56 protein-coding genes, 1 pseudogene and 1 riboswitch (2 of these 58 only partly in view) are annotated in these 55381 nt (G+C 72.5%); of the genes and pseudogenes, 30 read left to right on the forward strand and 27 right to left on the reverse strand.

The window, feature by feature from the left end; translation table 11 throughout:
• Positions 1-324: the 5' end (the start) of an Rv2231c family pyridoxal phosphate-dependent protein CobC gene (gene cobC, locus ACFYZL_RS12670; RefSeq protein WP_384759090.1), read on the reverse strand. The gene continues 1098 nt to the left of window position 1, outside the view; the window shows 324 of its 1422 coding nt (coding positions 1-324); the start codon lies at positions 322-324; its stop codon lies beyond the left edge, outside the window.
• Between the two features lie 92 nt (positions 325-416).
• Between cobC and ACFYZL_RS12675 the strand changes: the two genes are divergently transcribed.
• A complete protein-coding gene (locus ACFYZL_RS12675) occupies positions 417-1148 on the forward strand; it encodes a ZIP family metal transporter (protein WP_384759093.1) in 732 nt (243 codons plus the stop codon).
• A 2-nt stretch (positions 1149-1150) separates the two neighbouring features.
• Here the strand turns inward: ACFYZL_RS12675 and ACFYZL_RS12680 are convergent, their stop codons facing one another.
• The 7 genes from ACFYZL_RS12680 to ACFYZL_RS12710 all read right to left on the reverse strand — a co-directional run bounded on the left by ACFYZL_RS12680 (position 1151) and on the right by ACFYZL_RS12710 (position 9919).
• Positions 1151-2590 (reverse strand): cobyrinate a,c-diamide synthase, encoded by a 1440-nt coding sequence (locus ACFYZL_RS12680; RefSeq protein WP_388678631.1) that lies wholly within the window; start codon positions 2588-2590, stop codon positions 1151-1153.
• 11 nt (positions 2591-2601) lie between these two features.
• The gene (gene cobO, locus ACFYZL_RS12685) at positions 2602-3201 is read right to left on the reverse strand and encodes a cob(I)yrinic acid a,c-diamide adenosyltransferase (protein WP_079425618.1); all 600 of its coding nucleotides are present in this window, start codon (positions 3199-3201) and stop codon (positions 2602-2604) included.
• On the reverse strand, positions 3201-5333 hold the full coding sequence (locus ACFYZL_RS12690; RefSeq protein ID WP_384759013.1) for a putative cobaltochelatase: 2133 nt from the start codon (positions 5331-5333) through the stop codon (positions 3201-3203). The genes cobO and ACFYZL_RS12690 overlap by 1 nt, the downstream gene beginning before the upstream one ends.
• A gap of 268 nt (positions 5334-5601) precedes the next feature.
• A complete protein-coding gene (locus ACFYZL_RS12695; RefSeq protein ID WP_384759223.1) occupies positions 5602-7122 on the reverse strand; it encodes a cobyric acid synthase in 1521 nt (506 codons plus the stop codon).
• Positions 7119-8105, reverse strand: coding sequence for a cobalamin biosynthesis protein (locus ACFYZL_RS12700; protein WP_388678518.1), 987 nt, complete (start codon positions 8103-8105; stop codon positions 7119-7121). Before ACFYZL_RS12700 ends, ACFYZL_RS12695 begins: the two co-directional genes overlap by 4 nt.
• 58 nt (positions 8106-8163) lie before the next feature.
• Positions 8164-8247: riboswitch (cobalamin riboswitch) on the reverse strand.
• 153 nt (positions 8248-8400) lie between these two features.
• Entirely contained in the window at positions 8401-8622 is a 222-nt protein-coding gene (locus ACFYZL_RS12705) for a hypothetical protein (RefSeq protein WP_384749473.1), read from the reverse strand.
• A 28-nt stretch (positions 8623-8650) separates the two neighbouring features.
• Positions 8651-9919, reverse strand: a complete 1269-nt coding sequence (locus ACFYZL_RS12710; RefSeq protein ID WP_384749476.1) for an anion permease — start codon at positions 9917-9919, stop codon at positions 8651-8653.
• 333 nt (positions 9920-10252) lie between these two features.
• Between ACFYZL_RS12710 and ACFYZL_RS12715 the strand changes: the two genes are divergently transcribed.
• Together ACFYZL_RS12715 and ACFYZL_RS12720 are read left to right on the forward strand one after the other, a co-directional pair.
• Positions 10253-11383: an alpha/beta hydrolase gene (locus ACFYZL_RS12715; protein WP_388678523.1), complete on the forward strand. Its 1131-nt coding sequence runs from the start codon at positions 10253-10255 to the stop codon at positions 11381-11383.
• A gap of 117 nt (positions 11384-11500) precedes the next feature.
• On the forward strand, positions 11501-12910 hold the full coding sequence (locus tag ACFYZL_RS12720) for a hypothetical protein (RefSeq protein WP_384749482.1): 1410 nt from the start codon (positions 11501-11503) through the stop codon (positions 12908-12910).
• 33 nt (positions 12911-12943) lie between these two features.
• Here the strand turns inward: ACFYZL_RS12720 and ACFYZL_RS12725 are convergent, their stop codons facing one another.
• Together ACFYZL_RS12725 and ACFYZL_RS12730 are read right to left on the reverse strand one after the other, a co-directional pair.
• A complete protein-coding gene (locus tag ACFYZL_RS12725; RefSeq protein WP_384749485.1) occupies positions 12944-13339 on the reverse strand; it encodes a VOC family protein in 396 nt (131 codons plus the stop codon).
• Between the two features lie 63 nt (positions 13340-13402).
• Positions 13403-14293 carry a neutral zinc metallopeptidase gene (locus ACFYZL_RS12730; RefSeq protein WP_384749488.1) on the reverse strand — a complete coding sequence of 297 codons (891 nt, stop codon included), beginning with the start codon at positions 14291-14293 and terminating at the stop codon, positions 13403-13405.
• Between the two features lie 251 nt (positions 14294-14544).
• Between ACFYZL_RS12730 and ACFYZL_RS12735 the strand changes: the two genes are divergently transcribed.
• The 3 genes from ACFYZL_RS12735 to ACFYZL_RS12745 all read left to right on the forward strand — a co-directional run bounded on the left by ACFYZL_RS12735 (position 14545) and on the right by ACFYZL_RS12745 (position 17695).
• Positions 14545-16143, forward strand: a complete 1599-nt coding sequence (locus ACFYZL_RS12735) for an ABC-F family ATP-binding cassette domain-containing protein (RefSeq protein ID WP_384749490.1) — start codon at positions 14545-14547, stop codon at positions 16141-16143.
• 381 nt (positions 16144-16524) lie between these two features.
• Positions 16525-16746, forward strand: coding sequence for a helix-turn-helix domain-containing protein (locus ACFYZL_RS12740; protein WP_376658873.1), 222 nt, complete (start codon positions 16525-16527; stop codon positions 16744-16746).
• Positions 16747-16915: 169 nt separating this feature from the next.
• The gene (locus ACFYZL_RS12745; protein ID WP_384749493.1) at positions 16916-17695 is read left to right on the forward strand and encodes an enoyl-CoA hydratase/isomerase family protein; all 780 of its coding nucleotides are present in this window, start codon (positions 16916-16918) and stop codon (positions 17693-17695) included.
• Between the two features lie 140 nt (positions 17696-17835).
• On the opposite strand, the gene ACFYZL_RS12750 is transcribed toward ACFYZL_RS12745, so the two are convergent.
• Positions 17836-18789: a zinc-binding dehydrogenase gene (locus tag ACFYZL_RS12750; RefSeq protein WP_388678529.1), complete on the reverse strand. Its 954-nt coding sequence runs from the start codon at positions 18787-18789 to the stop codon at positions 17836-17838.
• 212 nt (positions 18790-19001) lie between these two features.
• Between ACFYZL_RS12750 and ACFYZL_RS12755 the strand changes: the two genes are divergently transcribed.
• The 5 genes from ACFYZL_RS12755 to amaP are packed head-to-tail and all read left to right on the forward strand — an operon-like array spanning position 19002 to position 21147.
• The gene (locus ACFYZL_RS12755) at positions 19002-19433 is read left to right on the forward strand and encodes an Asp23/Gls24 family envelope stress response protein (RefSeq protein WP_384749499.1); all 432 of its coding nucleotides are present in this window, start codon (positions 19002-19004) and stop codon (positions 19431-19433) included.
• 15 nt (positions 19434-19448) lie between these two features.
• Complete coding sequence (locus tag ACFYZL_RS12760) at positions 19449-19634, forward strand: hypothetical protein (protein WP_384749502.1); 186 nt, start codon at positions 19449-19451, stop codon at positions 19632-19634.
• Between the two features lie 7 nt (positions 19635-19641).
• The gene (locus ACFYZL_RS12765; RefSeq protein ID WP_384749505.1) at positions 19642-20043 is read left to right on the forward strand and encodes an Asp23/Gls24 family envelope stress response protein; all 402 of its coding nucleotides are present in this window, start codon (positions 19642-19644) and stop codon (positions 20041-20043) included.
• Positions 20040-20582 (forward strand): DUF6286 domain-containing protein, encoded by a 543-nt coding sequence (locus ACFYZL_RS12770; protein ID WP_384749508.1) that lies wholly within the window; start codon positions 20040-20042, stop codon positions 20580-20582. Before ACFYZL_RS12765 ends, ACFYZL_RS12770 begins: the two co-directional genes overlap by 4 nt.
• 7 nt (positions 20583-20589) lie before the next feature.
• Positions 20590-21147 carry an alkaline shock response membrane anchor protein AmaP gene (gene amaP, locus ACFYZL_RS12775; RefSeq protein ID WP_388678534.1) on the forward strand — a complete coding sequence of 186 codons (558 nt, stop codon included), beginning with the start codon at positions 20590-20592 and terminating at the stop codon, positions 21145-21147.
• 16 nt (positions 21148-21163) lie between these two features.
• Here amaP and ACFYZL_RS12780 read toward each other — a convergent pair whose 3' ends face one another.
• The 7 genes and pseudogenes from ACFYZL_RS12780 to ACFYZL_RS12810 all read right to left on the reverse strand — a co-directional run bounded on the left by ACFYZL_RS12780 (position 21164) and on the right by ACFYZL_RS12810 (position 26651).
• Positions 21164-21919 (reverse strand): SDR family oxidoreductase, encoded by a 756-nt coding sequence (locus tag ACFYZL_RS12780; RefSeq protein WP_384749513.1) that lies wholly within the window; start codon positions 21917-21919, stop codon positions 21164-21166.
• Between the two features lie 9 nt (positions 21920-21928).
• Positions 21929-22717: an SURF1 family protein gene (locus ACFYZL_RS12785; RefSeq protein WP_388678538.1), complete on the reverse strand. Its 789-nt coding sequence runs from the start codon at positions 22715-22717 to the stop codon at positions 21929-21931.
• Positions 22718-22811: 94 nt separating this feature from the next.
• The gene (locus ACFYZL_RS12790; protein ID WP_215139859.1) at positions 22812-23045 is read right to left on the reverse strand and encodes a hypothetical protein; all 234 of its coding nucleotides are present in this window, start codon (positions 23043-23045) and stop codon (positions 22812-22814) included.
• Between the two features lie 102 nt (positions 23046-23147).
• On the reverse strand, positions 23148-24140 hold the full coding sequence (locus ACFYZL_RS12795) for a DEDDh family exonuclease (protein WP_384749519.1): 993 nt from the start codon (positions 24138-24140) through the stop codon (positions 23148-23150).
• Entirely contained in the window at positions 24137-25198 is a 1062-nt protein-coding gene (locus ACFYZL_RS12800; RefSeq protein WP_388678542.1) for a TerD family protein, read from the reverse strand. Before ACFYZL_RS12800 ends, ACFYZL_RS12795 begins: the two co-directional genes overlap by 4 nt.
• A 691-nt stretch (positions 25199-25889) precedes the next feature.
• Positions 25890-25997 (reverse strand): annotated as a pseudogene (locus ACFYZL_RS12805) (RING finger family 4 domain-containing protein); the annotation flags it as partial.
• 30 nt (positions 25998-26027) lie between these two features.
• Entirely contained in the window at positions 26028-26651 is a 624-nt protein-coding gene (locus tag ACFYZL_RS12810) for a TetR/AcrR family transcriptional regulator (RefSeq protein WP_388678545.1), read from the reverse strand.
• A 142-nt stretch (positions 26652-26793) separates the two neighbouring features.
• Here ACFYZL_RS12810 and ACFYZL_RS12815 point away from each other — a divergent pair, with 142 nt between their 5' ends.
• The 7 genes from ACFYZL_RS12815 to ACFYZL_RS12845 all read left to right on the forward strand — a co-directional run bounded on the left by ACFYZL_RS12815 (position 26794) and on the right by ACFYZL_RS12845 (position 33908).
• Positions 26794-27591 (forward strand): acetoacetate decarboxylase family protein, encoded by a 798-nt coding sequence (locus ACFYZL_RS12815; RefSeq protein WP_376658862.1) that lies wholly within the window; start codon positions 26794-26796, stop codon positions 27589-27591.
• A gap of 1 nt (position 27592) precedes the next feature.
• Positions 27593-28477: an SDR family NAD(P)-dependent oxidoreductase gene (locus ACFYZL_RS12820; protein WP_384749525.1), complete on the forward strand. Its 885-nt coding sequence runs from the start codon at positions 27593-27595 to the stop codon at positions 28475-28477.
• A gap of 10 nt (positions 28478-28487) precedes the next feature.
• Positions 28488-29780, forward strand: a complete 1293-nt coding sequence (locus ACFYZL_RS12825; protein WP_384749527.1) for an amidohydrolase family protein — start codon at positions 28488-28490, stop codon at positions 29778-29780.
• Complete coding sequence (locus ACFYZL_RS12830; protein ID WP_384749529.1) at positions 29777-31000, forward strand: amidohydrolase family protein; 1224 nt, start codon at positions 29777-29779, stop codon at positions 30998-31000. Before ACFYZL_RS12825 ends, ACFYZL_RS12830 begins: the two co-directional genes overlap by 4 nt.
• Before the next feature lie 196 nt (positions 31001-31196).
• Complete coding sequence (locus tag ACFYZL_RS12835; protein WP_384749532.1) at positions 31197-32093, forward strand: sterol desaturase family protein; 897 nt, start codon at positions 31197-31199, stop codon at positions 32091-32093.
• Positions 32090-32812, forward strand: a complete 723-nt coding sequence (locus ACFYZL_RS12840; RefSeq protein WP_388678550.1) for a lysoplasmalogenase — start codon at positions 32090-32092, stop codon at positions 32810-32812. Before ACFYZL_RS12835 ends, ACFYZL_RS12840 begins: the two co-directional genes overlap by 4 nt.
• 52 nt (positions 32813-32864) lie before the next feature.
• Positions 32865-33908: a zinc-dependent alcohol dehydrogenase family protein gene (locus ACFYZL_RS12845; RefSeq protein ID WP_384749538.1), complete on the forward strand. Its 1044-nt coding sequence runs from the start codon at positions 32865-32867 to the stop codon at positions 33906-33908.
• A gap of 70 nt (positions 33909-33978) precedes the next feature.
• On the opposite strand, the gene ACFYZL_RS12850 is transcribed toward ACFYZL_RS12845, so the two are convergent.
• Positions 33979-35523, reverse strand: a complete 1545-nt coding sequence (locus ACFYZL_RS12850; protein WP_388678553.1) for a S8 family serine peptidase — start codon at positions 35521-35523, stop codon at positions 33979-33981.
• A gap of 257 nt (positions 35524-35780) precedes the next feature.
• On the opposite strand from ACFYZL_RS12850, the gene ACFYZL_RS12855 reads away from it, so the two are divergent.
• From ACFYZL_RS12855 to moaA, 3 genes are all read left to right on the forward strand, one after another.
• Entirely contained in the window at positions 35781-36146 is a 366-nt protein-coding gene (locus ACFYZL_RS12855; RefSeq protein ID WP_384749544.1) for a DUF485 domain-containing protein, read from the forward strand.
• The gene (locus ACFYZL_RS12860) at positions 36143-37771 is read left to right on the forward strand and encodes a cation acetate symporter (protein ID WP_384749546.1); all 1629 of its coding nucleotides are present in this window, start codon (positions 36143-36145) and stop codon (positions 37769-37771) included. Before ACFYZL_RS12855 ends, ACFYZL_RS12860 begins: the two co-directional genes overlap by 4 nt.
• A 178-nt stretch (positions 37772-37949) precedes the next feature.
• Positions 37950-38939 (forward strand): GTP 3',8-cyclase MoaA, encoded by a 990-nt coding sequence (moaA, locus tag ACFYZL_RS12865; RefSeq protein WP_384749549.1) that lies wholly within the window; start codon positions 37950-37952, stop codon positions 38937-38939.
• 28 nt (positions 38940-38967) lie between these two features.
• On the opposite strand, the gene ACFYZL_RS12870 is transcribed toward moaA, so the two are convergent.
• Both ACFYZL_RS12870 and ACFYZL_RS12875 read right to left on the reverse strand, forming a co-directional pair.
• Positions 38968-39216 (reverse strand): hypothetical protein, encoded by a 249-nt coding sequence (locus tag ACFYZL_RS12870; protein ID WP_384584339.1) that lies wholly within the window; start codon positions 39214-39216, stop codon positions 38968-38970.
• Positions 39217-39352: 136 nt separating this feature from the next.
• Positions 39353-39631: a DUF3099 domain-containing protein gene (locus ACFYZL_RS12875; protein ID WP_384749554.1), complete on the reverse strand. Its 279-nt coding sequence runs from the start codon at positions 39629-39631 to the stop codon at positions 39353-39355.
• A gap of 252 nt (positions 39632-39883) precedes the next feature.
• Between ACFYZL_RS12875 and ACFYZL_RS12880 the strand changes: the two genes are divergently transcribed.
• Positions 39884-40162 carry a GlsB/YeaQ/YmgE family stress response membrane protein gene (locus tag ACFYZL_RS12880; protein ID WP_384749552.1) on the forward strand — a complete coding sequence of 93 codons (279 nt, stop codon included), beginning with the start codon at positions 39884-39886 and terminating at the stop codon, positions 40160-40162.
• An 87-nt stretch (positions 40163-40249) separates the two neighbouring features.
• On the opposite strand, the gene tyrS is transcribed toward ACFYZL_RS12880, so the two are convergent.
• The 3 genes from tyrS to ACFYZL_RS12895 form a co-directional block, all read right to left on the reverse strand.
• Positions 40250-41518, reverse strand: a complete 1269-nt coding sequence (tyrS, locus tag ACFYZL_RS12885; RefSeq protein WP_388678558.1) for a tyrosine--tRNA ligase — start codon at positions 41516-41518, stop codon at positions 40250-40252.
• Positions 41519-41584: 66 nt separating this feature from the next.
• A complete protein-coding gene (locus tag ACFYZL_RS12890) occupies positions 41585-42988 on the reverse strand; it encodes a metallopeptidase TldD-related protein (protein WP_388678561.1) in 1404 nt (467 codons plus the stop codon).
• On the reverse strand, positions 42985-44508 hold the full coding sequence (locus ACFYZL_RS12895) for a TldD/PmbA family protein (RefSeq protein WP_384758457.1): 1524 nt from the start codon (positions 44506-44508) through the stop codon (positions 42985-42987). Before ACFYZL_RS12895 ends, ACFYZL_RS12890 begins: the two co-directional genes overlap by 4 nt.
• Before the next feature lie 184 nt (positions 44509-44692).
• Between ACFYZL_RS12895 and fabG the strand changes: the two genes are divergently transcribed.
• From fabG to ACFYZL_RS12910, 3 genes are all read left to right on the forward strand, one after another.
• Positions 44693-45412, forward strand: coding sequence for a 3-oxoacyl-[acyl-carrier-protein] reductase (fabG, locus tag ACFYZL_RS12900; protein WP_384758460.1), 720 nt, complete (start codon positions 44693-44695; stop codon positions 45410-45412).
• Positions 45413-45417: 5 nt separating this feature from the next.
• Complete coding sequence (gene fabI / locus ACFYZL_RS12905; protein WP_388678566.1) at positions 45418-46188, forward strand: enoyl-ACP reductase FabI; 771 nt, start codon at positions 45418-45420, stop codon at positions 46186-46188.
• Between the two features lie 265 nt (positions 46189-46453).
• Entirely contained in the window at positions 46454-46879 is a 426-nt protein-coding gene (locus ACFYZL_RS12910; RefSeq protein WP_384758607.1) for a hypothetical protein, read from the forward strand.
• Here ACFYZL_RS12910 and ACFYZL_RS12915 read toward each other — a convergent pair.
• Entirely contained in the window at positions 46860-47561 is a 702-nt protein-coding gene (locus ACFYZL_RS12915; protein WP_384758604.1) for a FadR/GntR family transcriptional regulator, read from the reverse strand. The two genes, ACFYZL_RS12910 and ACFYZL_RS12915, sit on opposite strands and share 20 nt — an antisense overlap.
• An 80-nt stretch (positions 47562-47641) precedes the next feature.
• Here ACFYZL_RS12915 and ACFYZL_RS12920 point away from each other — a divergent pair, with 80 nt between their 5' ends.
• The 4 genes from ACFYZL_RS12920 to ACFYZL_RS12935 all read left to right on the forward strand — a co-directional run bounded on the left by ACFYZL_RS12920 (position 47642) and on the right by ACFYZL_RS12935 (position 49983).
• The gene (locus ACFYZL_RS12920; protein WP_384758601.1) at positions 47642-48919 is read left to right on the forward strand and encodes a CynX/NimT family MFS transporter; all 1278 of its coding nucleotides are present in this window, start codon (positions 47642-47644) and stop codon (positions 48917-48919) included.
• Positions 48920-48924: 5 nt separating this feature from the next.
• Positions 48925-49044 (forward strand): SGM_5486 family transporter-associated protein, encoded by a 120-nt coding sequence (locus tag ACFYZL_RS12925; RefSeq protein WP_384596232.1) that lies wholly within the window; start codon positions 48925-48927, stop codon positions 49042-49044.
• Between the two features lie 150 nt (positions 49045-49194).
• Positions 49195-49410 (forward strand): hypothetical protein, encoded by a 216-nt coding sequence (locus tag ACFYZL_RS12930; protein ID WP_384758598.1) that lies wholly within the window; start codon positions 49195-49197, stop codon positions 49408-49410.
• A gap of 51 nt (positions 49411-49461) precedes the next feature.
• Entirely contained in the window at positions 49462-49983 is a 522-nt protein-coding gene (locus ACFYZL_RS12935) for a SixA phosphatase family protein (protein WP_384596226.1), read from the forward strand.
• Between the two features lie 73 nt (positions 49984-50056).
• Here ACFYZL_RS12935 and serB read toward each other — a convergent pair whose 3' ends face one another.
• Together serB and ACFYZL_RS12945 are read right to left on the reverse strand one after the other, a co-directional pair.
• Positions 50057-51256: a phosphoserine phosphatase SerB gene (gene serB, locus ACFYZL_RS12940; protein WP_384758594.1), complete on the reverse strand. Its 1200-nt coding sequence runs from the start codon at positions 51254-51256 to the stop codon at positions 50057-50059.
• A gap of 665 nt (positions 51257-51921) precedes the next feature.
• Positions 51922-53430: a streptophobe family protein gene (locus tag ACFYZL_RS12945; RefSeq protein WP_388678576.1), complete on the reverse strand. Its 1509-nt coding sequence runs from the start codon at positions 53428-53430 to the stop codon at positions 51922-51924.
• 233 nt (positions 53431-53663) lie between these two features.
• Here ACFYZL_RS12945 and ACFYZL_RS12950 point away from each other — a divergent pair, with 233 nt between their 5' ends.
• Positions 53664-55381 carry the 5' portion of an FHA domain-containing protein gene (locus tag ACFYZL_RS12950; RefSeq protein WP_384754251.1) on the forward strand. Its footprint extends 808 nt past the window's final position, so the window shows 1718 of its 2526 coding nt (coding positions 1-1718); the start codon lies at positions 53664-53666; its stop codon lies off the right edge, out of view.

The raw sequence follows: 55381 nt of genomic DNA on the forward strand, positions 1-55381 counted from the left end.
GAGTTCGCCGCCGGCCGCCAGCGCCGCGGCCTCCGCCACCGAAGGGGTGCCGGTCTCCACCCGCACCGCTTCCGAGGGGTGCGGCACCGTGATCGCGGCCAGCTGCTCCGCGGGATAGCCGATCAGCGGCACGCCGAAACGTTCCGCCGCACCCGCCAGCCCCGCCTCGGCCGCCTTCGACTCCACCGTGGCGAGCGCCGTCACCGACTCCGAGGCCAACCCGGCCCCGCGCAGGGTCTCCTCCACCAGGGCGCAGACCTCCGCCACGGAGACCCCCGCCCGTCCGCCGACCCCGACCACCAGCTGCGTCACGTACTCGCCCACCGGGGATCCTCCCTCCGTATCGTCAACAATCCGCCGCCCGCCACCCGCGCGCGGACGTGCGCGCGGGGCCGGGAGTCGGTATTCAAGGCCACATGGCCGTGATCGTGGCGTTGGGCGCGTTCCTCATGACGCTGGCGGGCGGATGGGCGGCGCAGCGCGTCACCGACCGCCGCCACCTCGTGCTGGGCCTGGCCGGCGGGCTCATGCTCGGCGTGGTCGGTCTCGACCTGCTCCCGGAGGCCCTGCACGCGGCGGGCGACGAGTTCCTCGGCGTCCCGCTCGCCCTGCTGCTCTTCGTGGCCGGGTTCCTCGTCGCGCACGTCGCCGAACGGCTCCTCGCCGTACGCCAGGCCGCGCACGGCGCCGAGAACGGCCACGGCCACCGTGTCCCACAGGTCGGCCTCACCGCGGCGGCGGCCATGGTCGGCCACAGCCTCGCCGACGGCATCGCGCTGGGCGCCGCCTTCCAGGTCGGCGGGGGAATGGGGGTGGCCGTGGCGCTGGCCGTCATCACCCACGACTTCGCCGACGGGTTCAACACGTACACGCTGACGAGCCTCTACGGCAACGACCGCCGCAAGGCCCAACTGATGCTGTTCGCGGACGCCGCCGCACCCGTGGTGGGCGCGGCGTCCACTCTGCTGTTCACACTTCCGGAGGAACCCCTCGGCGCGTACCTCGGATTCTTCGGAGGGGTGCTGCTGTACCTGGCCGCCGCCGAGATCCTGCCCGAGGCCCACCACAAGCACCCTGCCCTGTCCACGCTGCTGTGCACGGTGGGCGGGGTGGCCGGGATCTGGCTCGTGGTGGGCCTCGCGGACTGATCTCACGGCCGCTTCGCCGCCGCTTCCACGAACCGGCGCGCGACCGAAGGCTCCGCCGCCCAGTGCGTGTGCAGATAGCTGGCGTGCACGCCCTGCTGTACGAAGCCCTCGACGCGGCGCTCCGGGTGCGTGAACCCCCACGCGGGGGCCGCACCGGCACCCGGCTCGATCACCGTGCGGTGGAACTCGTGCCCGCGCAGCCGGGTCCCGGCGGGCGCGAGCGCGCTGTCGGACACCGCCACGGCTTCGCGGTAGCCCAGGGTGAGGCGCTCCGACATCCGCGCGTCGGCGTCGAGCACCCCGCACATGGGCTTCCCGTCGAGGGACCGCGCGAGGTAGAGCAGCCCGGCGCACTCGGCCGCGACCGGGCCGCCCTGCGCGGCGAAGGCCGCCACGGCCGCGCGGAGCGGCTCGTTCGCCGAGAGCTCCGGGGCGTAGACCTCGGGGAACCCCCCGCCGATCACCAGACCACTCGTTCCCTCGGGCAGCGCCTCGTCCCGGAGCGGGTCGAAGGTGACGACCTCCGCCCCTGCGGCTTGCAGCAGCTCGGCGTGCTCGGCGTACGAGAAAGTGAACGCGGCCCCGCCCGCGACGGCGACGACCGGCGCGGCGCCGCTGCCGGGGGCTCCGCCCCCGGACCCCCGCGCCTCAAACGCCGGCGAGGCTGGATGTGGCGTTTGAGGAGCGGGGCCTGCGGCGGAGCCCCAGACGCCGCCCAGCGCACTCGCAGGCGACCACGGCTCGCACGCCAGTACAGGGGCCGTGCGGGCCAACGCCATCAGGGCGTCGAGGTCGCACCCGGCCCGGACCTGCTCGGCCAGCGCCGAAACGGCCGCCACGGCATCCGCCCGCCGTTCGGCGACCGGTACCAGGCCCAGGTGCCGGGACGGCGCGGCCACCTGGGGAGCACGCCGCAGGACGCCGAGCACCGGCATCCCCGCCTCCTCCAGGGCCTCGCGCAGCATCGCCTCGTGCCGGTCGGAGCCGACCTTGTTCAGGATCACGCCCCCCAGCCGCACCTGCGGGTCGAAGGACGCGAAGCCGTGCACCAGCGCCGCCACCGACCGCGACTGCGACGAGGCGTCGACCACCAGCACCACCGGCGCCCGCAGCAACTTCGCCACCTGCGCCGTCGACGCCAGCTCACCCCGGCCCGCCGCGCCGTCGTACAGCCCCATCACGCCCTCGACCACGGCGAGGTCGCACCCGGCGGCCCCGTGCGCGAACAGCGGGGCGACCAGCTCCGGCCCGCACATGAAGGCGTCCAGGTTGCGCCCCGGGCGGCCGGTGGCGAGCGCGTGGTAGCCGGGGTCGATGTAGTCCGGCCCGGCCTTGTGCGGGGACACGGCGAGGCCGCGCTCCGCGAAGGCCGCCATCAGGCCCGTGGCGACGGTGGTCTTGCCGCTGCCGGAGGACGGCGCGGCGACGACCAGCCGGGGCATGTCGAACGAGGTCACCACTCGATGCCCTTCTGGCCCTTCTGGCCGGCGTCCATCGGGTGCTTGACCTTGGTCATCTCGGTGACGAGGTCCGCGAACTCCAGCAGCTTCTCCGGCGCGTTGCGGCCGGTGATCACCACGTGCTGCGTGCCGGGACGGTTCCGCAGCACCTCGATGACCTCGTCGACGTCGATCCAGCCCCAGTGCATCGGGTACGCGAACTCGTCGAGCACATACAGCTTGTGCGTCTCGGCGGCCAGGTCGCGCTTGACCTGCTCCCATCCCTCCTTGGCGGCCTGCTCGTTGTCGAGCTGGGCGTCCCGCTGGACCCAGGACCAGCCCTCGCCCATCTTGTGCCAGACGACGGAGCCGCCCTCGCCGGAGGCGCCGAGCACCTTGAGCGCGTTCTCCTCGCCGACCTTCCACTTCGCCGACTTGACGAACTGGAACACCCCGATCGGCCAGCCCTGGTTCCAGGCGCGCAGCGCCAGCCCGAAGGCCGCCGTGGACTTGCCCTTGCCGGGGCCGGTGTGGACGAAGACGAGCGGACGGTTGCGGCGCTGGCGCGTCGTGAGCCCGTCGTCCGGAACGACGGTCGGCTGTCCCTGCGGCATTACGCGGCCCTCCTGGAGACGCTGTTGAGTGACGCAGTGTGGGTCACTGCGGTACGTACGTTCTTCACGAGCCCGGCGAGCGAGTCGGCCCGCAGCCCGTCGAGGGTGACGGCGGGCGCGCCGAGGTCGGCGGCCAGCACCCCGGCCAGCCCCAGCCGGACCGGCCCGGACTCGCAGTCCACGACCACCGACGCGACGCCCTCCGCGGCCAGCAGCCGGGCACTGCGCCCCGACAGCTCGCGCGGGTCACCGCCGACGGGCCCGGCCGACGTGGCACGGCCGTCGGTGACGACCACGAGCAGCGGACGGCGGCTCGGGTCGCGCAGCCGCTCGATCCGCAGCACCTCGTGCGCCTTCAGCAGCCCCGCGGCGAGCGGGGTGCGCCCGCCGGTCGGCAGCTGCTCCAGCCGGGCCGCAGCCGCGTCCACCGAGGAGGTGGGCGGCAGCGCCAGCTCGGCGCCGGAGCCGCGGAACGTGATGAGGCCGACCTTGTCCCGGCGCTGGTAGGCGTCCAGCAGCAGCGAGAGCACGGCCCCCTTGACGGCACCCATGCGCTGCCGGGCGGCCATCGAGCCCGAGGCGTCGACGCAGAACAGCACGAGGTTGCCCTCGCGGCCCTCCCGCGTCGCCTGCCGCAGGTCGTCCTTGCGGATGACCAGCCCGCGCCCGGACCGGCCGCGCGCCTTCTGGTGCGGGGCGGCCGCGTGCACGGTGGCCGCCAGGTGCAGCTTCGTCAGTTGGCCCCGGGGCCGCTGCGAGCCGGTGGTCCGGCCGTGGGCGGTACGGGCGCGCGAACGGCGTCCGGCCGCGCCCTCGCCGAGCCCCGGCACGCTCAGCACCTTGGTCCGGAACGGCTCGGCGGCCCGTACGGCGGCCTGCTCGGGAGCCGCGCCGCCTCCTTGGGCGGAGGGCTGCGGGGCCTCGGGCCGCTGCTCGGGTGCCTCCGCGGGGGCTTCCTCGGGTGCTTCCGCGGGCTCCTCGGGCGCCTCCGCCGGGCCGCCGCCCTCGGGGCCGCCCTGCGGGGGTACGCCGCCGCCCCCGTCGGGGCCGCCGCCGTTGTCGTCCGGCCCCTCCGGCTCGGGCTCGGGGCCGTCCGGCTCGGGCTCGGGCTCCGGCTCCTCGTCGGGGAACCGGTCGAGGATCTCGTCCAGCTTGTCCTCGTCCAGGCCCGGAGCGTCGAAGGGGTTGCGGCGCCGCCGGTGGGGGAGCGCCAGCAGGGCCGCCTGGCGCACGTCCTCCTTGCGCACCTCGGTCCGTCCGGCCCAGGCCGCCAGCGCGGTCGCCGTCCGGGCCATCACGATGTCGGCCCGCATGCCGTCGACCTCGAAGCCGGCGCAGGTCGCGGCGATCCGGAGCAGCGCGTTGTCGCCGAGCACGACCTTAGGGAGCAGCGCACGGGCGGCCACCACGCGGGCGCGGACCTCGTGTTCGTCGTCGGCCCAGCGGGTCGCGAAGCCCGCCGGATCGTCCTCGTACGCGAGCCGGCGGCGCACCACCTCCACCCGCTGGGCGGGCTCGCGGGAGGCCGCGACCTCGACGGTCAGCCCGAACCGGTCCAGGAGCTGCGGCCGCAGCTCGCCCTCCTCCGGGTTCATCGTGCCGACGAGGAGGAAGCGGGCGGCGTGGCGGACCGAGACGCCCTCGCGCTCCACGTACGAGGCGCCCATCGCGGCGGCGTCGAGGAGGAGGTCGATCAGGTGGTCGTGGAGGAGGTTGACCTCGTCCACGTAGAGGATGCCGCGGTGGGCGTCGGCGAGCAGCCCGGGCTCGAAGGCCTTCACGCCCTCGGACAGGGCCCGTTCGATGTCGAGGGCGCCGACGAGGCGGTCCTCGGAGGCGCCGACGGGCAGCTCCACCATCCGGGCCGGGCGGGCGTCGCCGGCGCCGGGCTCGTGCGGGCCGTCGGGGCAGGCGGGGTCCGGCGCCGCCGGGGCGCAGCTGAACCGGCATCCGGGGACGACGTCGACCTGCGGCAGCAGGGCCGAGAGGGCGCGCACGGCGGTGGACTTGGCGGTCCCCTTCTCACCGCGCACGAGCACCCCACCGACGGCGGGGCTCACGGCGTTGAGCAGGAGCGCCAGCCGCAGGTCGGTCTGGCCGACCACTGCGGTGAACGGGTAGGGCGTGCTCATGCGGTGCTCACTCCTTCTGTGTTGGTGCGGGTGCGGGTGCGGGTGCGGGTGCGGGGTGTCGGCGTGTGCGCGGGGTGGCCGGGACGCGGGTGCCGCTGCGCGGAGCCGGGTCCCCTACCCGCTCTTCCACCGTTCCCCGGGGCTCCGCCCCGGACCCCGCGCCTCAAACGCCGGCGGGGCTTGGTTCGCCTGCCGCAGGGATCCTGGGCGGAGCCCCGGTTTCGGGAAGGGGTGGGGTGGGGGAAGGCCGCCCGCAGGGCCCCCGCCCTCACGGCGCGCCCGGAGGGAGGAACGGGAGGCCCGCCGGAGCGCCGGACTCGATCAGGCCGAGCAGCGCAGCGGTGTCCGCGTGCTCCTCGATGAGATCGCCCAGCAGGTCCAGCTGTTCCTCGCGCAGCGCGGAGAAGGAGGTGTCCGGGGACGGCACGAAGCGGCGGCCCGCAGCGGCCGCGACCTCCCGCAGGAACGCCCGCCTAAAGCCGTCCGACTCCAGCGAGCCGTGCCAGTGGGTTCCCCACACCGACCCCACCCGGCACCCGTCCAGGAACGGCTCCCCGCCCAGGACTTCGGCCACGCCGTGGTGGATCTCGTACCCGTCGACGGGCTCGCCCAGCGCGGACCCCGAAGGCCGGGCCAGGGTCTTCTCCACGGCGAAGCGCACGCGGACCGGCAGCAGCCCCAGCCCCGCGACCGAGCCCGCCTTCGATTCGACCTCGTCCTCGATGTGCTCGCCCAGCACCTGGAACCCGCCGCAGATGCCCAGCACCGGCCGCCCCTCCGCGGCCCGCCGCGCGAGCGCGTCCGCGAGTCCGCGTTCGCGGAGCCACTCCAGGGCCTTCACCGTGCCGCGGGTACCCGGTACGACGACCAGGTCCGCGTCCGCCAGTTCCTCGGCCCGGTCCACGAACCGCACCACGACCCCCGGCTCCGCCGCGAGCGCGTCGACGTCCGTGAAGTTCGACATCAACGGCACCGCGCAGACCGCGACCCGCAGCACGTCCTCGCCGACCGGCGGGGCCACGACCGATTCGCGCACCGCGCCGCGCAGGGAGACCCGCAGCCCGTCCTCCTCGTCGATCCCGAGCCCGTGCCGGAAGGGGAGGACGCCGTACGTCGCCCGCCCGGTGAGGGAGCGCAGCATCTCCATGCCGGGCTCCAGCAGCGAGACGTCGCCCCGGAACTTGTTCACCATGTAGCCGGCGATCAGCGACTGGTCCTCGGGCGACAGCAGTGCCGTCGTACCGAAGAAGGACGCGAAGACCCCGCCCCGGTCGATGTCCCCGACCACGACCACCGGGAACCGCGCGGCCCGTGCGATGCCCATGTTCACGATGTCGGTCCGGCGCAGGTTGATCTCGGCCGGACTGCCCGCCCCCTCGCAGATCACGGCGTCATACGTGCCCCGCAGCTGCTCCAGGCAGTCCGTGACGATGCCGAGGAGCTGTTCCTGCCGGCCGCCGTGGTAGCCGCGGGCGCTCATCTCGCCGACCGGCTTGCCCAGCAGCACCACCTGGCTGCTGCGGTCGCTGCCGGGCTTGAGCAGGACCGGGTTCATCAGCGCGGTCGGCTCCACACGGGCGGCCTGCGCCTGCATGGCCTGGGCGCGCCCGATCTCGGCGCCCTCCAGGGTCACGAAGGAGTTCAGCGACATGTTCTGCGCCTTGAAGGGCGCCACCTTCACGCCCTGGCGGACCAGCCAGCGGCAGATGCCGGCCGTGACCACGCTCTTGCCCGCGTCGGACGTGGTGCCCGCGACCAGCAGTCCGCCGCCGCGCCTCGCGCCGTTCATGCGCGCCCCCTTCGTGAAGTACGCGATGTACGAGATGTGCGAGATGTACGGGACACCAGCGTCCGCGCCGCGACGCAGGCGCCCAGCGCCAGCCAGGTCACCCGCCGCGACAGCCGTACCGCCCGTTCGATGTCGGCGACCTCGACGGGCCGCCCCGTTCCGCCGTTGAGGACGGCCCGGTGCTCGACGCGTCCGCCGTACGACAAGGTCCCGCCGAGCCGTACGCCGAGCGCGCCGGCGAAGGAGGCCTCCACCGGTCCGGCGTTGGGGCTGGGGTGTTCGGCCGCGTCCGCGCGCCAGGCCCGGACCGCCCCCCGACGGTCCGGGCCGGCCGCCACCGCGGCGAGGGCCGTGAGTCGGGATCCCGGCCAGCCCGCCAGGTCGTCGAGGCGGGCGGAGGCCCAGCCGTAGCGCAGGTAGCGGGGGGACTTGTGGCCGACCATCGCGTCCAGGGTGTTCACGGCGCGGAAGAACAGCAGCCCGGGAACGCCGGCCACGGCTCCCCACACCAGGGCGCCGACCACCGCGTCGGAGGTGTTCTCCGCGACCGACTCCACGACGGCGCGGGCCATCTGCTGTTCGTCCAGGGCCTGCGGGTCGCGCCCGCACAGGTGCGGCAGCCGTTCCCGGGCCACCTCGGCGTCCCCGGCGGCGAGCGCGCCGCCGATGGCGCGGGCCTCCCGGCCGAGCGAGGTGCCGCCGACGACGGCCCAGGTGGCGGCGGCGGTCAGGGCGACACGGGCGGCCGCGGGCCGGGAGCGCACGGCGCGGGCGCCGAGCGCGCCGACGGCGGCGGCGCCCCCGGCGCACACCAGGGTGTGCAGGAGGCCCCGGGCGCGGTCGTCGCGCCACAGGGCGCGCTCGACGGCGGCGGCGGTTCGTCCGAAGGCGGCCACGGGGTGCCCGCGGCGCGGATCACCGAGGATCCGGTCGCCGATCAGGCCCGCCGCGGCGCCGTACGCGAAGACGCGATCGGCACGCATGGTGGCAGGTATGTCCTCACTCAGGGTCCGCGCCCTGGTTCGACGTGTCCGGCGGCGAGAGTTCCTGGCTCCCGGGGCGCACTCGGCGGAGTGCCCCGGTGACAGTGGCGGGACCGCGCCGGAATCGCACCGGACTTCCTCTCCATGCCGCCGTATTGGCTCGGGCAGTCCACCACGCACCGCGAACGCCCGTCAACTCGCCGTTGACCTGCGGCGGGGTACGCGAAAACTCCCCCCGGGAGAAACCCGGAGGGAGCGTTCACATGTGGTGCCTCGTGCCCGAGGCATCCGTGTCCTACGAGACGATCAGGTAGATCCCGTAGCCCACGGCCACCGCGACGAGCGCGAAGCAGGCGTAGGCACCGCTGCGGGCGAGGGTGGCGCTGCCGCCCTGCTCGGTGGCGGCCTCGTGCTTGGACAGGCCCACCAGGCCCAGGGTGAACAGGGCCACGAGGGCGACGGTGGCGGAGAGGCTCACTCCGAAGACGGAGCCGAGGGCTTCCCAGTCGATCTTCATACCGCTGATTCCTCTGTCGTTCTCGGGGTCAGACCGCTGCGGCCGGAGCCGCGGGGGTCGTCGTCGCGGCCGGGATGGTGGCCTTGAGGTCCTCATCCGTCACGGCGGCGGTGGTGCCCGCGGCGGCGACGGTCGGCGGGACGGTGACGGCTGCCATGGCCGTGGTGACCACACCCGGCGCCTCGGCGTCGGTCGACGGCACGTCGTTGACGTTGTTGTGGTCGACGACCTGGCGGCGCGAGATGAACCAGATGGCGGCGCAGGAGGCGACCAGGAAGACCGCGACCGCGGCGACGCCGACGTCACCCGTGCGCATGACCAGCTCGGCGCCCGCGGAGACCAGAGCGGCGGCCGGCAGGGTCAGGCCCCAGGCGATGAACATGCGGGTGGCGGTGGACCAGCGGACCACGCCGCCCTTGCGTCCCAGGCCCGCACCCATGACGGCGCCGGAGCACGCGTGGGTGGTGGAGAGGGAGAAGCCGAGGGAGGAGGAGGCCAGGATGACGCTGGCGGCCGAGGTCTGGGCGGCGAAGCCCTGCTGCGGCTGCAGGTCGGTCAGGCCGGAGCCCATGGTGCGGATGATGCGCCAGCCGCCCAGGGAGGTGCCCAGCGCGATGGCCAGACCGGCGGAGACGATGACCCAGACCGGCGGGTTCGCACCCGAGTCCAGGGCGCCACCGGCGATGAGCGCGAGGGTGATGATGCCCATCGTCTTCTGCGCGTCGTTGGTGCCGTGCGCCAGGGAGACGAGACCGGCCGAGGCGATCTGGCCTGCGCGGTAGCCCTTCGTGGAGGTCTTCGCACCGACCTTGCCACCGAGCTTGTAGGTGACCCGGGCGGCCAGCATCGAGGCCACACCGGCCACGATCGGGGCGGCGACGGCGGGGATCAGCACCTTGGTGACGACGACGCTGCCGTTGACCGCGCCGATGCCGGCGGAGGCGACCGCGGCACCGATCAGGCCGCCCATCAGGGCGTGCGAGGAGCTGGAGGGGAGACCGACCAGCCAGGTGACGAGATTCCAGAGGATCGCGCCGACCAGGGCCGCGAAGATCACTTCCGGCTGGATGCCGTCCTCGTTGATCAGGCCCTTGGAGATCGTCTTGGCGACCTCGACGGACATGAACGCGCCGACCAGGTTGAGCACGGCGGACATCGCCACCGCCGTCTTGGGCTTGAGGGCGCCGGTCGAGATGGTGGTGGCCATCGCGTTGGCTGTGTCGTGGAAACCGTTCGTGAAGTCGAACACGAGAGCGGTGATGATCACGATCCCGAGGAGAAGCGTTATGTGCTCCATTTACCCAGGCTTCTGTTTGACGTCAGTGGCTCGCCGACCGTAGGCAACCTGGGTGAACGGAAGATGAACTGGCATGGGCGGAGCGGTGTACCGGCCAGTGGCCCGAACGGATCATTCGTCCTGATTCTCCCGTAGATAACTCGATAAATGCACGTCAAAGCGGGGTGAACGAACCCCTCCGCCCCCGCGCGCCGGCGTATACGACCCCCTGCCCGGGGTGTCGAAAGAGACCTAGATCACGCCGCCCGACGCACGCCCCGAGCACCTCGCGGGCAGGCCGCGGAACGATCTCCTCCAGTGGCCCGCCGGTGCTCACGCCCCGACACTGGAACGGTGCGTACCGCCACAGCGACGGCAGCGGCCGTCACCACGACCCTCCTGGGAGCCGGCGCGGCCGCCGTCGCGGCCGGCCGGTACGCCGCGGACGCGGCCCTGCGGCCCGAGCCGGGTCGCCCACTGCCCGGCGGCGCCCGGCTCACCGTCCACTCCACCGCCGCCGGACGGATCACGCTGACCCGCACCCTCGCCTCCCTGCGCCCCGGCACCTACGGCTTGACCGCACCCGGGGTGCACGCCGTGGTCGGGTCCGTGATCACCGGGACCGAGCACGACCCCGACGCCGTCGTGCGCCGACTCGTCGGCGTCACCCACGGCACCCTCGACCCCGGCACCCGGGTCCGGATCACCCCCCAGGTCCACATCGGCAACCCGCGCACCGCCCTCGGACTCGACCACGCCGACGTGGACGTCCCCGGGGAGCTCGGGGCGTTGCCCGCCTGGTTCGTGCCCGAAGACCGCGACACCTGGGTGATCACCGTGCACGGCCTCGGGAGCAGTCGGGAGCACCCGATGGTGGTCATGCCCTTCCTGCACCGCAGCCGCTTCCCCGTCCTCGACCTCGCCTACCGCGGCGACCTCGGCGCCCCCGCCTCCCCGGACGGCATCGGCCACCTCGGTGAATCGGAGTGGCGCGACGTGGACGCCGCGATCCGCTACGCCCTGCGCTACGGAGCCCGGCGGGTGATCCTGCACGGCTGGTCCACCGGCGCCACCATGGCCCTGCACGCGGCCGAGCGCTCCGCGCTGGCCGACCGGATCTCCGGGCTGGTCCTCGACTCGCCCGTGCTCGACTGGCACGAGACCCTGCGCAGGCTCGCCGTGGCCCGCCGCACCCCGGCCCCGGTCGTGCCGCTCGCCGTCTGGGCCGCCGAAGGTCGCGCCGGGCTCCGCGCCGACCGCCGGCCGCCCGGCTCCGACCCGGGCGCGCTGCGCATCCCCGTCCTGATCTTCCACGGGCCCGACGACACGATCGCCCCCTGGGAACCCTCCCGCCGGCTCGCCGCCGCCCGCCCCGACCTCGTCCAGCTGCACACCGTCGACGGGGTCGAGCACGGCGCGATGTGGAACGCGGACCCGGCGGGTTACGAGGAAGCCCTGCGCCGTTTCCTCACCCCTTTGATGTGAAGCCCGTGAGGCGGGGGAGGGTCCGAGGGGAGGTTGTCCGGGTCTGTCACCCCGGAGCGCCGTGACAATGGCCGATTCCGTTTGGGCTTTCGGCCGGTGACGGGCGAGACTGCTTCCGTGACGTCCCGAAAGCCTGATGAGCAGTTGGCTCGCGACTCCAGACTCCGACTCGTCTCCCCGCGCTCGGTCGCCGCGGCCCGCAAGGCGGTGACCGACCGACGCACCCGGCCCGCCCAGCGGCCCCCGGCCGGCACGCCCGCCACGGCCGACCTCGCGAACCGGGCCCGCGCCTCGCTCGCCGACGCCGTACGCCTGAGCCGCTGGGCCGAACTCAACCTCGGCGCCGGCGACGGGGGCAGGCCCGCGCCCGCGGGCGCCCTGCCCGCCGTCGACGTCGAACGCGCCGCCGGGGAACTGAACCTGACGCACGGCCAGATCCGCGTCGGCTGGGACCGCGCCCGGCTCGCCGGCCTCGTCGAGGTCCACGGCGGTCACGCCCGGCCCGGCTGGCGGCTGCGCGCCTGGGACCGCGACGACTCCGCCGTCCTGCGCGGCTGGGTCGCCCTCTTCGACGCCTGGTCGCTGGTGCACCCCGCCCCCGCCGACATCGCCCCCGAGGCCGTCGCCGAGGTCGTCGAGGCCATGCCCCAACTCCTCTCCCTGCTCCAGCTGTCGGCCGGCCCCGTGACCGTCCCCGACCTGCTCGACCTGCTCGGACAGCGCGTCGCCGAACTGCGCGACGAGCGCTGCGAGGTGCCGTACGAGGACCGGTCCCCGTCCACGGTCGACGCCGGGACCGCCGCCGTCCCGCTCGCCCGGCTGTTGCGCTGGGCGCTCGGGGGACTCGCCGCCGTGGACGCCGTCACCCTGGGCCCCGCGCGGGCCGCGCTCACCCCCCTCGGGAGTTGGGCGGTCTGGGTCAAGCTGGAGCAGATCTGCGTCGCCGCGCAGAGCCCGGCCGGCAACATCGAGCAGTCCGCCGCCGCCATGCTGCACGGCTGCGCCCGGCTCACCCCCGGACCCGCCCGCGCCGAGTACCGGGCCTGGCTCGCGGCCCGGCCCGTCGGTCACGCCGTCAGCGAGCTGCTGCACGCCGCCCGCGGCGAGGACGCCCTGCTGCGCGGGCTCGCCTTCGAGGCGCTGCGCGTCGTCGGCGCCCCCGCCGAGCCCGAGGTGCGCGCCGCCGTACGCGAACCGGCCCTGCGCCCCTACGCCCTGCTCTGGCTCGCCGAGCACGACGGGGTCGACCCCGACGAGGCGCAGGACGTGCTCACCGCCGAGGAGTCGACCTGGCTCTGGGTGGACACCGCGGCCGCCATCGCCGACCACGGCGAAGCCGAGCTGCTGGCGCGCCACCTGGACTCGGCCGTGCGCACCACCGTGCCCCGACTGCTGGACGAGGTCCGCGCGGTCGGCCACCCGCGCACCGTGCAGGTGCTGGTCGCGCTGGCCGCGGCCCACCCGGACCCGGCCCTGGCCAAGGCGGTCCGCCGGGCCGCCTTCCAGGTCCACACCGGCGGAGTCTGACGGCAGCGCCACGCGCGTACGCGCCGCCGGTCCTCAGACCTGCGGCGCGTACGTCCCGAAGCTCCAGATGTTGCCCTCGGCGTCCTTGGCCATGTAGTCGCGGGAGCCGTAGTCCTGGTCGGTGGGTTCCATCAGGATCTCCACCCCGTGCTCGGCGGCCCGCCGGTGATGACCGTCCACGTCGTCGACCAGGACGTAGACCCCCGTGGGGCCGGCGCCCTCCATGGCCTTGTCGAACGCCCCGCCCCGGCCCTTGCTGCCCAGCATCACGACGCCGTTGCCGTACGCCAGCTCCGCGTGCGTCACGGAGCCGTCCTCACCCTCGTACACCGCGACCTGACTGAACCCGAAGGCCTCGGTCAGCAGCTTGATGGCCGCCTTGGCGTCGCGGTAGACCAGCGTGGGACAGATGGACGGAACGCCTGCCATGACGATCACTCCCTCTCGTGACGGTGACGCGCGTCACACCAGCATGGCAGGAGGGGCCGACAGTCAGCGGAAGGTGTTGCACTGGGCCATGTCGCCCGTGCGGTAGCCCTGGTAGAACCACTGCTGACGCTGCTCGGCCGAACCGTGCGTCCACGACTCCGGGGTCACCCTGCCCTGGAACTTCTCCTGGATCCGGTCGTCACCGACCGCCGCCGCCGCGTCCAGCCCGTCCCTGATGTCCTGGTCGGTCAGGCTGGTGATCAGCGGCCGCCCGGTCGACTCGTCCGGGGTCTTCGTCGCGTTGTGCGCCCACACCCCGGCGTAGCAGTCGGCCTGGAGCTCCACCTTGACCGCGTTGCTGTTCGCTCCCTGCCGCCCGTCCTGCGCCCGCTGGAGCGTCCCCATCAGGTTCTGGATGTGGTGCCCGTACTCGTGGGCCACCACGTAGGCCTGGGCGAACGGGCCGCCGCTCGCGCCGAACTTCGTCCGCAGCTCCTCGAAGAAGCCCAGGTCCAGGTAGACCTGGCGGTCCGCGGGGCAGTAGAAGGGCCCGACCGCGGAGGTGGCCGCGCCGCAGGCGGTGTTCACCCGGCCGGTGAAGAACACCGTCGACGCCGGGGTGTAGCGGCCGCCGCGCCGGGTGAACTCCTGCTTCCAGAAGTCCTGGGTGCTGTTGACCACCGCGACCAGCCGGCAGTCCTCGCGCGCGTTGGCGTCCCGCCCCGTCCTGCAGGCCTGCTGCACCTGGCCCATCGAGGAGACGGCCGGAGCCGGCTCCTGGTCCCCGGAGGACAGGCCCAGCTGGTCCGGTCCCACCCCGAAGAGCAGCCCCAGGACCAGCGCGATCAAGCCGACGATGCCGCCGCCGACCGTGGCCCGCCCGCCCGGGATGCGGCTGCCGCGCACATCCTTGACCTCGGAGGTGTCCAGATTGGCGTTGTCGTCGAACTGCATCCCGCACCGCCCTCGCGATCCACGTGCCGCCCTGCGGCGAGTACCAACGGGTTCATCCTCGTACGCGTCCCGGCCCACCGGTGCGATCGCCGGCCCGAACGGGGGACGGGGCGGCCGGGCCGACGGCCCGGAAACCAGTTGCACACCCCCGGTAGAATGACTCCCATGGCAAATCTCCTCGCGGATTAGCGGCGTCGAAGCTTCGCGTCCTGCCCTCCTTCCGCCGTCCCGACCCGCCCTGGAGTATTTCCGTGATCACCGCCACCGGCATCGAGCTGCGCGCCGGCGCCCGCGTCCTCATCGAGTCCGCTTCCTTCCGCATCGCCAAGGGCGACCGCATCGGCCTGGTCGGCCGCAACGGAGCGGGCAAGACCACCCTCACCAAGTGCCTCGCGGGCGAAGGGCAGCCCGCGGGCGGCTCCATCACCCGCTCGGGTGAGGTCGGCTACCTCCCGCAGGACCCCCGCACCGGTGACCTCGACGTCCTGGCCCGCGACCGGATCCTGTCCGCGCGCGGTCTCGACGTACTGATCAAGAAGATGCGCATGAACGAGGAGCGCATCGCCACCGGCTCCGGCGCCACCCGCGAGAAGGCGCTCAAGCAGTACGAGCGCCAGGAGACCGAGTTCCTCACCAAGGGCGGGTACGCCGCCGAGTCCGAGGCCGCGACCATCTCGGCCGCCCTCAGCCTGCCCGACCGGGTCCTCGGTCAGCCGCTGCACACCCTCTCCGGTGGTCAGCGCCGCCGCGTCGAGCTCGCCCGGATCCTGTTCTCGGACGCCGACACCCTGCTCCTCGACGAGCCCACGAACCACCTCGACGCCGACTCCATCGTCTGGCTGCGCGACTACCTCAAGAACTACCGCGGCGGCTTCGTCGTGATCTCCCACGACGTCGACCTGGTCGAGACCGTCGTCAACAAGGTCTTCTACCTCGACGCCAACCGCTCGGTCATCGACATCTACAACATGGGCTGGAAGCTCTACCAGCAGCAGCGCGAGGCCGACGAGAAGCGCCGCAAGCGCGAGCGCCAGAACGCCGAGAAGAAGGCCGCGGCCCTGAACTCGCAGGCCGACAAGATGCGCGCCAAGGCGACCAAGACCGTCGCCGCGCAGAACATGGCCAAGCGCGCCGATCGCCTGCTCGCGGGCCTGGACGCGGTCCGCGTGTCCGACAAGGTCGCCAAGCTGCGCTTCCCGGAGCCCGCGCCCTGCGGGAAGACCCCGCTGACGGCCGAGGGCCTGTCGAAGTCGTACGGCTCCCTGGAGATCTTCACCGACGTCGACCTGGCCATCGACAAGGGCTCCCGCGTCGTCATCCTCGGGCTCAACGGCGCCGGCAAGACCACGCTGCTGCGGCTCCTGGCGGGCGCCGAGAAGCCCGACACCGGCGAGGTCACCCCGGGCCACGGCCTCAAGCTCGGCTACTACGCCCAGGAGCACGAGACGCTCGACCCCGAGCGCACCGTCCTGGAGAACATGCGCTCGGCCGCGCCCGACCTGGATCTGGTCGCCGTGCGCAAGACGCTCGGCTCGTTCCTGTTCTCCGGCGACGACGTGGACAAGCCCGCGGGCGTGCTCTCCGGCGGCGAGAAGACCCGTCTGGCCCTGGCCACGCTGGTCGTCTCCTCGGCGAACGTGCTGCTCCTCGACGAGCCCACCAACAACCTCGACCCGGCCAGCCGCGAGGAGATCCTGGGCGCGCTGCGCACCTACAAGGGCGCGGTCATCCTCGTCACGCACGACGAGGGCGCCGTCGAGGCGCTGGAGCCGGAGCGGATCATCCTGCTCCCGGACGGCGTCGAGGACCTGTGGGGCCCGGACTACCGGGACCTGGTGGCGCTCGCCTGACCCCGTCGGGCTGTCGCCCGCCCCCCGCCCCGTCCACGCGGTCTGATCCAGTTCCTTATGGATCATTCGGCTCAGGGGTGATCCATCATCTGAGTGAGACGGTCTGGTACCGATCTACGACGTACGACGGCCCCGGTCGCACCCGAGAAGGTGCGTGACCGGGGCCGCCGGTTTTCCGGCGCCGCGCCCCTGACCAGGAGATTCCCGGTGAGGGTGAAGAAGTGTGACGGAAGTCATGCGGCGGAAGAGGAGATTCCGTTCTGCCCGGGTGTCCACCCCTCGGGAAATGCCGCCGTACCGACCTTGCGGAATGGGTGGCCAGGAAGCCGGGGAGGGGTGATCATGAGAAGTCCAGAGCGCACTTCCCACGAGGAGGCACGGGTGGCCGAGACTCTGAAGAAGGGCAGCCGGGTTACCGGCGCCGCGCGCGACAAGCTCGCGGCAGACCTGAAGCGAAAGTACGACTCCGGTGCGAGTATCCGGGCGCTGGCCGAAGAGACCGGCCGGTCCTACGGATTCGTCCACCGGATGCTCAGTGAGTCCGGGGTATCGCTGCGTGGCCGCGGTGGCGCGACGCGCGGCAAGAAGGCCGCCACGGCCTGACCTTTCCCCGGTCCCATCGGTTCAACAGTTCCATCAGTTCCCATTCCAACGGTTCCAACGGTCCGGATCCGCCTTCGGTGACCCCCGGTCGGCCCTATGGTCGACTGGGTGGTTACTGTGCAGTCACTTAGGCCGAGAACGCGGCCGACCGCACATCGGAGGCATTCGGATGGCTCTGCTCGACAAGGACGGCGTACGACTCACCGTCGACGACACGCTCGCCACGGTGACACTGACCAATCCGGCCAAGCGAAATGCCCAATCCCCCGCGCTCTGGCGGGCTTTGGCGGAGGCCGGACGGTTGTTGCCGGGCACTGTCCGGGTCGTCGTGCTGCGCGGCGAGGGCAAGTCCTTCTCCGCGGGACTCGACCGTCAGGCGTTCACCCCCGAAGGATTCGAGGGCGAGCCGTCCTTCCTCGATCTGGCACGTGGGTCGGACGAACTGCTCGACTCCACCATCGCCGAGTACCAGGAGGCGTTCACCTGGTGGCGCCGCAATGACATCGTCTCCGTCGCCGCCGTACAGGGGCACGCGATCGGCGCCGGCTTCCAGCTCGCGCTCGCGTGCGACCTGCGCGTGGTCGCGGACGACGTCCAGTTCGCCATGCGCGAGACCAGCCTGGGCCTGGTCCCCGACCTCGCCGGCACCCAGCCGCTGACCTCGCTGGTCGGCTATGCCCGTGCGCTCGAAATCTGCGCCACGGGCCGCTTCGTGCACGCCGAGGAGGCGGAGCGGGTCGGCCTCGCCAACCTGGTGGTGCCGGCGGACGAGCTCGACGCGGCCGTCCAGGACCTCGCCACGGCCCTGCTCGCACCGCCGCGCGACGCCGTCATCGAGACCAAGGGGTTGCTGCGGGACGCCCAGTCGCGCCCGTACGACGACCAGCGCGCCGCCGAGCGCGCCGCCCAGGCCCGCCGCCTGCGCGACCTCGCGGGGCTCTCGGACTGACACGCGCCCCGGGCCCGGCACCCCACCACGGGATGCCGGGCCCCGGCACCGCCGTGCGACCCCGGGCCGCCAGGGCCGTCCCGGCACCCCCGTGACCGGGACGACCAGGCCCGACCCGCACGGCCCTCGGACCCCCGTTCCTAGGGGATCAGCAGGGCCTTGCCCGGTACCGTGCGGGCCTCGATCGCGCGGTGTGCCGCCTCCGCCTCGGCCAGTGGGAACGTCCTGGCGATGACCGGGCGCAGCCGCCCCGCGGCGGCCTCTTCGAACGCGACCGCCGTCAGCCGGGCGATCTCGGCCGCGGGGAATTGGACCTCCGCGATCCCCCGCACCGTGAGCCCCCGACGCTCCACCTGCGCAGGGTCGAACTCCGTGAAACCGCCGCTCGGCGCCCCGTGCGCCGAGACCCGGCCCCCGTCCCGGACCAGGGCGAACGCCGCCAGGCCCAGCTCGCCGCCCACCCCGTCCAGCAGGACGTCGACCGGGCCGCCGACCCGCTCCGTCCAGTCGGGCTCCGAGTAGTCCACCACCGTGTTCGCGCCCAGCTCCCGCACCAGCGCCAGCTTCCGCTCGCCGCGCGCCGCACCGATCACCCGGGCCCCCGCCGCCACCGCGATCTGCACCAGCAGGGTGCCCATCCCACCCGCCGCACCCAGGATCAGCACCCGCTCACCCGGCCGGATCCCGATCCCCTCGGCGATGCCCGTGCCGGTCACCCCGTCGTGCGCCAGCGCCGCGGCCTCCCGCAGGCCCAGCCCCTCGGGGACCGGGACCAGTCCCTCCAGGGGGACCGGCACCAGCTCCGCGTAGGTCCCCTTCGTACCCGCCGCGGCAACGGCCCGGCGCCCCAGCCAGGCCTGATCCACCCCCGCGCCCACGGCCACGACCGTGCCCGCGGCCGCGCCGCCGGGGACGTACGGGGGCCGGATGCCGAAGGCCTCGCCCCAGCCGCCCCGGATCTGGGTCTCCACGAAGATCGTGTCGACGGCCTCGGCCCGGAGCACCACCTCGCCCGCGGCCGGCACCGGATCCGCCACCTCGACGGGAACCAGCACCTCGGGACCGCCGTAGGCGTCCACCCGTATCGCGCGCATGCGCATCCCCCTTCTCGCCCTGACGCCCTCGGGACTTCGAGCCCTCGCGTCTTGATCAACGTGACCACTCTCGGACCTCGACCGAGGTTGAGGTCAAGCGCGGCCGGACGGGGATTCCTCCGGGTGCACCGCTCTGGGCGCGCCATTCGGGCCGCGCGCTTACGGTGGTCGGGAGTCGTTCCTTCGAGGCACGTCATTCCCAAGGAGATGCGATGACCGAATCCGCATCAGGCAGCTCCGGCAAGGAACCCGGCGAGCGGGGCCGTACGACCATCGCCGACGGAGTGGTCGAGAAGATCGCCGGTCTGGCCGCCCGCGAGGTGGTCGGTGTGCACGCCCTGGGCAGCGGCAGCGGCCTGTCCCGCACGTTCGGCGCGGTCCGCGAACGCGTCCCCGGCGGCGGCAAGCCCTCCGTCAGCCGCGGGGTGAAGGCGGAGGTCGGCGAGGTCCAGACCGCCCTCGACCTGGAGATCGTCGTCGACTACGGCGTGGCGATCCGCCAGGTCGCCCGGGAGGTCCGCGAGAACGTCATCTCGGCGGTCGAGCGGATGACCGGACTGGAGGTGGTCGAGGTCAACATCGCCGTCAGCGACGTCAAGCTGCCCGACGAGCCCGACGAGGAGCCGGAGATCCGTCTCCAGTAGCCGAGAGGAGCCGCAATGAGGATGGCGGTCGCCGGCATGTTCGCCGGCATGGCCCTGGGGTTCGCCGGTTTCTTCGGCGGCTTCGGAGCGTTCCTGCTGGTGGCGGCCCTCGGCGCCGTCGGTTTCGTCGCGGGGCGCTTCCTCGACGGGGACCTGGACCCCGGGGACCTGTTCCGCCGCCGCGACGACCGGCACGGGTGAGTCGCCCATGAGCGAGCCGATGGCCGAGCCGATGGCCGAACCGCAGGCGGGTCCGACCCGCTCCACCCCGCCCAGGGTGGCGCCCGCCGACCGGGGGGCCACCCGGATCGCCGACGGGGTCGTGGCCAAGATCGCCGCCCAGGCCGCGCGGGAGGTGCTCCCCGCCCCCTCGGGCGCGCCCCCGCACGCCACCGTCACCGTGCACCACGACATCGCGCGGGTCCGGGTCAGCCTGGAACTCGACTACCCCGCCGACCTCGCGGCCCAGTGCGCGGCCGTACGCAGCCGCGTCACCCGGCGCGTCGAGGAGTGCGCGGAGATGTCCGTACCCGAGGTCGACATCGACATCGAGCACCTGCACTCCACGCAGACCCGGCTCGCCGCCGGGCGGGACCGGCGGCTGCGGTGACCGCCCCGGCCGCCCGGTTCCGCTCCGCCCGGCGCGTCCCCGCCGCCCTCACCGCACTCGTGCTGCTCGCCGTCGCGGCCTTCTTCCTCTACGACCTGGCCGCCGTGCGGGCCGGACGCCCCGGCATGCGCTGGCGCCACCAGCTCGCCGTCCACCTCGACCGGCTCACCCCCGCGGACCTCGCGGTGCAGCTGGCCGCAGCGGCCCTCGCCGTGGTCGGGGCGCTGCTCCTGTTCCTCGCGTGCACCCCCGGCCTGCGGGGGATCCTCCCGATGCGGACCCCCGGTCAGGTCGCCGGGGTGCGGGCCGGGCTCGGCCGAAGGGACGCCGCCCAGGTGCTGCGGGACCGGGCCATGGAGGTGTCCGGGGTGCGGTCGGTACGGGTCAAGGTGGGCCGGTCCCACGTCGCGGTGCGGGCCACCTCGCACTTCCGCGAGCTGGACGACGTACGGGCCGACCTGGACGAGGTGGTCGCCGTCGCCATCGGGGAACTGGGCCTCGCGCACCCGCCGAGTCCTCGCGTACGGGTCAGGAGGTGAGCGGGAGATGCTCGGGAAGGTGAACCGGGTCCTGTTGGCGGTCGCCGGAGCGGTCCTGCTGGCCGCCGGGGTCGTACTGCTCACCGGCGTCCGGCCGCTGCACGGGCGGCACGCTCCGCTGCTCACCGCGCAGGACCGGGTCCGGTACGGGCACGGCGAGGGCTGGTGGTGGTGGGCGGTGGTCGCCGGGCTGGCGGTGTGCGTGGTGCTGGCGCTGTGGTGGCTGGTGTCCCAACTGCGGCGGGCCCGGCTCGCTGCCGTCGAGGTCGACACCGGGGACGGGGCCTTCGCCGTGCTGCGGGGGCGCGCCCTGGAGGAGGCCGTCACCGCGGAGGCCGGCGCCCTCGACGGCGTGGCCCGCTGCAAGGCCTCGCTGCGGGGCCGGCGCGGTTCACCGGCCCTGCGGGTCGCGATGGAACTGGAACCCCACGGCGTGCCCGCGGACGCGCTGTCCGCCCTCGCGGGCCCGGTCCTGACCCATGCCCGTACCTCGGCGGGCCTCCCGGAACTCCCGGCGGAGGCCCGCCTGAAGGTGACCTCGCACCGGGCGCAGCGGGTGTTGTGAGGCTCCGGTCCGACGGTCAGAAGCCGTGCCGGGCGCCGCCGTCCACCGGGAGCATGACCCCCGTCAGGTACGAGGCGGCGGGGGAGAGCAGGAACGCGGCCGTGCGGCCGAACTCCTCCGCGGTCCCGTACCGGCGCAGCGGGATCCGGGACTCGTTCCCGGCGCGGGCCGCCTGCGCGTCGCCGGACAGCGCGTCGAGCTCGCGCACCCGGTCGGTGTCGATGCGCGCCGGGAGCAGGCCGACGACGCGGATCCCACGCGGGCCCAGATCCGCCGACAGGGACTTGGCGAAGCCCGCCAGGCCCGGCCGCAGGCCGTTGGAGATGGTCAGGCCGGGGATCGGCTCGTGCACCGAACCGGACAGGACGAAGCCGATGACCCCGCCCTCGCCCAGCTCGGCGGCGGCCGCCCGGGCGAGGCGGACCGCCCCGAGGAAGACCGCGTCGAAGGCGGCAGACCACTGCTCGTCGGTGTTGTCCGCGGCGAGGCCGGGGGCCGGGCCGCCCACACTGACGAGGATCCCGTCGAAGCGGCCGAAGTGCTCGCGCGCGGCGGCGATGAGCCGGCCGGGCGCCTCGGGGTCGGCGTTGTCGGCGGCCACGCCGATCGCGTTCGGGCCCAGCTCGGCGGCGGCGTCGGCCGCCCGCTTCGCGTCGCGGCCCGTCAGGACGACCTTCGCGCCGTCGGCGGTCAGCTCACGGGCGGAGGCGAAACCGAGGCCGCGGGTGGCCCCGGTGACTACGTAGACACGGTCTTTCAGTCCAAGATCCATGCCGACACGCTACGCGGTCGCGGGCTCGGCCTCCACGGCCGCCTTCGCCGCCGCCTCCTCGCGGTCGCGCTTCTCGCGCCGTACGAGGACCAGCCAGCCCACCGGCACCGCGGACGCGAACAGCCACCACTGCACGGCGTACGCCATGTGCGCGCCGATCGAGTCGTGGTCGGGTTCGGCGATGATCTCGGGGCCGTCGCCGGCCGGGGCCGGAGCGGTGAGCTCCATGTAGCCGCCGAGGACGGGCCGGCCCAGGTACTCCGTCTGCTGGGCGCTGTTGATCAGCATCACCTGGCGGTCCGGCAGACCCTTGCGGTCCTTGATGCCGCTGCCGTCGCTCGTCTCGTCGGCCTTCAGCCGGCCGGTGACGGTGACCTCGCCGGAGGGCGCGGCCGGCACCGGCGGATAGGCGCGGGGGTCGTCGCCGCCGGGCACCCAGCCGCGGTCGACCAGCACGACCCGGCCGTCGCCGAGGACCAGCGGGGTCACGACGTGGAAGCCGACCTTGTCGTTGTTCGACGTCCGCATGCGCACGGCCACCTCGTGCGCGGTGTCGTACGTACCGGTCGCGGTGACGGCCCGCCAGACGTCCTCGCGGGGCACCTCGTGCCCGGGGGAGGTGACCTCCGCCACGGGGACCGGCTTGGCTCCCAGGTTCGCCGCGATCAACTCGTTCTGCGCGACCCGGTGCACATGGCGGTGGTACTGCCAGAACCCGAGCTTGATCATCACGGGGATGAGGACGAGGGCGACGAGGGTGAGGCACACCCACTGCCGGGTCAGCACAAAGCGGTACACGCGGACGACGTTACCCCCAGCGCGGAAGACCCCGGCGGCCGGGTGGCCGTCCGGGGTCCAAAGGGGGAACGGGGGGAGACGGGGTGCGGGGGAGTCAGACGCGGTCGACGATGCCCACCTTCCCCTCCGCGCGGGCGCAGTGCGCCCCGCAGAACCACTGGCCCTCGACCTCGACGCCCTGCCCGATGATCTGGACCCGGCAGTGCTCGCAGACGGGCGCCATGCGGTGGATGGCGCAGCTGAAGCAGTCGAAGACGTGAACTGCTCCCTGAGCATGAACCTCGAAGGACATGCCGTAATCGTTTCCGCAGACCTCACAACGTGCCATGCGCCGAATGCTGCGCACGGCGGAGGACCGGAACAAGATCAAGCGGGGTGAGTCGCCGCGCCGGCACCCGGCCGGCGCAACGCCCGCCACTCGGCACGGCGCTCAGGAGTCCGACGGGGAATCCGCGTCCGCCACGTCCCGCAGCAGCTGGGTGAAGGCCGCCTCGTCGACGACGGGCGTCCCGAAGGACTTCGCCTTGACCGTCTTCGAGGTCGCCGAGTCGGGGTCGTTCGTCACCAGCAGGCTGGTGAGCCGCGACACGCTGGTGGCGACGTGCAGACCCGCCTCGACCGCGCGGTCCTCCAGCAGCTCCCGCTCCACCGACGTGTCGCCGGAGAAAGCGATCCGCATCCCCTGCTTCAGCGGCTTGCCGTCCTCGTAGCGCCCCGGGTTCGGGTACGGGCACGGAGGCCTCTTGCGCGAGGGCCGCCAGCTGCCGCTGTTCCCGTACGAGGACTGGTAGCCCACCCGCGGGGCGGCGGCCGAGTCCGACCACTCCGTCAGCGGCCGGCACTCCAGCAGGGGCAGTCGTACGCCCCCGCGCGCGGCCGCGTGCAGGGACGGGCGGAACGCCTCGGCGAGCACCCGGGCGTCGTCGAGCGCGTGGTGGGCGCGCTGCTGGACCACCCCGAAATGCGCCGCGAGCGACTCCAGCTTGTGGTTGGGCAGCGGGAGGTTCAGCTCCTTCGACAGGGCGATCGTGCACAGCCGTTGGCGGACCGGAGCGGTCACCTCGGCGCGGGCGTACTCCCGGGCGATCATCTGCCAGTCGAAGATGGCGTTGTGGGCGACCAGCACCCGGTCCGCGAGCCGGTCCGCGAACTCCTCGGAGATGTCCTTGAAGAGCGGGGCGTCGGCGAGCATCGCGCTCGTCAGACCGTGGATCCACACCGGTCCGGGGTCACGCTGCGGGTTGACCAGCGTGTACCAGTGGTCCTCCACGTTGCCCTGGGCGTCGAGCCGGTAGACGGCGGCGGAGACTATCCGGTCGTCGCGAGCGAGCCCGGTGGTCTCCACGTCGACGACCGCGTACCCGTTCGGGTACGCGGTCGGCCACGTCGTCTCTGCGGTCGTACGGTCGGCGAGCATGGTCACAGAGGATATCGGCCCCGACCGACAGCCGTGGCCGCGATGTCCGCCCGGCCCAGCTCGGCCAGCAGGTCGCCGGCGCTCACCCGGGCGAACTCGCCCGGTGCTTCGGCGGGTCCGGGAAACAGCCGGTACGCAGTCCCCGAAGCCGCCGCCGGGGCGGCACAAGCGTGCACCGTCGCCAGGAACACCCGCTTGCCCGCCGCCACTTCGGCGGCCTCCGCGTCGGCGTCCGCCGGCGCGCGCCGCTCCTGCGGCGGCTCCAGGGCCGAGATCCGGGAGGCGAAGGCGGCCGCCGGTTCGCCGTCACCGGCCCGGTACCGCCACAGCTCGTCGGGCAGCTCGGGACCTGCGGCCCGACGTACGACGGCCACTTCGCGGGAGCGGGCCGCGGCCCGCCACGCCACCAGGTCCCACATGCTCGTACGCACGCCGGAGCCGAAGTGCTCCCACACGTCGCGGGCGACGGACCCCAGCCGGTCCCCGTGCGAGGCCACGCTCTGGAAGCCGCCCGACGGCGGCAGGTGGACGTCCGCCCACAGGGCCCGGCGGGAGGCCGGGTCCACCATCATCGGCATGCAGACCCGCGACTGCCCGGCCAGGTCGAAGCGCTGCCGGACGGTGCGCGGGTCGTACGAGGAGTCGCGCGGGCCGTCCGCCGGCAGGGCCATGAAACCGGCGAAGGCGTCCGGCAGCTCGTCGAAGGGCACGTTGTCGTAGGCGAAGACCAGCGGGACGGGGAAAGCGTCCCCGTTGCCCGCGAGCGCCGCCAGGTCCAGGTCCACGTACTCGGTGGCGCCGTCCGGCGCGGGCGCCGAGGTCAGGTCGCCCGAGTGGGTGGCGGCCCCGCGCGGCCCGTGCCGCAGGGTGGTGTAGTCGCACAGACCCGTGAACCGCCACTCGGCGTCGAAGAAGGCGACGGACAGGTCCAGGTCGGTGACGGTGCCCGCGGGCTCCGTCCAGTGCAGGAACAGCCGCAGCACCTCGCCCTCGGGCAGGACCTGCCCACTGCCCCGGGGCACGGCCACCAGCGCCCGGGCGGCGGTGCGCTCGCCGAACGGCACGGTCAGGTCCGCGAGCCCGGAGTCGAGGACGGCCAGCTCGTACGGTTCCCGCCGCGCCGAACGGGGTGGCGGCGGACACGGTGGTGCCCCGCAGCACGGCGAAGGCCAGCGCCGCCCGCGGGTGCCGGGCGTGCCGCTCGAAGGGGTGCAGGCGTTCCGCGGCCCGCTTCCAGGCGGTGGGGTGCCGCAGCAGGTCCTCGACCAGGTACTGCGGGTTCAACGCGTCGAGGACCGCCAGGAGTTCCCGGCGCAGCGGCCGGTCGGGGTTCGCGAACCGGGGCAGCGGCAGCAGGCCCGCCTCCCCGCCGGAGACCACCGCGAGCAGCCGCAGCACGTCGGTCGCGGTGGTGAGCCGGGTGGCGAGCAGCGCCCGCGCCGCGTCCTCGGTCCGCAGGTCGCCCAGCAGCATGCCGAGGACCAGCGCCTTGGTCTCCCGTACGGGGATCTCCTCGGGGAGCCAGCCGAGGTCGGCCGGGGCGCGGGAGACCAGCAGGGCCAGGTCCTCGCGGTCCTCGGGGGACAGCGGGGTCTGCCGGGCGAGCAGCGAGGCGACCACGCGGGCGCAGTCCCCCGGCAGGTCGGTGCCGAGGCGCAGCAGCCGCAGCGGGCCGACCGGCAGGTTCCCGGACTTGCGGCGGGCCCGCTTCGCCGCGCGCTCGTCCCGCTCGTCCGGGCGCAGGAAGGGATCGGCGGGGTCGACGCGCCGGTTGCAGACGGGGCAGCCGGTGTGATCGGCGCCGTCCCAGCAGGCGCGGCACACGAGGTGGGCACAGGGCGCGACGGGGTGGACCGCCCGGGCGCCGCGGCAAACCGGTTGTCCGCGGCGGCGTCAACCGCGCGGCGGCAGCAGGGTGCTGGTCAGGGCCTGTACGGAGAGCAGGAACAGCCGCTCCGGATCCGCCGGGCGGGCCAGGGCGCGGGCGAGCGCCGGGTCGTGCGGGGCCGTGGCCGGATCCCAGAGCTCGCTCTCGGCGGGGGACTGGGCGGGGGAGCGCTCGCGGTTGCGCTCCACGAGCAGGAAGCCGACGATCTGGAACTGGATGGCGCGCACCACGTCGGCCGCCCGGGCCCCGCGCAGCCCCGCGACGTGCACCTCGTGGACCAGGGCCTGCTGCGCGGGGAGGAACATCCGCTCCGTGAGTCCGCGTTCGTGGACCATCGCGATCAGGTGCGGGCGCGCCCGCAGTTCGCGGCGCAGGATCCGGGCCACGGACAGGATCCGCTCGGCCGGGCCGTGGCCGGCCGGTCTGATCGCGCCCATCTCCTGCACGGTCCGCTCCACGAGGGCGTCCAGCAGTTGCTCCCGGTTGCCGACGTGCCAGTAGATGGAGGTCACCGCGGTGCCGAGCTCGGCGGCCAGCTTGCGCATGGTGAGGGCGGCCGGGCCGTGCTGCTTGACCAGGGACGCGGCGGCGTCCAGTACGTCGTCACGGGTCAGCGTGCTTCTGGCCATGGATCCGGTCCGCCAATCTGTCGCATCGTCAGAAACTGGCGCATCGTCAGTTCTGTTCGTGCAGGGGTCTTTACCCTTCATCGGTGGCGGTGTAACTGTGTTACAGAACCGACTCCGCTCAAGACGAGGGTGGTGCGTGAACATGGCACGCGTACGGTACGGAGCGCGAACCGAGGCAGAGATCGCGGCATCGCGCGAGAAGAACTCCAAGCTCCCCGACATCTGGTCCACCGGCGTCGTCGCCGTCTGGGAGACCGACCCGGACGTGGTGGCGGCGGTCCTCCCGCCCCCGCTCAAGCCCGCCGAACGGCCCCTCGTACGGGCCAACATCAGCAAGGTCGACCTGCCCGGCTACCCGCTCGGCGCCGGCTCGGTGGCCGTCGCCGCCCAACACGGCGGGGTCGAGGGCTGGTACCCGCTCGTCATGCCCATGAGCATGGAGCGCGCCCTGACCGGCGGCCGCGAGGTGTTCGGCGAGCCCAAGAAGCTCGGCGAGATCAGCGTCGAACGCGACGGCCTCGTCGTCCGGGCCGCCCTCGCCCGGCACGGGATCGCCTTCGTCGAGGTGCGCGGGGCCGTCGACCGCGAGCTGCCGCTGCCCGAGCCCACGCAGAAGGTCGACTTCTACTTCAAGTTCCTCCCCGCGGTGGACGGCTCGGGCTTCGACGCCGACCCGGTGCTCGTGCACTGCACCCGCAACGAGAAGGTCCGCAAGCTGGAGCACATCACCGGTGACGTGGTGCTCCGCGAGTCGATGTACGACCCGGTCGCCGACCTCCCGGTGCGCCGCGTCGTCGAGATCACCATCGGCGAGAAGACCACCGACCAGCAGGGCAAGGTCGTCGAACGGGTCAGCGCCCAGGCCCTGCTCCCGTACATCCACCAGCGCTACGACGACCCCATGCAGATCCTGGACGGCCCCCCGGAAGGCAGCGTCTGACATGCGACTCGAACCAGGACAGGTGGCCGTCGTCACCGGAGCGGCCAGTGGCATCGGCCTCGCCATGGCCCGCCGCTTCGCCGCCGAAGGACTGAAGGTGGTCCTCGCCGACGTGGAGGAGGGCGCCCTGAACAAGGCCGCCGCGGAGCTCACGGCCGGCGGGGCGGAAGTCCTCGCACGGACCGTGGACGTCAGCGACCGCGACTCCGTCATCTCCCTCGCCGACGCCGTCTACGACGCCTTCGGCGCCGTACACGTGCTGTGCAACAACGCGGGAGTCGGCTCCGGCGCCGAAGGCCGGATGTGGCAGCACGAGCCCAACGACTGGAAGTGGGCCTTCTCCGTCAACGTCTGGGGCGTCTTCCACGGCATCCAGGCCTTCGTCCCGCGCATGATCGAGGGCGGCGCGCCCGGCCACGTCGTCAACACCTCCTCCGGCGACGGCGGCATCGCCCCGCTGCCCACCGCCTCCGTGTACGCGGTCACCAAGGCGGCCGTGGTGACGATGACCGAGTCCCTCTACGCCCACCTCAAGGCGGAGGGCGCCTCCGTCGGCGCCTCCGTCCTCTTCCCCGGACCGCACATGCTGCGCACCGGGCTGTGGGAGTCGCACCGCAACCGGCCCGAGCGCTACGCCAAGGAACGGCCGCGCAAGTCCCCGTACCGCAGCCTCGACCAGTACGAGGCGGCCATGAAGCAGGCCGGGCACGAGGTGAACTTCACCCCCGTCGAGGAGGTCGCGGAGCACGTCGTCGACGGCATCCGCGCCGACCGCTTCTGGATGCTCCCGGCAAGCGAGCACAGCGACCGGCAGATCCGCGCCCGGTCGCAGTCGATGCTCGACCGCGCCAACCCCGCCTACCTGGAAAGCTTCATCCTCGACTGAGGGGCCCGCAGTGAGTGACGCACCGTACGAAGACCCGTACCTGATCATCTCCTCCGACTGCCACGCGGGACTGCCGACCGAGCAGTACCGCCCCTACCTCGACTCCCGCTTCCACCCGCAGTTCGACGAGTTCCTGGGCCAGCGCGACGCCCGCCGCGAGGAGGCCACCCGCCTCGGCGTGCGCAACGAGGCCTTCGCCGAGAAGTGGTTCCACGATCACGAGGAGGGCCTCAAGGGCGGCTGGGACACCACGCAGCGGCTCAAGGAACTCGACGGCGACGGCGTGGCCGCCGAGGTCGTCTTCCCCGACGCGGACGCCGTCGACAGCCAGACCGCGGCCCCCTTCGGCGTGGGCCTCGGCCTCTCCGGCGACCAGGACCCCGAACTGGGCATGGCGGGCGCGCAGGCGCACAACCGCTGGCTCGCCGAGTTCGTGTCGCAGACACCCGAACGCCACTGCGGCGTGGCCCTGCTGCCCATCACCGGCGAGCCGGACAAGGTCGTCGCCGAGATCCACCGGGCCAAGGAGTCCGGGCTGGGCGCGCTGATGATCCCCTCCATGTGGGTGGACAAGGCGCCCTACCACGACCGCCGCTACGACCCCATCTGGGCGGCCGCGGCCGAGACGGCGATGCCGATCGTGACCCACTCGGGGGCCGCGCCCCGCCACGAGTACGGCGACCACCTGGGCATCTACGTCTCCGAGGTCACCTGGTGGCCCTCGCGCCCGCTCTGGTTCCTCCTCTGGTCCGGGGTCTTCGAGCGCCACCCGGGCCTGAAGTTCGGCGTGGCCGAGTCGGGCTGCTGGTGGCTGCCGAACCAGCTCTGGTTCATGGACCGCCTCTACCTAGGCGCGCACGGCGGCAAGAAGCTCTCGCCCTTCGCGGAGCTCAAGCGGCCGCCGAGCGAGTACCTCGACCGGCAGGTCTTCGTCTGCGCGACCAACACCAAGCGCCGCGAACTCGCGCAGCGCTACGAGATCGGCGTCGACAACATCCTGTGGGGCTCGGACTTCCCGCACCCCGAGGGCACCTGGCCCAACACCCGGAACTGGCTGAAGAACACCTTCCACGACATCCCGGTGGCCGAGACCCGCCGGATGCTGGGCCTGGCGGCGGCCGAGGTCTTCGGCTTCGACACCGAGAAGCTCGCCCCGATCGCCCGCCGGATCGGCCCCACCCCCGCCGAGCTGGGCCAGTCGCCCGACCAGGCGTCGGTGGAGGCCTCCTGGGCCCGCTCCCGCGAGGTCGGCCGGCACTGGCTGACGGAGAACGACTTCCCGGTGCTGGGGGTGGAGTCGTGACCACGGAGGACCGCTACACGGTCATCTCGGCCGACTGCCACGCGGGCGCCGACCTGCTCGACTACAAGCCGTACCTGGAGAAGCGTTACCACGACGAGTTCGACGCCTGGGCCGCCACGTACGTCAATCCGTACGAGGACCTCCTCGCGGACACGGCGGACCGCAACTGGAACTCGGCGCGCCGGCTCGCCGAACTGGAGGCGGACGGCATCGTCGCGGAGGTCCTCTTCCCGAACACGATCCCGCCGTTCTTCCCCAAGGCCTCCCTGATGGCCCAGCCCCCCACGGCCGCCGAGTACGCGATGCGCTGGGCGGGGCTCCAGGCCCACAACCGCTGGCTGGCCGACTTCTGCGCGGACGCGCCGGGGCGGCGGGCGGGAGTGGTCCAGATCCTCCTCAACGACGTGGACGCGGCGGTCGCGGAGATCCGCCGCACCCGCGAGGCCGGGCTCACGGGCGGGATCCTGCTGCCCGGGGTGCCGCCGGGCTCCACCGTCCCCGAGCTCTACTCGGAGGCGTACGACCCGATCTGGGCGGTCTGCGACGAACTGGACGTCCCGGTCAACCACCACGGCGGCTCGGCCTCCCCGCCGCTGGGCGACGAACCCGCCGCCCGCGCCGTCTTCATGGTCGAAACCACCTGGTTCTCGCACCGCGCCCTGTGGCACCTGATCTTCGGCGGCGCGTTCCGCCGGCACCCCGGCCTCAAGCTGGTCCTCACGGAACAGGGCTCCGGCTGGATCCCGGGCGTGATGGAGATGCTGGACTATTACCACGGCCGCCTGGTCGCGGCCTCGGGCACGGCGGAGTCCAAGTTCGGGGCGGGGCTGGCGGACGCGATGGGCAAGGGCCCGAGCGAGGTCTGGCGGGACAACTGCTTCGTGGGCGCCAGCTTCATGCGGCCGCACGAGGTCCCGCTGCGGGACCGGATCGGCCTCGACAAGATCATGTGGGGCAGCGACTACCCCCACGACGAGGGCACCACCCCCTTCTCCCGCGAAGGCCTCCGCATCGCCTACGCGGGCCTCCCGCGGGAGGAGGTCGCCGCGATGGTCGGCGGCAACGCGGCCCGCGTGTACGGCTTCGACCTGTCGCTGCTGGACGCGATCGCCGCGAAGCACGGCCCGCTGGTCTCGGAGATCACCGAGCCCCTGACGGCGGTCCCCGAGGGCGCCACCAGCCCGGCCTTTGCCCGAGGGGGGTCGGTCCGGGTCTGGTGACGTGTCCTGCCGGGGTGGCTCAGACGCCGTACGCCGTGAGCCGCTCCGGCGGGAACCCCTCCGTACCCGCCACCCGTAGGAGAACCGTCTCGAAACCCGTCATTCCCCACCCTCCCCGAACCCCCGGTAACCCCGATGGATACCGATCGGTAACAACCTCTAGCGGCACCCCGGAGACCGCCTCTATGGTGCGGACATGCCGAACCTGCCCGATGTCGTGCTGTGGTCCATACCCGCCTTCGTGCTGCTCACCGTCGTCGAGTTGGTGAGCTACCGCATCCATCCCGACGAGGACGCCGCCGGGTACGAGACCAAGGACGCCGTCACCAGCATCGGCATGGGGCTCGGCAGCATCGGCTTCGACCTGCTGTGGAAGATCCCGGTCGTCGCGATCTACACCGCCGTGTACGAGCTGACCCCGCTGCGCGTGCCGTTCCTGTGGTGGACCTTCCCGCTCATGCTGCTCGCCCAGGACTTCTGCTACTACTGGCAGCACCGCGGCCACCACGTCATCCGCATCCTGTGGGCCTGCCACGTCGTCCACCACAGCAGCCGCAAGTTCAACCTCACCACCGCCCTGCGCCAGCCGTGGACGAGCGGCACCTCCTGGCCGTTCTACCTGCCGATGATCGCCCTCGGCGTGCACCCGGCCGCCATCGCGTTCTGCTACTCCGTCAACCTCGTCTACCAGTTCTGGATCCACACCGAACGGATAGACAAGCTGCCCCGGGCCGTCGAGTTCGTCTTCAACACCCCGTCCCACCACCGCGTCCACCACGCCTCCCAGGGCGGCTACCTGGACCGCAACTTCGGCGGGATCCTGATCATCTGGGACCGGATGTTCGGATCCTGGGTGGGCGAGACCGACAAGCCCGTCTTCGGTCTGACCAAGAACATCGACACCTACAACCCGCTGCGCGTGGCCACCCACGAGTACGCCGCCATCGCCCGCGACGTGAAGGCCGCCGACGGCTGGCGCGAGCGGGCCGGGCGCGTCTTCCGCGGCCCCGGCTGGCAGCCGGCCCCGGCCCCGGCCCCGGTCCCCGCGCAGACCGAGGCCCCGGCCGCGCAGACGCCGGAGCGTGCCGCGTGAGCGCCGGCCAGTCCCGTACGCCGTCCTGGGCGCGGCCCGCCCCCGCGGGAGCCGGAACCGCCGCGCGGATCCTGCTCGGCGGGTTCGCCGTGGCCACCGCCGTCGACCTCGGCTCGCTGCTCGCCGGCTGGCACCTCGGCCACGTCATCGCCAAGCCGCTGCTGATGCCGCTGCTCGTCGCGTACGTGATCGTGCGCGGCGCGCCCCGGCTGCTGGTCGCCGCCCTGCTGTTCGGCTGGGGCGGGGACCTCGCCCTGCTCTTCGACGCCGATGCCGCCTTCCTCGTCGGCATGGGCTCCTTCGCCGTCGGGCACGTCTGCTACCTCGTGCTCTTCGGCAAGCGGGCCGCGAACCCGCTGCTCGGGGGCGCGTACGTCCTCGCGCTCGTCGGGACCGTGGCGATGCTCTGGGCCGACCTCCCGGCCGACCTGCGGATCCCGGTCGCCGGCTACAGCCTGCTGCTCACCGCCATGGCCTACCGCTCCAGCTCGCTGGGCGCGCGGGCCGGGATCGGCGGGGCGCTGTTCCTGCTCTCGGACACCCTCATCGCCACCGGCGTCGCCGCATGGCCCCAGCTGCCCCGGCCGGACTTCTGGATCATGGCCACGTACGTGGTCGCCCAGTACCTGCTGGCGACCGGCGCGATCACCGGCGCGATCACCCGCGAGACCGGTGCCGCGGCCGACGGCACGACCACGCGGGAAGCAGGCGTACGGTAGGGGGAGTCTTACAAGACTCAACCATTTCCCCGATCCGGAGGACTGCACCACCATGCGCGCCACCGTCATCCACGCCCCGCACGACATCCGCGTGGAGGAGGTGCCCGACGCTGCGATCCAGCGCCCCGAGGACGCCGTCGTCCGCGTTCTGCGCGCCTGCATCTGCGGCAGCGACCTGTGGGCCTACCGCGGCGAGGCCGCGCGGCAGCCCGGCCAGCGCATCGGCCACGAGTTCCTCGGCGTCGTCGAGGAGACCGGCTCCGCCGTGAGCGGGCTGAAGGCCGGCGACCTGGTCGTCGCCCCCTTCATGTGGTCCGACGGCACCTGTGACTACTGCTCCGAGGGGCTCTACACCTCCTGCGTGCACGGCGGCTTCTGGGGCTCGGTCGGCTTCGACGGCGGCCAGGGCGAGGCCGTCCGCGTCCCGCACGCCGACGGCACGCTGGTGAAGCTGCCCGCGGACGCCGTCTCCGACGACCACCTGCTGACCGGGCTGCTCGCACTCTCCGACGTCATGGGCACCGGCCACCACGCGGCGCTCGGCGCCGGGGTGCGCAAGGGCTCCACGGTCGCCGTCGTCGGTGACGGCGCCGTCGGCCTGTGCGGCGTCCTCGCCGCCAAGCGCCTCGGCGCCGACCGGATCATCGCCCTCGGCCGCCACGAGGTCCGTACGGACATCGCCAAGCTCTTCGGGGCCACCGACGTCGTCGCCGAGCGCGGCGAAGCGGCAGAGGCGGCCGTCCGCGAGCTGACCGGCGGCCAGGGCGCGCACGCGGTCATCGAGGCCGTCGGCACCGAGCAGTCCATGCGCACCGCCGTGAACATCACCCGCGACGGCGGGGCCATCGGCTACGTCGGCGTCCCGCACGGCAGCGGCACCGGCCTCGACCTCGGCGTGATGTTCGACCGCAACATCACCCTGCGCGGCGGCGTCGCCCCGGTCCGCGCGTACATCCCGGAGCTGCTGGAGGACGTGCTGAGCGGGGCCATCGACCCGTCGCCGGTCTTCGACCGCGCCGTGTCCCTGGACGAGGTCCCGGACGGCTACCGGGCGATGGACGACCGCAGCGCGCTCAAGGTGCTGATCAAGCCCTGAGCTCGCGTACGGAGGTACGGAGAAGGGCCGGGCGGGATGGTTCCCGCCCGGCCCTTCCCGTATCAGCCGGTTACTTGACGGCCTTCAGCGCGTCGACCACGCCGTAGCCGTAGTAGCCCGTCTGGCCCCACTTGCTCTGGCAGGTGGTGGCGTTGATCAGCGCGCCCGTGGCGTCGTATATCTGCGTCGGGCAGTCCGTCTTCGTGGCCTGGGCCTTCAGCATCGCCTGGAGCTGCGAAGGAGTGGCCGACGGGTGCGCGCTCTTGAGGAGCGCCGCGACGCCCGCCACGTGCGGGGTGGCCATCGAGGTGCCCTGCTTGTAGCCGTACCCGCCGCCCGGGAGGGTGGACAGCACGCGGCCGTTGGCGTCCGGGGTGGCCGGCACCTGCCACTTGTCGCCACCGGGGGCGGCCACGTCCACGACGCCGAGGCCGTAGCTGGAGTAGTACGAGCGCAGGCCCTTGTCACCCGTCGCCGAGACCGTGACCACGCCCGGGAGCTGAGTGGGCAGGTCCAGGCAGACCTTCGGGTCGATGGTGCGCGGCACCGGGGTGGCGTCGTCCGGGCTCGTGTCGTCGACGATCGAGTCGGCGGACAGGTCCCAGTTCTCGTTGCCTGCCGCGGCCACGTTGAGCACGCCCTTGCGCTCGGCGTACTTGCTCGCCCGGGTGAGGGCCTCCACCAGCGCCTTCTGGTCGTCGTCCGTCTTGCAGTTGAAGTACCAGGGGTCGACGTAGTAGCTGTTGTTGGTCACCTCGATCCCCTTCTCGGCGGCGAACATGAAGCCGCAGACGACCGCCTCGGTGAAGAAGAGGCTGGTGCCGGGCTCGCTCACCTTGATGCCGGCCACCTTCACGCCGGGCGCGATACCGCTGACACCGACACCGTTGCGCGCGGCGGCGATGGTGCCGGCCACGTGGGTGCCGTGGTCGCTGCCGTCCGGGTACGGGCGCCAGGCGCCGTCGGTGGTGTCCGCGACACCGCCGACACAGTTGGCCGACTGCTCCTTGGAGAAGTTCGGGGCCAGATCGGGGTGGGTGTCGTCCACACCCGTGTCGATGACGCCCACCGTGACGTTCCGGCTGCCATCGTTGATCTTGTGTGCCTGATCGGCCTTGATCGCCCGCAGGTCCCACTGGTTGGGCTCCAGCGGCTCCTGACCCTCCTGGGCGACCGCGGTCGCCTTCGCGGCGTCCGCCGCGCTCAGCTTCTGCGTGGTGCCCTCCTCGGTGGTCTGCACCGTCTGGAGGGGGGCCGTGCGGGTGGCGCCGACCGAGACGAAGAGGCCGCGGTTGGCGCGCAGCGTCTTGGCGAAGTCCGGGTTCTGCGAGTGCGTGACGATGACGCCGATCTGCTCATAGGACGTCACCACCGTTCCACCGGCCCGCTCGATGGCCTTCTTCGCGGCCTTCACCGTGGCGTACGAGTTCAGGTTCGCCACGTACGACAGCTTGGGGCCGGTCGTCTCGGCCTTCGATGCCGCGGCCGTCTCCGCCGTGTTGCCCAGCGGGGCGGCGGAGGCCGCGACCGAGGGCAGGAAGGCGAGCGAGGCGGTGAGCGCCAGGCCGACCGGTACGGCGAGGGCACGCCGGCGGCCGGATCCCAGATGAGCCATGGGTTCTCCAGATCATCCTTGAAAAAGCCGTCCGTGCGCGGTCGCGACGGACGGGTTCATGACAGGCGAACCTAGCGTTCTCGTTCCCTTCTCCGCCATCAGTTCGAGAAATCAGTTCCCCAAGAATCAGCGGGTGTTGAACCGTCGCGACACGTCGTACGTGCCGTTGACAGGGGGGATCAGCACTACCGTCCCCCCACACGGAGGTTGTTTTGTCCGTCTTCCCCCCTGCACCCGCGTCACAAGGAGAGCCCCCCGTGACCACCGAAGCAGCGCCGCCCCCGGGCAGCGCGGGAACGCCACCGGCAGGCCCCACGGCCGATGACTTCGCACGCGTCCAGCAGAGCGCGGAGTTCGCCGAACTGCGCAGCTCCTACCGCTCCTTCGCCTTCCCGCTCACCGTGGCCTTCATCGCCTGGTACCTGCTCTACGTGCTGCTGTCCAACTACGCGGGCGGCTTCATGGGGACCAAGCTCTTCGGCAACGTCAACGTCGCCCTGGTCCTGGGCCTCGCCCAGTTCGCGACGACCTTCCTCATCGCCTGGCTGTACTCGCGCCACGCGGCCTCCAAGCTCGACCCGAAGGCCTCGGCCATCAAGGCGCGGATGGAGGCCGGGGAATGAGCGCGACGCTCCACGCGACCACGCTCGCGACGGGTGCGAGCGAGCACCGCCCGCTGATCATCACCCTGTTCGGTCTGTTCGTCGTCGCCACCCTGATCATCACGATCTGGGCCGGCCGCCAGACCAAGGACGCCGCCGACTTCTACGCGGGCGGCCGCCAGTTCACCGGCTTCCAGAACGGCCTGGCCATCTCCGGCGACTACATGTCCGCCGCCTCGTTCCTCGGCATCGCCGGAGCCATCTCCCTCTTCGGCTACGACGGCTTCCTCTACTCCATCGGCTTCCTCGTCGCCTGGCTGGTCGCCCTGCTGCTCGTCGCCGAGCCGCTGCGCAACTCCGGCCGCTACACGATGGGCGACGTCCTCGCGTACCGGATGCGCCAGCGGCCCGTCCGCACCGCGGCCGGCACCTCCACCATCGTCGTCTCGATCTTCTACCTGCTCGCCCAGATGGCCGGCGCCGGCGTGCTCGTCTCGCTGCTCCTGGGCATCACCAGCGACGGCGGCAAAGTGGCCGTGGTCGCGCTGGTCGGCGTCCTGATGATCGTCTACGTGACCATCGGCGGCATGAAGGGCACCACCTGGGTCCAGATGATCAAGGCGGTCCTGCTGATCGCGGGCGCCCTGCTGATCACCTTCCTGGTGCTGGTGAAGTTCAACTTCAACATCTCCGCCCTGCTGGGCCAGGCGGCCGAGAACAGCGGCCAGGGCGCGAAGTTCCTGGAGCCCGGACTCAAGTACGGCAAGGACTCGCTCACCAAGCTGGACTTCATCTCGCTCGGCCTCGCCCTGGTCCTGGGCACCGCCGGACTGCCGCACATCCTGATCCGCTTCTACACCGTGCCCACCGCCAAGGCCGCCCGGAAGTCGGTGAACTGGGCCATCGGCATCATCGGGGCCTTCTACCTGATGACCATCGCCCTCGGCTTCGGTGCCGCGGCCCTCCTCAAGCGCGCCGACATCCTGGCGTCGAACAAGGCGGGCAACACGGCGGCCCCGCTGCTCGCCCAGGAGATCGGCGGCGGCGCCGGATCCACCGGTGGCGCCATCCTGCTGGCCGTGATCTCCGCGGTCGCCTTCGCCACCATCCTCGCGGTGGTCGCGGGCCTGACCCTGGCCTCGTCCTCGTCCTTCGCGCACGACATCTACGTCAACGTCATCCGCAAGGGCCAGGCCACCGAGAAGGAGGAGGTGCGCGCCGCCCGCTGGTCCACCGTGGTCATCGGGGCCGTCGCCATCTTCCTGGGGGCCCTCGCCCGCGACATGAACGTCGCCGGCCTGGTCGCCCTCGCCTTCGCGGTCGCCGCCTCCGCCAACCTGCCGACGATCCTCTACAGCCTCTTCTGGAAGCGCTTCACCACCAAGGGCGCGCTCTGGTCGATCTACGGCGGTCTGATCTCGGCGGTGGGCCTGGTGCTGTTCTCGCCGGTCGTCTCGGGCAAGCCCACCTCGATGTTCAAGGACGCCGACTTCTACTGGTTCCCCCTGGAGAACCCCGGCATCATCTCCATCCCCCTCGGCTTCCTGCTGGGATGGCTGGGAACCGTCCTGTCCAGGGAGCAGGCCGACCCGCAGAAGTTCGCCGAGCTGGAAGTGCGCTCCCTCACCGGAACAGGGGCTCACTGAGATCGTCCGAACACCCAGCGTGGCCGCGTCGTACCTTTTTACGACGCGGCCACGTTACGTCTCGTTCATTCGGGCAGCTCTGCCCGACACACACGTCCCGTAGTCTCGGATGTAGAACGCGTGAGGTAGATCCACTGTCGCGCGTACCTCTACTTCCGGACAGGGGAGGGGGCCAACAGTGCTTCTCGACACGTACGGCCGCGTGGCCACTGACCTGCGGGTCTCGCTCACCGACCGGTGCAACCTGCGCTGTACCTACTGCATGCCCGAAGAGGGCCTGCAGTGGCTGGGCAAGTCCGACCTCCTGACCGACGACGAGATCGTCCGGCTGATCCGCATCGCGGTCACGCAGCTCGGTATCACCGAGGTCCGCTTCACCGGTGGCGAGCCCCTGCTCCGCCCCGGCCTGGTCGGGATCGTCGAACGGTGCGCGGCCCTGGAGCCCCGCCCCAAGATGTCCCTCACCACCAACGGGATCGGCCTCAAGCGCACCGCGACGGCGCTGAAGGCGGCCGGCCTGGACCGCGTGAACGTTTCCCTGGACACCCTGCGGCCCGAGGTCTTCAAGACCCTCACCCGCCGCGACCGCCACCAGGACGTCATCGACGGCATGGCCGCGGCCCGCGAGGCCGGCCTCACCCCCGTCAAGGTCAACGCCGTGCTGATGCCCGGCCTGAACGACGACGAGGCCCCCGACCTGCTGGCCTGGGCCGTGGAGAACGAGTACGAGCTCCGCTTCATCGAGCAGATGCCGCTCGACGCCCAGCACGGCTGGAAGCGCGACGGCATGATCACCGCCGGGGACATCCTGCAGTCCCTGCGCACCCGCTTCACGCTCACCGAGGAAGGCGCCGACGAGCGCGGCTCCGCCCCGGCCGAGCGCTGGGTGGTCGACGGCGGCCCGGCCACCGTCGGTGTCATCGCCTCGGTCACCCGCCCGTTCTGCGGCGCCTGCGACCGTACGCGCCTCACCGCCGACGGCCAGGTCCGTACGTGCCTCTTCGCCACCGAGGAATCGGACCTGCGGGCGGCCCTGCGCTCGGGCGCCCCGGACGAGGAGATCGCCCGGCTCTGGAAGGTCGCGATGTGGGGCAAGAAGGCCGGGTCCGGCCTCGACCTCCCGACCTTCTCGCAGCCCGACCGCCCGATGTCGGCGATCGGCGGCTGACCCGCCGGGCGGCCGGGGCCAGGGGTGTCTAGAGGCGCTCCGATCCCTCCGGCTGCACCCACTCGTCGAGCTTCACGACGTCCTTGAGGAAACCGCGGACCCCCAGGAACTGGGACAGGTGTTCGCGGTGCTCCTCGCACGCCAGCCAGGTCTTGCGCCGCTCCGGCGTGTGCAGCTTCGGGTTGTTCCACGCCAGGACCCATACGGCGGCGTCGCGGCAGCCCTTGGCGGAGCAGGTGGGGGTTTCGTCGGGGCCGGAGAAGTCAGAGGAAGTCACGGCCCAACCCTAGAACGGAAAGGCGACGCCGAGCAGCCACGGGGGGAGCTGCCCGGCGTCGGTCCGTCGCTCCGACGGGGGATGCGGAGCGCGTGAGCAGTATGTCACGCAGGACCCGGTGCGGTGCACCGGAACTTCATGATTGATCTGAGCTTTTCCTGAGGTTTCCCGCGTCCAGCGCGGGCCGTACGGGGCTCGGGATGAAGTGGGACGGCAGGGAGGGGGTCGACTCGCGCCCCGCGTTGGCGATGACCACCGCGACATAGGGGAGCAGGGCGCCCGCCACGAGCGTCACGATCGCCACAGGGCGCTGCACATTCCACAAGAGCACCGTCGCGATGACCGACAGCGTCCTGATCGCCATCGAGATGACGTATCTGCGCTGGCGGCCCCGTACGTCCTCCGCGAGCGCCATCCGCGCCCCGGTGATCCGGAAGACCTCGGTCCCGTTCCGCTTCTGCCGCTTCGTCCCTGTCACGCTCCACCACCTGATCACCCGCCGGACGTTCCCCGGTCCGGACGCATCCCACGGTACGCCGCGTCCGCGGCGGCGAGGAGAGGGGGTGCCCCGCAGGCTCGCCCGAACGGGCCCGCCCGAAATGCGAGCTACGCCGTACGGGTCGAAACTGGGCCCACGTGCGCACAACGCGCCAGGAGGAGGCGGGACATGTCTTGGTTGTGGGCGATCATCGTCGGTTTCGTGCTGGGCCTGATTGCCAAGGCCATCCTGCCGGGCAAGCAGCACCAGCCCCTCTGGCTGACCACCCTCTTCGGCATCATCGGCTCGGTCCTGGGCAACGCGGTCGCCACGTGGATCGGCGTGGCCGACACCCGGGGCATCGACTGGACCCGCCACCTGCTGCAGCTCGCGGGAGCGGTCCTCATCGTCGGCCTGGGCGAGATGGGGTACAAGGCGGTCCGGGGCGGCAAGCACCAGACGACCTGAGCGCGTCCCGGAACGCGGCGGAGGGGCCGGCACGGACTGTTCGTCCGTGCCGGCCCCTCCGCCGTGTCGTTCGGTCCGCGGCAGCCGTCAGGCCCCGGTGACCTCGATCGCGGCCAGGTTCTTCTTGCCGCGGCGCAGCACCAGCCAGCGCCCGTGGAGCAGGTCCTCCTTGGCGGGGACCGCGTCCTCGGCGGTGATCTTCACGTTGTTCACGTAGGCACCGCCCTCCTTCACGGTCCGGCGGCCGGCCGACTTGCTCGGGACCAGACCCGTCTCCGCGAGCAGGTCGACGACCAGGCCCGGCTCCGCCACCGTGGCGCGCGGCAGCTCGGACAGGGCCGCGGCCAGCGTGGCCTCGTCCAGCTCCGCCAGCTCGCCCTGACCGAACAGCGCCTTCGACGCGGCGATCACGGCGGCGCACTGGTCGGCGCCGTGCACCAGCGTGGTCAGCTCCTCCGCCAGCGCCCGCTGCGCGGCACGCGCCTGCGGCCGCTCGGCGGTCTGCGCCTCCAGCGCCTCCAGCTCCTCACGGCTCTGGAAGGACAGGATCCGCATGTAGGTGGAGATGTCCCGGTCGTCCACGTTCAGCCAGAACTGGTAGAACGCGTACGGCGTGGTCAGCTCCGGGTCGAGCCAGACGGCCCCGCCCTCGGTCTTGCCGAACTTGGTGCCGTCCGCCTTGACCATCAGCGGGGTCGCCAGCGCGTGCACGTGCGCCTCCGGCTCGACCCGGTGGATCAGGTCGAGGCCGGCCGTCAGGTTGCCCCACTGGTCGGAGCCGCCCTGCTGGAGGGTGCACCCGTGGCGCCGGTACAGCTCCAGGAAGTCCATGCCCTGGAGCAGCTGGTAGCTGAACTCGGTGTAGCTGATGCCCTGGTCGGACTCCAGCCGCTTCGCGACCGAGTCCTTCGTCAGCATCTTGTTGACGCGGAAGTGCTTGCCGATGTCCCGCAGGAACTCGATGGCGGACATGCCCGCCGTCCAGTCCAGGTTGTTGACCATGACCGCGGCGTTCTCGCCCTCGAAGGACAGGAACGGCTCGATCTGCGAACGCAGCCGGTTCACCCACTCGGCGATGACCGCGGGGTCGTTCAGGGTGCGCTCGGCGGTCGGGCGCGGGTCACCGATCTGCCCGGTGGCCCCGCCGACCAGCGCCAGCGGCCTGTTGCCGGCCAGCTGGAGCCGGCGCATCGTGAGCACCTGGACCAGGTGGCCGACGTGCAGGGAGGCCGCGGTCGGGTCGTAGCCGCAATAGAAGGTGACGGGACCGTCCGCGAACGCCTTGCGCAGCGCTTCTTCGTCGGTGGACTGGGCGAACAGCCCGCGCCACTTCAGTTCGTCGACGATGTCCGTCACGATCTCTCGACTCCTTCGGAGATGGGAAGTTGCAACACTTAGTTGCAAGAGATCAGTCTAGGCCGGTCAGACGCCCTTGCTCACCGAACTCATGTTGAAGTCCGGGATGCGGACGGGCGGCATCGAGGCCCTCGTGAACCAGTCGCCCCACTCGCGGGGCAGGGTCTTCTCGGTCCGCCCCGCCTCCGTCGCCCGCGACAGCAGGTCCACGGGGGACTCGTTGAACCGGAAGTTGTTGACCTCGCCCACGACCTGGCCGTTCTCCACCAGGTAGACGCCGTCCCGGGTCAGCCCCGTGAGCAGCAGGGTGGCCGGGTCGACCTCGCGGATGTACCAGAGGCAGGTCAGCAGCAGACCCCGCTCGGTGGAGGCCACCATCTCGTCCAGGGACTTCTCCTCGCCCCCGTCCAGGATGAGGTTGCCGAACGCGGGGGAGAGCGGCAGACCGGTCAGCCCGGCGGTGTGCCGGGTCGTGGTCAGCCGGGTCAGCTCGCCGTCCCGGATCCACTCGGTCGCCGGCACCGGCATGCCGTTGTCGAAGACCGAGGCGTCGTCCCCGGAGCTGTGCGCGATCACGAACGGCGCGGACTCCAGGCCCGGCGCGTTCGGGTCGCTGCGCAGGGTCAGCGGCAGCTCGGACAGCTTCTCGCCGATCCGGGTGCCGCCGCCGGGCTTGGAGAAGACCGTCCGGCCCTCCGTCGCGTCCCGGGCCGCCGCCGACCACATCTGGTAGATCAGCAGGTCGGCCACGGCCGTGGGCGGCAGCAGCGTCTCGTACCGTCCGGCGGGCAGGTCGATCTTCCGCTCCGCCCAGCCCAGCCGTACGGCGAGCTCCGCGTCGAGCGCGGTCGGGTCCACGTCCTTGAAGTCGCGGGTGGCGCGGCCGGCCCAGGCCGAGCGCTGCCGGTCCGGTGACTTCGCGTTGAGCTCCAGGGTGCCCTTGGGCTGGTCGTGGCGCAGCCGCAGCCCCGTCGAGGTGCCGACGTACGTCGAGACCATCTCGTGGTTGGCGAAGCCGTACAGCTCCCGGCCGCCCGCACGGGCCCGGGCGAAGGCCTCGCCGAGCGCGGGCGCGAAGTCGGCGAACACCGCGGAGGAGGTCTCGGCCGGCGCGTCGGTGAAGTCCGGCGAGGCCGGGGTCCCGGTCACCAGCGGCTGTGCGTCCTCGGCGGGCCCGGCGCCGCGGGCGGCGGCCTCGGCGGCCCGCACCAGCGGCTCCAGGTCGGCGGCCGTGACGGCGGAGCGCGAGACGACCCCCGAGGCCGTGCCCTCCTTGCCGTCGACGGTGGCGATCACGGTCAGCGTCCGGCCGCGGGTGACGCCGTTCGTGGTCAGCGCGTTGCCCGCCCAGCGCAGGTTGGCGCTCGACTCCTCGTCGGCGATGACGACGCAGCCGTCGGCGCTGGACAGCTCCAGGGCCCGCTCCACGATCTCGTGGGGCTTGCTGCGTCCGTTCGAAAGCGTGCTCATCGGCCGGCCTCCTGCGTGGTGTTCAAGATGTTCACGTCGCGGAACAGCGCGGACGGGCAGCCGTGCGAGACCGCCGCGACCTGTCCCGGCTGGGCCTTGCCGCAGTTGAAGGCGCCGCCCAGGACATAGGTCTGCGGGCCGCCGACCTTCTCCATCGAGCCCCAGAAATCGGTGGTCGTGGCCTGGTAGGCGACATCGCGCAGCTGCCCGGCCAGACGGCCGTTCTCGATGCGGAAGAACCGCTGGCCGGTGAACTGGAAATTGTATCGCTGCATGTCGATCGACCAGGAGCGGTCGCCGACCACGTAGATCCCGCGCTCCACCCCGCCGATCAGGTCCTCGGTGGACAGCCCGCCCGGATCCGGCTGGAGCGACACGTTCGCCATGCGCTGCACGGGCACGTGCCCGGGGGAGTCGGCGTAGGCGCAGCCGTTGGAGCGCCCGAGGCCGGTCAGCTTCGCGATGCGACGGTCCAGCTGGTAGCCGACCAGGGTGCCGTCCTTGACCAGGTCCCAGCTCTGCGCCTCGACGCCCTCGTCGTCGAAGCCGATGGTCGCCAGCCCGTGTTCGGCGGTGCGGTCACCGGTCACGTTCATGATCGGGGAGCCGTACCTGAGCTTGCCGAGCTGGTCGAAGGTGGCGAACGAGGTCCCGGCGTACGCGGCCTCGTAGCCCAACGCCCGGTCGAGCTCGGTGGCGTGGCCGATGGACTCGTGGATGGTGAGCCACAGGTTGGACGGGTCCACGACCAGGTCGTAGCGCCCGGCCTGCACGCTCGGCGCCCGCATCTTCTCGGCGAGCAGGCCGGGGATCTCCTCCAGCTCGGCGTTCCAGTCCCAGCCGGTCCCCGTCAGGTACTCCCAGCCGCGCCCGGCGGGCGGGGCGATGGTGCGCATCGAGTCGAACTCGCCGGTGGAGGCGTTGACGGCGACGGCCGTGAGCTGCGGGTGGATCCGCACGCGCTGCTGCGTGGTCACGGTGCCGGCGGTGTCGGCGTAGAACTTGTTCTCGTGCACGGCGAGCAGCGAGGCGTCCACGTGCGCGACGCCCTCGGCCGCCAGCAGCCGCGAGCTCCAGTCGGCGAGCAGCTCCGCCTTCTCCGCGTCCGGCACCTCGAAGGGGTTCACGTCGTAGGCGGAGATCCAGGTCCGCTCCGCGTGCACCGGTTCCTCCGCCAGTTCCACCCGTTCGTCCGAACCGGCGGCCTTGATCACCTGCGCCGACAGCTTCGCCATGGCCACGGCCTGCGAGGCCACCTTGGCGGCGCCGTCCATGGTCAGGTCCACCCCGGAGGCGAAGCCCCAGCTGCCCCCGTGCACGACGCGGACCGCGTATCCGAGGTCGGTGGTGTCGGACCCGCCGGAGGGTTTGGCGTCCCGCAGCCGCCAGGAGGCGCTGCGGATCCGCTCCAACCGGAAGTCGGCGTGCTCGGAGCCCAGCGCACGGGCCCGGGCGAGCGCCGCGTCGGCGAGCGCCCGCAAGGGCAGCGCGGTGAAGGCCGCGTCGATGGAATGGGGCACGGAAGTCCTCCCGGGGTCGGGGCCGGTCGCCCCGATCATGTCGCGATCGAGGCGCGTGTGCCTACATCTTTCTGTAGGGACTCGACAGAGCCCGTCGCAAGGCCCTGTCGGAGGTCGATTCTCCGTACCGGGGATGGGACCTATAGGTTTTCGGTATTCAGACCGCTATCGAAAGGGTGATCCGTTGAGCCGCTCGGTTCTCGTCACCGGAGGTAACCGGGGCATCGGCCTCGCCATCGCCCGAGCCTTCGCGGAGGCCGGAGACAAGGTCGCGATCACGTACCGGTCGGGTGAGCCGCCGGAGGCGCTCACCTCGCTCGGCGTTCTGGCGGTCCGCTGCGACATCACCGACTCCGAGCAGGTGGAGCAGGCCTACAAGCAGATCGAGGACGCGCACGGCGCGGTCGAGGTGCTCGTGGCCAACGCCGGGATCACCAAGGACACGCTGCTGATGCGCATGTCCGAGGAGGACTTCACGGCGGTCGTCGACACCAACCTCACCGGCACCTTCCGGGTGGTCAAGCGCGCGAACCGGGGCATGCTCCGGGCCAAGAAGGGCCGCGTCGTCCTGATCTCCTCGGTCGTCGGACTCCTCGGCTCGGCCGGTCAGGCCAACTACGCCGCCTCCAAGGCCGCCCTCGTCGGCTTCGCCCGCTCGCTCGCCCGTGAGCTGGGCTCGCGGGGCATCACCTTCAACGTGGTCGCCCCCGGTTTCGTGGACACCGACATGACGAAGGTGCTCACCGACGAGCAGCGCGCGGGCATCGTGGGCCAGGTGCCGCTCGGCCGCTACGCGCAGCCCGAGGAGATCGCCGCGGCCGTGAGCTTCCTGGCGTCCGACGCCGCCTCGTACATCACCGGAGCCGTCATTCCCGTTGACGGCGGATTGGGCATGGGTCACTGATCACCATGAGCGGAATTCTCGACGGCAAGCGCATCCTCATCACCGGGGTGCTGATGGAGTCGTCCATCGCCTTCCACACCGCGAAGCTGGCCCAGGAGCAGGGCGCCGAGGTCATCCTCACCGCCTGGCCGCGCCCGTCGCTGACCGAGCGCATCGCCAAGAAGCTGCCCAAGCCGGTCAAGGTGATCGAGCTCGACGTCACCAACCAGGAGCACCTGGACCGCCTGGAGGGCCTGGTCCGCGAGGAGCTCGGCGGCCTCGACGGAGTCGTCCACTCGATCGGCTTCGCCCCGCAGGACGCCCTCGGCGGCAACTTCCTGAACACCCCGTTCGAGTCGGTCGCGACCGCCATGCACGTCTCGGCGTTCTCGCTGAAGGCGCTGACCATGGCCTGCAAGCCGCTGTTCCCGGCGGAGGGCGCGGCCGTCGTCGGCCTCACCTTCGACGCGCAGTTCGCCTGGCCGCAGTACGACTGGATGGGCCCGGCCAAGGCCGCGCTGGAGGCCACCAGCCGCTACCTCGCCCGTGACCTGGGCAAGGAGAACATCCGCTGCAACCTGGTCTCGGCCGGTCCGATCGGCTCGATGGCCGCCAAGTCCATCCCGGGCTTCGGCGAGCTGGCGGACACCTGGAACCGCCGCTCCATGCTGGAGTGGGACATGAGCGACCCGGAGCCCACCGGCCGCGGCGTCGTGGCCCTGCTGTCGGACTGGTTCCCGAAGACCACCGGCGAGATCGTCCACGTCGACGGCGGTCTGCACGCGATGGGTGCCTGACCGGCTCCCGCACACGTACGGCGGCGGGCGCCGCGCCCCCCGGGGGGGGGGGGGGCGGGGCCGCGCCCGCCCCCCCCCCCCCCCGCGGGGGCGCCCCCCCCCCCCCCCCCGGCCCCCCCCCCCCCCCCCCCGCCGCCGTTTGCCGTACGGGTTCGATCGGATGTCCACGGGCTGATCGGATCTTCCCGAGTCGAAAACCGGGACATATGCCTGCAAACTGACCAGGCCGGGATCTTCCCGGACCTTGCGGGGAGGAGGTGCGGGAGTGCGCGCGAGGCCGAGTGCGGTGGCATCGCTGCTGGTCGCAGCCGTGGTCCTGACCGGCCTCCTGATGCCCGCGGCCCCCGTCCGACCCGGCGGGGACGAACCCGTCGCCGGTCCGGAGGCGCAGGCCGTCGTGAACCTGTCGGACATCGCCGCCGAGCCCCCCGTGCAGCCCGCGCGGCCCCCCGCCCGCGAACTCTTCGGCGCCGACTGCAACACCGAGATCTCGGGCTCGACGGTGACGGCCCGCTGCCACAACGGCTACCCGCAGACCGACCTGGTACGGCTCCACGTCGAATGCGACCGCTGGTGGGACCTGGACGGCGACAGCGCCCCCGTGCCCGTCGGCCCCGCCGGCCGCGTCGAGCTCACCAGCCGCTGCTGGAAGGAGGTCCGCTCAGCCTGGGTCACCCACCAGCGGTCGTGAGGTCCTTCCCGGACTCCCTGCCGAGGCAGACGAACGGATAGCCCGCGGCCTCCGAGGCCGCCGCGTCCCCGTCGCCCCGACGGATCGCCTCGATCAGCCGCGCGTGGTCCACGTGGGCCTCCGGGCGCAGCTCGGTCCCCACGTCCGAGCGCAGCCAGTCGGCCACCAGGTCGCCGAGGTCCGCGTACAGCTCGATCAGCACGTCGTTGTGCGAGGCCGTCACCACGGCCATGTGCAGGCTCACGTCCGCCGCGACGAACACCTCCGCGTCCCCGCTCGCCCACGCCTCCTCGCGCCGCGCCAGCAGCGCGTCCAGCTGTACGAGGTCACGCTCGCTCCGCCGCTCCGCCGCCAGCCGGGCCGCCGAGGACTCCAGCGTCGAGCGCAGCTCCGCGATGTGCCGCGGATCGGCTCCGGCGAAGCGGCGGTGCATCACGCCGGCCAGCTCGCTGGTGGCGATCACGTACGTACCCGAACCCTGGCGGATGTCGAGCAGCCCGTTGTGGGCCAGCGCCCGTACGGCCTCGCGCACGGTGTTGCGCGCGACGCCGAGCAGTTCCACCAACTCCGGCTCGGTGGGGATGCGGGAGCCGACCGGCCACTCGCCGGAGGTGATCTGGTTCCGCAGCTGGGCGATCACCTGGTCGACGAGAGCGGAGCGCCGGGGCGACGTCAGCGGCATGGGGTCCTCTCGGAAAAGCGTGTGTTGTTTACATGCAAGTGACTGGACAACCAATCATCCCATGATTCTATGATGGCGGAATGCTCGACGAAGAAATCCAGTCCCGGCAGGCCGCCGCCACCGTCCCCACCCGGCAGGCACCGGCGCAGCCGGCCTGGCTGGGCCCGCTGCTCGTCGTCGGCATCGTGCTGGCCGCCCTCAACCTGAGGCCCGCCATCACCAGCCTCGGCGCCCTCTTCGAGGAGACCCGCGAGGGCCTCGGAATGAGCGGCACCGTCGCCGGACTCATCACCTCCGTCCCCGCCCTCTGCTTCGCCGTCTTCGGCGTCACCGCACCCCGGCTCTCCCGCCGCTTCGGCCCGGCCACCGTCGTCTGCGCGGCCATGGTCGCCGTCGCCGCCGGCCTGGTGGTCCGCTCCTTCGCGACCGGCGCCGCCGGCTTCCTCGCCGCCAGCGCCCTGTCACTGGCCGGCATAGCCGTGACCAACGTCCTCATCCCGGTCATCGTCAAGCGCTGGTTCCCCGAGAAGGTCGGCACCATGACCGGCCTGTACTCCATGGCCCTGGCCTCCGGCACCTCCCTCGCCGCCGCCGCGACCGTCCCGCTCACCGACGCCCTCGGCGGCAGCTGGCGCACCGGCCTGCTCATCTGGGCCGTCCTCGCGGTGATCGCCGTACTCCCGTGGCTCCCCATCGCCCGCACCGCCCGCCGGGAGCAGCGCACGACCGGGCCCTCCACCGGAACCGCACGGACGGCCGACACCGGCCCCCGCATCGCCCGCAGCCGCACCGCCTGGGCCCTGTCCTGCTACTTCGGCCTCCAGGCCACCGGCGCGTACATCACCATGGGCTGGCTCCCGCAGATCTTCCGCGACGCCGGGGTCTCCGCCTCCACCGCCGGAGTGCTCCTCGCCGTCACCATGGCCGTCGGCGTCCCCCTCTCCTTCGTCATCCCCGGCCTCGCCGGCCGGATGAAGAACCAGGGCGCCATCGCCGCCACCCTCGGCCTCTTCGGCCTCACCGGCTACGTCGGGCTGTACCTCGCCCCCGTCGCCGGAGCCTGGATCTGGGCGCTGCTCATCGGCGTGTCCAACTGCGCCTTCCCCCTCGTCATCACCCTCATCGGGCTGCGCGCCAAATCCCCGGCCGGGGTCGTCAAGCTCTCCGCCTTCTCCCAGAGCGTCGGCTACCTCATGTCCATCCCCGGCCCCCTCCTGATCGGCGCGCTCTACCAGCACACCGGCGGCTGGGACCTGCCGCTCGCCCTGATGGCGGGGATCCTCGTACCGCAGATCGTGCTCGGCGTCCTCGCCGGACGGGACCGCACGATCGAGGACGAATGCGGCATGGCAGACTGACCGGCATGTCGCCCGTACTTGAACCCAACCCGCAGAACGGCCACAAGAAGCTCGGCCTCGTGCTCGGCGCGATGTTCGTCGTGACCGTCGTCATCGCGATCATCGCGACGCTCGCCTCACCCTGAGGTAGGGGTAACCCCACCACCCCTAGGGGGTCAGGGTCAGGGTGAAGTGGGGTGTGCCCCCGATGTGAACGGCTCCCTCGGATCCATAGATTCGAGGACAGAGAGCCAGTCCCGTCCGCACACCCCGCCCGCACACCCACGGAGGCGGCCATGTCGGCCCCCACGCACACCCGTACCCGCCCGTCCGCCCCCGCCTCCCGGTTCGGCGCGGACGCCCGGCTGCACTGGTGGGCGCTGGCCCTGCCCGCCCTCGCCTTCGGACTGCTCCTGCTGCTCCTCGCCGGATCGGGCCAGGCCCAGGCCGCCACCGGCGAGAGCCCGGCGCTGGTACAGGTCGCGCAGCAGCTCCTGCGCGCCGTCGCCTGACCCTTTCAACACCCTGCGCCGCGCCCCCCGTTTCATGCGAAGCTGGGAGTCATGAGCGCCGACACACCCCGCAGGATCGTCCTCCTCCGGCACGCCAAGGCCGACTGGCCCGATGTGTCCGACCACGAACGCCCGCTGGCGGACCGGGGCCGCAAGGACGCGCCGGCCGCCGGTCTGAAGCTCGCCGAAACCGGCATCGCCTTCGACCTGGCCCTCTGCTCCACCGCGGCCCGTACGCGCGAGACGTGGAAGCTCGCCGTCCAGGAGATGCCGCACCGGCCGAAGACCCACTACGAGGAACGGCTCTACGACGCCTCGCTCGGCGAGCTCATCGCCCTGCTGAACGAGACCTCCGACGAGGTGGCCGACCTTCTGGTCATCGGACACAACCCCGGCATGCACGCCCTCGCCGACGCCCTCTCCGGGAGGGCGAAGGACGACACCCTCGCACGGATGACCCGTACGGGATTCCCCACGGCGGCGCTCGCCGTCGTCTCCTTCACCGGTTCGTGGAAGTCCCTGGAACACGGGGTGGGCACGCTGCTCGACTACTGGACCCCGAAGGACCACTGAGTCCCCCGCACACGAACGCGAACGGGCCCCGGCCGCACACTGCGACCGGGGCCCGCTCATTCGTCCCTGCGCGTCACGCCAGGTCGGCGGCCTCGACCTCCTCGCGGGTGATCCCGAGCAGGTACAGCACCGCGTCCAGGAACGGCACGTTCACCGCCGTGTGCGCGGCCTCGCGGACCACCGGCTTCGCGTTGAAGGCCACGCCCAGCCCGGCCGCGTTCAGCATGTCCAGGTCGTTCGCGCCGTCGCCGATGGCCACGGTCTGGGCCAGCGGCACCCCGGCCTCGGCCGCGAACCGGCGCAGCAGCCGGGCCTTGCCCGCCCGGTCCACGATCTCGCCGGTGACCTTGCCGGTGAGCTTCCCGTCCACGATCTCCAAGGTGTTGGCCGAGGCGAAGTCCAGCCCCAGCCGCTCCCGCAGATCGTCCGTCACCTGGGTGAACCCGCCGGAGACCACGCCGACCTGGTAGCCGAGCCGCTTGAGCGTACGGATCAGGGTCCGCGCGCCCGGCGTCAGCTGTACCTCGGCGCGGACCTTGTCGACGACCGACGCGTCCAGACCGGCGAGCAGCGCCACCCGGGCGTGCAGGGACTGCTCGAAGTCCAGCTCGCCGCGCATGGCCCGCTCGGTCACCTCGGCGACCTCGGCCTCGCAGCCGGCGTGCGCGGCGAAGAGCTCGATCACCTCGTCCTGGATCAGCGTCGAGTCCACGTCCATGACGACCAGGCGCTGGGCCCGGCGGTGCAGTCCGGCCGAGACCACGGCCACGTCGACGCCGATCTGCGAGGCGGCGGTGGCCAGCGAGGTGCGCAGCGGCTCGGTCTCGGTGCCGGAGACGGCGAACTCCACCGCCGTCACCGGGTACTTGGCGAGGCGGAAGATGCGGTCGATGTTGCCGCCGGTCGCGGTGATCCGGGAGGCGATGGCGGCGGTGGACTCGGCGGTCAGCGGATGCCCGAGCACGGTGACGTGGGAACGGCCGCTGCCGCGCGGCCGGTTGTCACCGGTACCGGAGAGGATCTCGGCCTGCATCTTCAGCGACTCGGCCCAGCTGTGGACGGTGGCCCGCAGCTCGCCCTCGGCTCCGCCGGTGGGCTTGGTGACGAGGGCGCACAGGACGATGCGGCCACGGGTGACGACCTGCTCGATGTCGACGACGTCGACGGAGTAGGCGGCGAGGGTGTCGAACAGCCCGGCGGTGATCCCGGGACGGTCCTTGCCGAAGATCTTGACGAGGAGGGTGGGGACGTCGGAGGTCTGCGATGCGCTCATGGTGCCCTCACCGTATCTTCCCGCCCCCCACTCCAGGACCCCCGTCCCACCCTACGGGCGCCGGTTTCCCCAGGGGGCGTGACACACGCCCCCTGGGCTCCTGGGGCTGATGTGCCTCCGGCGGCGCCTCAAACGCCGGCGGGGCTGGATTCGGCTGCCGCCGTCCGCCGGGCGCGGACCGAATGGCCCGCAGGACAAGTCCAGCCACGCAGGCATCCAGCCGAGGGCAGATCCAGCCTCGCCGGCGTTTGAGGCGCGGGTCCGGGGCGGGCGGGCGATTTCAGCCCGTCCGGCGTTCGAGGACCGGGGTCCGGGGCGGAGCCCCGGGGAACGGTGGAAGGGCGGGTAGGGGACGGCTCCGCGCAGCGGCACCGCCCTGGCCGGGGTGCCGTCGGGGCCGGGCGCGCGCCGGGGCACCTCCTCGGGCGTCGAACATAGAGCGGCACCGACAAGCGCAGCGGGGTGCGTTCGACGCCCTGCGGGGGCGCCCCACCGCACACCCGACCCCGACGGCGCGGCGGTACGCGAAAGGGCCGGTACGCGGAGCACCGGCGTTCGGCGCCCCACCGCACGCCCGACCCCGCCGGTGCGGGGGTGCCGTACGGGCCGGTGCGCGGAGCACCCGGGTTCGACCCCTCCGGGACTACCCCACACGCCGGCGGCCCTCATCCGCCGGGCGGCGCCGGCGGCGGCGGTGGGGGAGGGGGCGGTGTGAAGGGCGGCCGCCGGGGAGGCCGGGGAGGTCGCGGCGGCCTCGGCGGGAGGGCGGTGACCGTGACGTCCCACGAGCCGTCCGGCCCGGAGTCCCCACCGGACCCGTGCCCCGACCCCGGAGCAGACGGAGGACCGGAGCGGGGGTGCCCGGCGGGGCCGTACGGCCCCGCGGTCGGCCAGGCGGGGGCTCCCGCGGCCGGCGCCCGCCGCCGGCGGGTCGGCAGGGCGCCCACCGCGCCCGCCGCGGCCCCCCACCCGGCCCCCAGCACCAGCGCGAACGCCACCGACCCCCGCAGCTCCGCACCCGCGCCCACCGCGTCCACGCCCAGTACCGCGAGCGACGCATCCGCCGAGAACCCCGTCAGCCCCACCAGCCCCGCCAGCGCCACCCCCGTCACGGCCCCCAGCCGGGCCGCGCACTCCCCGACCCCGCGCCCCGGACTCCGGGCGCCCGCCACCACCCCCGCACAGAGCATCAGCAGCGCCGCCCCCGCGACCAGCAGCCACACCCGACCGTCGTACTCCGCGAGCCGGGCCACCGTCACCGGCTCCCGCGCGCCCGCCCCCACCAGCAGCTCGTCCAGCGGATGCGGCAGCAGCCGGGCCGGCGCCCCCGTGGCCCGACCGTGCAGCGGTACGCCCAGCCCGAGGAGCACCGCCGACCAGGCCCCGTTCGGCGCACCGAGCAGCGCGGCCCCCAGCACCCGTCCGGGGTGATCGTCGCCCGCCGCGGCCCACACCGCCGCCGCCAGCCCGGCAGCCACCGCCACCAGCAGCACCGCCACCACCGCCGAGGCGGCCGGCCGCAGCCGAGCCGCCCCCGCTGGCCCGCGCCGCGAGACCAGCAGCGCCACGCCCAGCACGGCCGCCACCCACACCGCGGCGCCCACCAGGGTCGGCGCGAGCTCCACGGTGAAGCCCACACGGGCCCGGGTCCCGACCAAATCCCCCACGCGGTCCGGGAGCAGCCCGCCGATGTCCCCGAGCCCGGGGACCTCCAATGTCGGCGGAACCTTCACCGGCAGCCGGGGCCCGTCCAGCGTGACCACGTCGTGCCCGGCCCACGCGAGCCCGCCCGCCGTGGCGACGAACAACCCCGAGACCACCACGGCCCGGGCGGCGAGGTCACCGGCCCCGGCGCGCAGCGAGCGCAGGAACACCGCGGCCAGCACCAGCGCCCCCGCCAACGCCGGCCCCAGCGGCATGACGTCCAAGGCGCCTTCCGTGCCCGGCCCGTCGACCCCGAAGACCGACACGTCTCCCGAGGGGATCACCGTTCCGCCGACCGCCAGCACCACCACGGCCGCCGTCATCGCCGCCGCCGAACCACCGAGGGCGTCCGCCCCCGACAGGTGCAGCCCCACCCGCGCCACCACCGCCATCACGATCAGCGACCAGCCCACGGCGGCGACGGCGGACAGCAGCACGTCCCCCCAACGAACGCGACGCACAGCAGGCATACGCGGTTCCCCCGATCCGGGCCGAGCGGGCGAGAAGTCCCCTTCCTCACTCTCCGGGCGAGTTGCGCCCCCGTCAACGGACGGACGTAGACGCCGTATCGTGGCCCCGATTCCACATGTGGCCCCGGGCCTGAAATAGTTCCCCCGGATGTTCGCCATCCCTAGACTCCCTGACGTCAGGGGGATTCTCGGGGGACTTAAGTGGGGCTGGAGTGCCGGAACTCGTACTGGAATTGAATGGAAGGACCTGGACGCTCGATCCGTCCAGGTCGTACTCGCTGGGGCGCGACCCCCAGGGAGACGTGGTGATCGACGACGCCCGGGTGTCGTGGCGGCACGCCACCATCGCCTGGAACGGCCGGGGTTGGGGCATCGAGGACCACGGCAGCACCAATGGCACCTACGTGCACGGTGCGAGGGTCCAGCAGACCGAGCTCGTGCCCGGCACGCCGGTCCACCTGGGCAACGCCACCGACGGCCCGCGGCTGAATCTGAGCGCTGCCGCGGCGCCGCAGCAGGCCGTGCCCCAGCAACACGCGCAGCAGCACCAGCAGGCCTACGCGCAGCAGGCGGCCCCGGCCTACCAGGCCCAGCAGCAGGCCGCGCAGCGGGCTTGGGAACAGCAGCAGCAGGCCCAGCAGCAGTACGCCCAGCCGCAGCAGCAGGCGCAGCAGGGCCACTTCCCGCACCAGCAGGGAGCCGCCGCCGCGCCCGGCCCGGCGCAGGGCGGCGCGCCCGGTTACAGCGACCGCAGCCCGACGACGTTCCACCAGCTGTCGCTGGGCCACGTCATGCGGATCGGCCGTGCGCTGGAGAACGAGCTGGTCGTCTCCGACCTCCAGGTCTCCCGCCACCACGCCGAGTTCCGCTCGAACGGCGGCCGTTTCGAGATCCACGACCTGGGCAGCCACAACGGCACCTACGTCAACGGTCAGCCGCTGGCCAAGTCGAGCAGCGCGCAGATCGGCCCGAACGACATCGTCGGCGTCGGCCACTCGACGTTCCGCATCGTCGGCGACCGCCTCGAGGAGTTCGTCGACACCGGTGCGGTCTCCTTCTCGGCCCGCCACCTCACCGTCACCGTCGACGGCGGCAAGCAGATCCTCAAGGACGTCACGTTCGGCGTCCCGGAGAAGTCGCTGATCGGCGTCATCGGCCCTTCCGGCTCCGGTAAGTCGACCCTGCTCAAGGCGCTGACCGGCTACCGGCCCGCCGACCAGGGTGACGTCCTCTACGACAACCGCAACCTGTACAAGCAGTTCGCGGAGCTCCGCCAGCGCATCGGCCTGGTCCCGCAGGACGACATCCTGCACAAGGAGCTGAAGGTCAGCACGGCCCTCAAGTACGCGGCCAAGCTGCGCTTCCCCGGCGACACCGCCGCCTCCGAACGCGAAGCCCGCATCGACGAGGTGCTGCGCGAGCTCAAGCTCGACATCCACAAGGACAAGAAGATCACCGCGCTCTCCGGTGGTCAGCGCAAGCGCGTGTCCGTGGCCCTGGAGCTGCTCACCAAGCCTTCGCTGATCTTCCTGGACGAGCCGACCTCCGGTCTCGACCCGGGCATGGACCGCGACGTCATGCAGCTGCTGCGCGGCCTCGCCGACGACGGCCGCACGGTCCTCGTCGTCACGCACTCCGTGGCCGAGCTCTCCATCTGCGACAAGCTGCTGGTGATGGCCCCGGGTGGTTCGGTCGCCTACTTCGGCCCGCCGGACGACGCGCTGAACTTCTTCGGCTACAGCACGTGGGCTGACGTCTTCTCGGCGTTCGAGAACTACCGCGACTACGACTGGGCCGGCCGCTGGAAGGGCTCGCAGCACTACCAGCTCTACGCCGCCGACCTCGACGCGGTCGCCCCGCAGTCGGTCGCCATGCCGCCGGTCCAGCAGATGCGCCCGAGCACCCCGCAGGGCTGGGGCTCGCAGCTGTTCACGCTGATGCGCCGCTACGT

Origin of the sequence: Streptomyces sp. NPDC001717 (assembly GCF_042892775.1) — a bacterium.
Lineage (GTDB): Bacteria > Actinomycetota > Actinomycetes > Streptomycetales > Streptomycetaceae > Streptomyces.

Coding starts and splice junctions, on each gene's coding strand:
- ACFYZL_RS12675 (WP_384759093.1), top strand. CDS start 417: ATGGCCGTGATCGTGGCGTTGGGCGCGTTCCTCATGACGCTGGCGGGC.
- ACFYZL_RS12680 (WP_388678631.1), bottom strand. CDS start 2,590: ATGCCCCGGCTGGTCGTCGCCGCGCCGTCCTCCGGCAGCGGCAAGACC.
- cobO (WP_079425618.1), bottom strand. CDS start 3,201: ATGCCGCAGGGACAGCCGACCGTCGTTCCGGACGACGGGCTCACGACG.
- ACFYZL_RS12690 (WP_384759013.1), bottom strand. CDS start 5,333: ATGAGCACGCCCTACCCGTTCACCGCAGTGGTCGGCCAGACCGACCTG.
- ACFYZL_RS12695 (WP_384759223.1), bottom strand. CDS start 7,122: ATGAACGGCGCGAGGCGCGGCGGCGGACTGCTGGTCGCGGGCACCACG.
- ACFYZL_RS12700 (WP_388678518.1), bottom strand. CDS start 8,105: ATGCGTGCCGATCGCGTCTTCGCGTACGGCGCCGCGGCGGGCCTGATC.
- ACFYZL_RS12705 (WP_384749473.1), bottom strand. CDS start 8,622: ATGAAGATCGACTGGGAAGCCCTCGGCTCCGTCTTCGGAGTGAGCCTC.
- ACFYZL_RS12710 (WP_384749476.1), bottom strand. CDS start 9,919: ATGGAGCACATAACGCTTCTCCTCGGGATCGTGATCATCACCGCTCTC.
- ACFYZL_RS12725 (WP_384749485.1), bottom strand. CDS start 13,339: ATGGCAGGCGTTCCGTCCATCTGTCCCACGCTGGTCTACCGCGACGCC.
- ACFYZL_RS12730 (WP_384749488.1), bottom strand. CDS start 14,293: ATGCAGTTCGACGACAACGCCAATCTGGACACCTCCGAGGTCAAGGAT.
- ACFYZL_RS12745 (WP_384749493.1), top strand. CDS start 16,916: ATGGCTCTGCTCGACAAGGACGGCGTACGACTCACCGTCGACGACACG.
- ACFYZL_RS12750 (WP_388678529.1), bottom strand. CDS start 18,789: ATGCGCGCGATACGGGTGGACGCCTACGGCGGTCCCGAGGTGCTGGTT.
- ACFYZL_RS12755 (WP_384749499.1), top strand. CDS start 19,002: ATGACCGAATCCGCATCAGGCAGCTCCGGCAAGGAACCCGGCGAGCGG.
- ACFYZL_RS12760 (WP_384749502.1), top strand. CDS start 19,449: ATGAGGATGGCGGTCGCCGGCATGTTCGCCGGCATGGCCCTGGGGTTC.
- ACFYZL_RS12765 (WP_384749505.1), top strand. CDS start 19,642: ATGAGCGAGCCGATGGCCGAGCCGATGGCCGAACCGCAGGCGGGTCCG.
- amaP (WP_388678534.1), top strand. CDS start 20,590: ATGCTCGGGAAGGTGAACCGGGTCCTGTTGGCGGTCGCCGGAGCGGTC.
- ACFYZL_RS12780 (WP_384749513.1), bottom strand. CDS start 21,919: ATGGATCTTGGACTGAAAGACCGTGTCTACGTAGTCACCGGGGCCACC.
- ACFYZL_RS12790 (WP_215139859.1), bottom strand. CDS start 23,045: ATGGCACGTTGTGAGGTCTGCGGAAACGATTACGGCATGTCCTTCGAG.
- ACFYZL_RS12810 (WP_388678545.1), bottom strand. CDS start 26,651: ATGGCCAGAAGCACGCTGACCCGTGACGACGTACTGGACGCCGCCGCG.
- ACFYZL_RS12815 (WP_376658862.1), top strand. CDS start 26,794: ATGGCACGCGTACGGTACGGAGCGCGAACCGAGGCAGAGATCGCGGCA.
- ACFYZL_RS12820 (WP_384749525.1), top strand. CDS start 27,593: ATGCGACTCGAACCAGGACAGGTGGCCGTCGTCACCGGAGCGGCCAGT.
- ACFYZL_RS12835 (WP_384749532.1), top strand. CDS start 31,197: ATGCCGAACCTGCCCGATGTCGTGCTGTGGTCCATACCCGCCTTCGTG.
- ACFYZL_RS12845 (WP_384749538.1), top strand. CDS start 32,865: ATGCGCGCCACCGTCATCCACGCCCCGCACGACATCCGCGTGGAGGAG.
- ACFYZL_RS12850 (WP_388678553.1), bottom strand. CDS start 35,523: ATGGCTCATCTGGGATCCGGCCGCCGGCGTGCCCTCGCCGTACCGGTC.
- ACFYZL_RS12860 (WP_384749546.1), top strand. CDS start 36,143: ATGAGCGCGACGCTCCACGCGACCACGCTCGCGACGGGTGCGAGCGAG.
- ACFYZL_RS12875 (WP_384749554.1), bottom strand. CDS start 39,631: ATGGCGCTCGCGGAGGACGTACGGGGCCGCCAGCGCAGATACGTCATC.
- ACFYZL_RS12880 (WP_384749552.1), top strand. CDS start 39,884: ATGTCTTGGTTGTGGGCGATCATCGTCGGTTTCGTGCTGGGCCTGATT.
- ACFYZL_RS12890 (WP_388678561.1), bottom strand. CDS start 42,988: ATGAGCACGCTTTCGAACGGACGCAGCAAGCCCCACGAGATCGTGGAG.
- fabI (WP_388678566.1), top strand. CDS start 45,418: ATGAGCGGAATTCTCGACGGCAAGCGCATCCTCATCACCGGGGTGCTG.
- ACFYZL_RS12915 (WP_384758604.1), bottom strand. CDS start 47,561: ATGCCGCTGACGTCGCCCCGGCGCTCCGCTCTCGTCGACCAGGTGATC.
- ACFYZL_RS12920 (WP_384758601.1), top strand. CDS start 47,642: ATGCTCGACGAAGAAATCCAGTCCCGGCAGGCCGCCGCCACCGTCCCC.
- ACFYZL_RS12925 (WP_384596232.1), top strand. CDS start 48,925: ATGTCGCCCGTACTTGAACCCAACCCGCAGAACGGCCACAAGAAGCTC.
- ACFYZL_RS12930 (WP_384758598.1), top strand. CDS start 49,195: ATGTCGGCCCCCACGCACACCCGTACCCGCCCGTCCGCCCCCGCCTCC.
- ACFYZL_RS12935 (WP_384596226.1), top strand. CDS start 49,462: ATGAGCGCCGACACACCCCGCAGGATCGTCCTCCTCCGGCACGCCAAG.
- serB (WP_384758594.1), bottom strand. CDS start 51,256: ATGAGCGCATCGCAGACCTCCGACGTCCCCACCCTCCTCGTCAAGATC.
- ACFYZL_RS12945 (WP_388678576.1), bottom strand. CDS start 53,430: ATGCCTGCTGTGCGTCGCGTTCGTTGGGGGGACGTGCTGCTGTCCGCC.